Here is a 56301-nt window from a genome sequence, read left to right on the forward strand (position 1 = left end):
GTCGCGCAGGTCCGTCAGGACCAGCTCGTCGTACATCAGGAGCCCGGACTGCTCGGGCCAGACGATCGCCCACAGCCAGAGGCCGCGCGCCTCGCCCGCGAAGACCGCGCGGTCCTGCGGGGCGCCGGTGACGTGCCAGAGCGGCGTGGGCCGCCCGGCGGCGAGCACCTTCGCCTGGGGCGGTTTGTCGATGGCCATCCCGGAGCCGGGGTCGAGTCCGTCGATGCCGGCGTACCGCGCGCCGAGCCCGACGCCGAGCTCCTCCGCGACGAGGAGCAGCTCGCCGATCCCGCCGAGCGGGCCGGGTCCGGAGCAGGCGACGGCCGTGGCGCGTCCGCCGCTGCGGTCGTCCCCGGCGTACGCGACGCCGGTGAAGAGCCAGCCGACGGGGAGCGGCCACGGCATCCACACGGGGACATGGGACCGGTGCACCACGACCCCGAGGCCCTCGACACTGGGCGGGATCACGGGCTGGAGCGGGTGCACCGAGCCGTGCACGTCACACTGCCAGGAGTCGGCGAAGAGACCGGGCGCCCTGACCCTGCCACCGCACTTCGGACAACTGGGTTCGCCCCTCATAGGGCTCAACGGTCCTAGCTCTTCCGCCCCGCGTCAAGGACGACCGCAGACGATCACCCGTCCGGCCCGGACCGTTCACCCTCGGTGGGCCCGCGCCGTCCGCGGGCGGATCCGGGCACCGGTGTCCGGTGGCCGGCCCGGCGTCCCGCCCGTCCCCTCAGTCCAGGTCCACGGACCTGCGCAGCGGGTCGCGCAGGTCCGTCCCCCGGGCCAGCCAGCGCTCCTCCAGGGCCTGGGCCCCGTGGACCCGCTTCCACGCGGCCTCGTTCGAGGTCATCGGCAGCAGCGGCAGGAAGCGGACGGGGTCCATCGGCGCGTCGAGCTCCAGGTCCTCCACCAGACCGCCCGACCCGGCGACGAGGACCGAGCTGAAGGCGGCGCCGGGCCAGAGCGGGTCGCCGACGTCGAGCGAGGCGCCCGGGGCCACGACCACGCCCTCGACCTGCGGGGTCGCGGCGAGGACCGCGAGCGGGCGCAGCACCTTGTCGGTGTCGGCGAGCCCGGCCCGTACGGTGAGGACGAGCTCCGCGCGCGGGCCCTTCACCGGGTCGGCGAGCGCGGAGGTCGGATCGGCCATCGGCTGTGCGGACATCCCGAGGGTCGCGTACCGGACGAGGTCGCCGTCGACGAAGCGCAGCACCTCGATCCGGTCCGTGCCCAGGAAGGTCACCGCGGCCCGCGCGTCCGGTTCGCCGAGCGCCGTGCGGAGCCGGGCCTCGACCAGTGCAAGAACTTCTCCCATGCGGGGAGCATAGATCGCGTATGGAACGGGCAAAGTAAGGGATTGACCCTCTGTCGGCTGATAGTGTTGGCCACTGGTCGGGATTCCCGACTGCTCGTCACACGTCATCCCCGACAGGGGACCGGCCGGAGGAGGTGGGACTGCGATGGACCGAAGTCGATCGGGCAGTACCAGCCGCTCTTCCGCCGCTCCGCACCCCCGCCCGGTGCGCTTCCTCCGGTGACGTCCGGGTCCGGCACGGACCCGCCTCTCCGGCATCTCGCTCGACGGAAGAGCATTCCTCGCCTTTCTCTGTCTGTAGCGACCGCCGTCACCGCGACCCTCCGGTGCCGCCCGCTTTGTGGACGACGTACCTCCCCGTCCCCATTCCGGGCTGTGCCACGCTCGCCGACGGCCGATCCGTGAAGGAGCACGCCCATGTCGATGATCCGTGACCTCACCGCCGCCGTCCGCCCGAGCCTGCGGCACTCCCTGCGCAAGACCCCCACCACGTACACCTCGTACGACCCCACCCGTGACCACTCGGCCTCCAGCGCCGTGGTCGACTGCGCCGTCTACCGCGACGGGCGCCGGATCGACGACCGCGAGTGCCTCACGCCGCGCGGCGCGATGCGCCAGGTGCGGGAGAGCGGCGGCTTCGCCTGGATCGGCCTCCACGAGCCGACCGAGGCCGAATTCGCCGGTATCGCCGCCGAGTTCGGGCTGCACCCGCTCGCCGTCGAGGACGCCGTCCACGCCCACCAGCGGCCCAAGCTGGAGCGGTACGACGACACCCTCTTCACCGTCTTCAAGACGATCCACTACGTCGAGCACGCCGAACTCACCGCGACCAGCGAGGTCGTCGAGACCGGCGAGGTCATGTGCTTCACCGGCCCCGACTTCGTCATCACCGTCCGGCACGGCGGCCAGGGCTCCCTGCGCAACCTCCGCCACCGCCTCCAGGGCGAGCCGGAGCTCCTCGCCAAGGGCCCCTCGGCCGTCCTGCACGCCATCGCCGACCACGTCGTCGACGGCTACATCGCGGTCGCCGACGCCGTCGAACTGGACATCGACCAGCTGGAGATCGACGTCTTCTCGCCGGCGGCGAAGGGCTCCACGCGCGGCACGGACACCGGCCGGATCTACCAGCTCAAGCGCGAGGTACTGGAGTTCAAGCGGGCCGTCACGCCGCTGCTCCGCCCGATGCAGCTGCTCTCCGAGCGGCCGATGCGGCTCGTCGACCCCGACATCCAGAAGTACTTCCGGGACGTCGCCGACCACCTCGCCCGCGTCCAGGAGCAGGTCGTCGGCTTCGACGAGCTCCTCAACTCGATCCTCCAGGCCAACCTGGCGCAGGCGACCGTCGCGCAGAACGAGGACATGCGCAAGATCACCTCGTGGGCCGCGATCGTCGCCGTCCCCACGGCGGTCTGCGGCGTGTACGGCATGAACTTCGACCACATGCCCGAGCTGCACTGGAAGTACGGCTACCCGATGGTGCTCACCGGCATCATCGCGGTCTGCTTCACCATCCACCGCACGCTCAAGCGCAACGGCTGGCTGTAGCGGCACCGGGCCCCGCGGGCCCGGCCCGATCGGCGGGGCGCCCCCCGAGGGGCGCCCGCTAGGCTTCGGGCCATGACAGAAGAGCTGCTCGGGTCCGCCCTCGTCGAGGAGGCCACCAAGAAGTCCGGCCTGGTGTGGGTACGCGGCACGGGGCCCGCCCGCGCGCTCTGGCACGTCTGGCACGACGGTGCCGCGCACGTCGTCGGCGACGGCCCCGGCGAGCAGCCGCTGCCGGGCCTGGTGGACGGCGGCACGGCCGAGGTGACCGTCCGCAGCAAGGACAAGGGCGGCCGGCTCGTCGCCTGGACCGCCGCCGTCCGCGAGCTCGCCCCCGGTACGGAGGAGTGGGACGCGGCGGTCGCCGAGCTGAAGGGGAAGCGGCTCAACGCCCCCGACGGCGAGGCCATGCCGGGGCGCTGGGCGCGCGAGTGCCGGGTGGTGCGGCTCGACCCCCGGTCCTCGACCACGGAGCTGCCGGACGGCTCCCTGGCGGCCGTACCGCTGCCGACCCCGGCGAACACCCGCCACCCGATCCCGGCCGGGCTGCCGAAGCTGCTGTTCCGCAAGAAGCGCCGCTAGGTCCTCGGCAGCTGCTTGCCGTAGTCGAGGGTCTCCTCCTTCGAGGGCTCCGTGAGCGGGAAGTCCTTGTTCCACTCGGAGAGCACCACGACGCCCGCTCCCCCGCCCCGTGCGAACTGCACGGGGTACGGCTCGCCGTCCAGGGAGACGTCGAGCGTGCCGCCCTCGCCGTCGGCGCCGCCCTTGACCTTGACCGTGCGGACCCCGCCGATCTGGTCCCGGTCGCCCTTGGTCTTCTCGCCGTGCAGGCCGATCAGGCCGTCGAGGAGCGACCCCATGTCGGTGAAGCCGCGCAGCTGCTTGTACGAGGGGTCGCCCTGGGGGACCTTCACGTACTTGTCGTCGAGCTTGTCGGCGGCCTCGGAGTCCGCCTCCGAGGGCGTGTCGCCCTCCTTGCCGTCGTGCGCCCAGAAGCCCGCGTCGGCCTTCAGGTAGAGCGCGTCGCCGACCCTCAGCAGCTCGAAGACGCTGTTCTTCGTCGTCACCGAGCCGGTGGCGCCGTCCTGCTTGAGGCGCATGTTCAGCTTGAAGGTGCCGCCCTTGCTGACCAGGGTGCCGGACAGCCGGACGGCCTTCGCCGCGTCCGCCGCGGTCTGTGCCTTGCGCTCGATGTCGGGTGCGGAGAGTCTCCCCACCCCGTTCGTCCCCTCGTCCGGATCGGCGGCGCAGGCCGTGAGTGCCACCGTCAGTCCGGCGCAGAGCGCCAGGGGCGTGACCGCCCTGCGGATACGCGATGACGGGGTACGAACGGTCATCTGCGCTGCCTCTCGTGTCGTGGGGGGGGGGGCGACGGGCACGGCCCGTACGGGATGCCGCGGGCGGCCGCGTTCCGGCCGGGCGGAAGGGCCTGGTCCGGTGCCGGGGCCGATGGGGGGGAACGGCAGACCGCAGCGTACCCGGGACAGGTGACGGGCCCCGCAGGCAGCCGTACGGAGTCACTTCCGGGGCGGGGCGGAACGGCACGGGCTAGCCTGAACCCGGCAAAGCTCTGCAATCACCGGCAAAGCTCTACGACGAATCGCATCGGCGACTCGAATCGTGCGGCACCGAGGAGGCGCGTGGCATGGCGGCAGGCGCCCCCCGGATCTTCGTCTCCCATCTCGCCGGAGTCCCCGTCTTCGACCCGGTCGGCGACCAGGTCGGCCGGGTCAGCGACCTGGTGGCCATGCTCCGGGTCGGCCGCAGGCCGCCCCGGCTGCTCGGCATGGTCGTGGAGGTGCTGAGCCGCCGCAGGGTCTTCGTCCCCATGACCCGGATCACGGGCGTCGCCTCCGGCCAGGTCATCACCACCGGCGTCGTCAACATGCGGCGCTTCGAGCAGCGCCCCACGGAGCGGCTCGTCCTCGGCGAGCTCCTGGACCGGCGCGTGACGCTGGTGGAGTCGGGCGAGGAGGTCACCGTCCTCGACGTCGCCATCCAGCAGCTGCCGGCCCGCCGCGACTGGGAGATCGACAAGGTCTTCGTCCGCAAGGGGAAGGGCGGGGTGCTGAGCCGCAAGGGCGAGACCCTGACCGTGGAGTGGTCGGCCGTCACCGGCTTCTCCCTGGAGGAGCACGGGCAGGGCGCCGAGAGCCTGCTCGCCACCTTCGAGAAGCTGCGCCCCGCGGACCTCGCCAACGCGCTGCACCACCTCTCCCCCAAGCGGCGCGCCGAGGTCGCCGCGGCCCTCGACGACGACCGGCTCGCCGACGTCCTCGAGGAGCTGCCGGAGGACGACCAGGTCGAGATCATCGGCAAGCTGAAGGAGGAGCGTGCCGCCGACGTCCTGGAGGCGATGGACCCGGACGACGCCGCCGACCTGCTGTCCGAGCTGCCCGAGGAGGACCAGGAGCGGCTGCTCACCCTGATGCAGCCGGACGACGCGGCCGATGTGCGCCGGCTCCTGGCGTACGAGGAGCGCACGGCGGGCGGTCTGATGACGACCGAGCCGATCGTGCTGCGCCCGGACGCGACCGTCGCGGACGCGCTGGCCCGGGTCCGCCAGCAGGACCTGTCCCCGGCGCTCGCCGCGCAGGTGTACGTGTGCCGGCCGCCGGACGAGACGCCGACCGGCAAGTACCTGGGCACGGTGCACTTCCAGCGGCTGCTGCGCGACCCGCCGTTCACCCTGGTCAGCTCGCTCGTGGACAGCGATCTGCCACCGCTGGGCCCGGACACCCCGCTGCCGGCCGTCACCAGCTACCTCGCCGCGTACAACATGGTCGCCGCGCCCGTGGTGGACGAGAGCGGCTCGCTGCTCGGCGCGGTCACCGTCGACGACGTGCTCGACCACCTGCTGCCGGACGACTGGCGGGAGACGGAGTTCCACGAGGAGGGGGCCCGGCATGGCGGCTGAGCGCACGCACGACCGGGAGCGCGAGCGGGAGCGGGAGCGGTCCATGCCCCGCATCCGGCTCGACCTGCCGCGCGAGCGCCGGTCCCGGCTGCTGCCGGAGTACGACCCCGAGGCCTTCGGCCGGCTCTCGGAGCGGATCGCCCGGTTCCTGGGGACGGGGCGGTTCCTGGTCTGGATGACGCTGACCGTCGTCGTCTGGATCGGGTGGAACGTCTTCGCGCCGGTGTCGCTGCGGTTCGACGAGTACCCGTTCATCTTCCTGACGCTCGCGCTGTCGCTGCAGGCCTCGTACGCGGCGCCGCTGATCCTGCTCGCGCAGAACCGGCAGGACGACCGGGACCGGGTCAATCTCGAACAGGACCGGAAGCAGAACGAGCGGTCGATCGCGGACACCGAGTACCTGACCCGGGAGATCGCGGCGCTGCGGATGGGCCTCGGCGAGGTCGCGACCCGCGACTGGATCCGCTCAGAGCTCCAGGACCTGATCAAGGAGCTGGAGGAGCGCCGGGATCTATTCCCGTCCGGCGACGAGCGGGGACGTGACGTACCCGACCGTTGACAGCCCTTTCATGGGCCCGTGGTCGGCGCCGTACCATCGTCGGTATGGCTACGGAAGACGCGGTGCTCGAAGCACTGGCGACGGTGAACGACCCTGAGATCAACAAGCCGATCACTGAGCTCGGCATGGTCAAGTCGGTGGAGATCGAACCGGACGGCAAGGTCGCCGTCACGGTCTACCTGACCGTCTCCGGCTGCCCGATGCGCGAGACCATCACCCAGCGGGTGACCGAGGCGGTCTCCGGCGTCGAGGGCGTCACCGGCGTCGACGTCTCGCTGGACGTGATGAGCGACGAGCAGCGCAAGGAGCTGGCGGCGGCGCTGCGCGGCACGAGCGCCGAGCGCGAGGTGCCCTTCGCGAAGCCGGGCTCGCTGACCCGGGTGTACGCGGTGGCGTCCGGCAAGGGCGGCGTCGGCAAGTCCTCCGTGACCGTGAACCTGGCCGCGGCGATGGCCGCCGACGGTCTGAAGGTCGGTGTCGTCGACGCCGACATCTACGGTCACAGCGTGCCGCGGATGCTGGGCGTGGACGGCCGTCCCACCCAGGTCGAGAACATGATCATGCCTCCGTCGGCGAACGGCGTGAAGGTCATCTCCATCGGCATGTTCACCCCGGGCAACGCGCCGGTGGTGTGGCGCGGCCCGATGCTGCACCGGGCGCTCCAGCAGTTCCTCGCGGACGTGTACTGGGGCGACCTGGACGTCCTCCTGCTCGACCTGCCCCCGGGCACCGGCGACATCGCGATCTCGGTCGCGCAGCTCGTCCCGAACGCGGAGATCCTCGTCGTCACCACCCCGCAGCAGGCGGCCGCCGAGGTCGCCGAGCGGGCCGGCTCGATCGCCGTCCAGACGCACCAGAAGATCGTCGGCGTCGTCGAGAACATGGCGGGCCTGCCGTGCCCGCACTGCGACGAGATGGTCGACGTGTTCGGCACGGGCGGCGGCCAGAAGGTCGCGGACGGTCTGACGCAGACCACGGGCGCGACGGTCCCGGTCCTCGGCTCGATCCCGATCGACGTACGGCTCCGCGAGGGCGGCGACGACGGCAGGCCGGTCGTCCTCTCCGACCCCGACTCCCCGGCGGGCGCGGCGCTCCGCGCGATCGCCGGCAAGCTCGGCGGCCGTCAGCGTGGCCTCTCGGGCATGAGCCTGGGCATCACCCCGCGCAACAAGTTCTGATCACGGCCGAAGGGCGCCCCCGGGAGGGGGCGCCCTTCGTCGTGTCTAGGCGCCGTACGCGCCGAGGTCCTTCACCCGCGAGAACCCGAGGCCGTACGCGCTCATCCCCCGCCCGTACGCCCCGATGTGGACGTCCCCCGCGGAGCCGGCCAGCACCCATCCGAACTCGGACTCCCGGTAGTGGAAGGGCACCGGCACCCCGTCCACCGGCAGCGACAGGGTCGACCAGGCCGGCCCGTCGAGGTCGTCGGCGAGCTCGAAGGCCGTCTCCGTCTGCTGGTCCAGCCAGTGGTCCCGCAGCCCGTGGTCGAGCGAGGCGGGCCAGGTGTGGGCGAGGAGCCCGGAGCCGGCCAGCCAGGCGGCGGAGGAGACCGTGGTGGCGTCGAGGACGCCGGTGCCGTCCCCGGTGCGGCGCTCGGGGTTCGCGGCGACCGTCACGACGACGGCGAAGCGCTCCTTCTCCGCGCTGCCGGCCTCGGACTTTATCGACGGCTCGTCACCGTGGCCCATCGAACCGTGCTGGACGGTGCCGTCCGCCGCCGTGCCGATCTGCATCAGCCGGCGCGGGCCGGTGAACGCCTCGTCCAGCCCGTACCAGGCGAAGGGTGCGCGCAGAAAGCCATCGGCTTCCACCCGACTCGTCGTCTTCATCTCGGCCGCCTCCTCGTTCCGTCAACAGAGGGAGGATAGCCACCGCTGAGGAGCGGGTCGGTGACAGGCCGTCGTCAGGTGGCGTCGGAGTCGTACGGAGGACGCTCGCCGGTGTCCGGCTTGTCCTGCTTCTTCAGCAGGTCCGGGGAGCCGTTGACCGCGGCGGGAGCGGTCGGGGGCGTGGTCTCCCGGCCGTGGACGGCGTCGGCGACCTCGTTCATCTCCTTCTTGAGGTCGAACGAGCCGCGCAGCTCCTTGAGCTCCTTGAGGTCCTCGTTGCTCTCCAGCTGCTTGCGGAGGAACGTCTTGGGGTTGAGGTCCTCGAACTCGAAGTCCTTGAACTCCGGTCCCAGCTCGCTGCGGATGTCCTGCTTCGCGCTGTCGGAGAACTCGCGGACCTTGCGGATGAACCGCGAGACGTCCTGGATCACCTTCGGGAGCTTGTCCGGCCCGAAGACGAGCACGGCGAGGACCACGAGCGCCACCAACTCGAGTGCGCCTATGTCGCTGAACACCTAGTAGCTCCTTCACGCCGGTCCAGGGCCCGGTCCAAGGTACCCGCCGAAACTGCCGGACGGGTACCTCGTGGTGTCCGCCACATGGCACTCAGGTGCCCTGGGAGGATCCGAGCGTCAACGTCTTTGTCAGCTCTTTGCCGTCGCGGGTCAGGGTGAGCTCCAGCTTGTCGCCGGGGCGGTGGGCGCGGATCTTCACGATGAGCTCCTCGCCGTTGTGCACGCGCTGGCCGTCGACCTTGGTGATGACGTCTCCCGGCCGGAGTCCCGCCTTGGCGGCGGGGCCGCCGGCGGTGACGGAGGCGGAGCCGTCCTTGCCCTTCTCGCCGACGCGGGCGCCGTCGCCGTTGAACTGCATGTCGAGGCTCACGCCGATGACGGGGTGGGTGGCCTTGCCGGTGTTGATGAGCTCCTCGGCGACGCGCTTGCCCTGGTTGATCGGTATGGCGAAGCCGAGGCCGATGGAACCGGGCTGGCTCGCGCTGCCGCCCTCGCCCTCGCCGGAGCCGCCGCCGGCCGCGCGGATCGCGCTGTTGATGCCGATGACCCGGGCCTTGGAGTCGAGCAGCGGGCCGCCGGAGTTGCCGGGGTTGATGGGGGCGTCGGTCTGGAGCGCGTCGACGTAGCTGATGTCGCTGCCGTCGCCCTTCTCCCCGCCCGCGGTGATCGGGCGCTCCTTGGCGCTGATGATCCCGGAGGTGACGGTGTTGGAGAGGTCGAAGGGGGCGCCGATGGCGACGACGGGGTCGCCGACGCGGACGTTGTCCGAGTTGCCGAGCGGGAGCGCCCTGAGGCCGGAGACGCCGGTGACCTGGACGACGGCCAGGTCGTAGCCGGTGTCCTTGCCGATGAGCTTGGCGCGGGCCGTCTCGCCGCTGGAGAAGGTCACCGAGATGTCCTCGGAGGACGCGGCCCCGTCGACGACGTGGTTGTTGGTGAGGATGTGGCCCTTGGTGTCCAGGACGAATCCGGTGCCGGTGCCGGAGGATCCGTTGCCCTTGACGTGCAGGGTGACCACGCCGGGCAGGGCGCTGGCGGCGATGCCCGCGACGCTGTCGGGCGCGCGGTCGGTGTCGCCGGCCTCGGCCTGCGGCAGCTCGACGGTGGTGAGTCCGCCGTTCCGCTCGACGTAGGCGCCGATCCCGCCGCCGATGACGCCGGTGACCAGGGCGAGGACGAGGGCACCCGCGAGCGCGAGACCCTTCCGGGACTTCTTCGCGGGCAGCGGCGGGGCGCCGGCCCCGGGAGCGCCCCAGGGGTCGTACTGCACCCAGGGCGTGGCCCCGCCCTGGGGCTGCGGCTGGGGGTGCGGGTGGGGGTGCGGGTGGGCGTGCGGCTGGGGCTGCGGGTGGGCGTGCGCCTGCGGCTGCGGATGGGGCTGCGGGTGTCCCTGCGGCGGTACGGAGGCGGGCGGGCGCTGCACGGGCGGTGCGGGCGCCCAGGGCCCCGGCTCGCCGTAGGGCGGCGTGCGGTACTCGTCGGGCGCGTGCAGCGGCTGTCCCGCCTGCGGGGCGGGCGCCCCGACCGGCGCGGGAGCCGGCTCCGACGGGGGTACGGGGACGGGCTCGGCCACGGGCTCCGGCGCGGGCGCGGACTTCGTCAGCTCGACGGCCGGCGCGGGCGCGGAGTCCGGAGCCGGAACGTCGAGGGCCGGCGCGGGCTGCGCGGCCGGCGCGGGCTGCTGCGCGGCCGGCGCGGCCACGGCTGCCGCAGGCTCTGCCGCGGCTGCCGGAGGCTCTGCCACGAGAGGCTCCGCCGCCACGGCCTCCGGCGCCCGGGGCTCCGTCGCCGGGGCGGCGGGCAGCGGCGCCGTCTCCGTCAGGTCGGCCGGCTCCTGCCCCGGGGCGGGCTGGGGTGCGGGCAGGGGGAAGTCACCGTCGCCCGCGTCGGCCGGCGGCGGCGTGGGTATCCGCGCCGCCTCCGGTGTGCTCGAAGGCCGGCTCCACCAGTTCGGCTTCCCGTTGTTCATGCTCTCCCCGCAAACCGCTGACCCGTCCGCGCCCCTTGGGTCGGGCGCCCCTGTCCCTGGATTCAACCAGGTCGCGGGTCAGCGGTGGGAGCCGAGCGGCCCGGTCGTCGGGCTCGCCATCGGGCTGGGCCCGGGGGCGAAGGCCAACTGGAGGGCCGGAGCGGTCGGCCGTATGAACGGCGAGAGGGCGAGGAGCGACTGCGGGGGTGCGGCCACCAGGGGGGCGGCGGCGGAGCGCACCGCGCCCTGACCCGTGACCGCGACCGGTCCGTGCGGGACGGCGGCCGGGGTCACCGCGGCGAGCGGCTCGGCCGCGGCGACGGACTGGGTGACCGAGCGCTCGCCGGAACGCGTGCCGCGCCCGGCCCCGGGGCCCGTGCCGCCGCCGGTGGCGGTGGCACGCATCGGGGTGACGGCGCTGCCGGCGCCCTGGCCGCCGCGGGGACTCGCGGTCACCGAGGATTCGAGGGGCAGGGTGCCGCCGAGGGCGATCGCCGCGAACGAGACGGCACCGGCCGCCGCGACGGCGAAGCGCCGCCCCCGTCCGAAGGTCCCGGAGGGGCGGTAGCCGACCTCGTGGATGCGGAAGCCCGCCCCGGGCGGGCCGGGGTGCGGGGTGACGACGGCGGCGGTGGCGAAGCCGTCCGACTTCACTCCGCCCGCGCCGAGGAGCTCTTCGAGGGGGCCGCGCGGCCCGCCGGGTCCGCCCGGCTCACCGGGTCCCCCGGGGAGGCCCTGGAGCCGGGCCAGGAAGCCCTCGGAGGGCGGCGGCGGGGCCGCGGAGGCGAAGACGCTCTTCAGGGTGCGCTGGGCGTCGGCCTCGGCCTTGCAGCGGGCGCAGGTCGCGAGGTGCGCGAGGACGCGCTCGCGGGAGTCGTGGCCGAGTTCGCCGTCGACGAGCGCGGCCAGCCGGTCCCCGAGGTGGTGTTCCGCGGGGGTCGGTGACGTGGGACGTGTGGCGCTCACGCTGTCCCTGCCTCCCATCCGACGGAGGCGAGCGCACGCTCCGCCCGTGCCTCGGGCGAGCGGTGCTTGAGGGCCTTGCGCAGGTGGGAGCGGCCGCGGTGGATGCGGCTGCGGACGGTGCCGAGCTTCACGCCGAGGGTCGCGGCGATCTCCTCGTACGAGAGGCCTTCGATGTCGCAGAGGACGACCGCCGCGCGGAACTCGGGCGCGAGGGTGTCGAGGGCCTGCTGCACGTCGGCGTCGAAGTGCGTGTCGTTGAACGCCTGCTGCGGCGAGGGCTCGCGGCTGGGGAGCCGCTCGGCCGCGTCGTCGGCGAGCGCGTCGAAACGGATGCGCTGCTTGCGGCGGACCATGTCGAGGAAGAGGTTGGTGGTGATGCGGTGGAGCCAGCCCTCGAAGGTGCCCGGGGTGTACGTCGACAGCGAGCGGAAGACGCGGACGAAGACCTCCTGCGTCAGGTCCTCGGCGTCGTGCTGGTTGCCCGTCAGGCGGTAGGCGAGGCGGTAGACCCGGCCACTGTGCGTGCTGACGATCTCCTCCCAGGTGGGAGGGGTCCACGCCTGCGATTCCGCATCCGATGCGAAGGTCGCGGTGGTGGGAGCGGAGTCGGTGGTGCGGAAACGGTCAGCTGTGTCGGTCACGGATTTCGGCTCACCCGCCGACCTGAGAAGACGCCGAAGCACTCCTCCCCGATCCACAGGCGCAGCCGCACCTCCCCTGTCGGCTCTGGTGGTGTCCAGTGGAGCCCCTACCATAGCCACCTCGCCCGTTAGCTCCGGATAAGAATCTTTACGCGAATTTGGAACCGGCTCGCCCGGCTGCCTCCTGTCGCGTCCTACCCCTGGTGAACGCCCGGTCCCATCTGCGGGTTCCCACTGACAGCGGATACAGTCACCGTTGCGTCAACTACGGGGACAGGAGAGGGCCATTACCGCCAACCGGCAGACGAGCTGGTCGTTCGCCGACGCCTTCGTCGCCGAGGACGAAGCTCTGCGCTGGGCCCGTGAGCGGGCCCGGGAGGCAGGGCTGCCCTCGGTGTCGCCGGGCACCGGTGGGGCGCTGCGCCTGCTCGCCGCGACGGCGGACGCCAAGGCGGTGGCGGAGATCGGCACCGGCACGGGCGTGTCGGGCATCTACCTGCTGCTCGGGATGCGGCCGGACGGCGTCCTGACGACGGTGGACCTCCAGCCGGAGCGGCAGCAGCTCGCCAAGACGGCCTTCCGTGCGGCGGGCTTCGCGGGCAACCGGGCCAGGTTCATCCCCGGCCGCGCCCTGGACGTGCTGCCCCGGCTCGCGGACGGCGGGTACGACCTCGTGTTCTGCGACGGCGACCGGCTGGAGTACCTGGACTATCTCGCTGAATCGTTGCGCCTGCTGCGACCGGGGGGTCTCGTCTGCTTCGAGGGGGTCTTCGCGGACGGCCGCACGGTCGATTCGGGGGCCCAGCCGGCGGAGGTCCAGCGGATCCGCGAGCTGCTGCGCGCGGTGCGGGAGAGCCAGGAGCTCATCCCCTCCCTGCTGCCGGTCGGCGACGGCCTGCTCTGCGCGGCGCGACGGGGCTGACCGCCCCCGGCCTCACGGGCACCGGCCCCGGAGACACCTCTGCCCCGGGACGGCGGACCGTACCGGGGCAGGGATGGAAATCGTGGAGAAGAGGGTCAGCCGACGACCTTCTTGAGGGCGTCGCCCAGCGCCTCGGCCTCGTCCGGGGTCAGCTCGACGACAAGCCGACCGCCGCCTTCGAGCGGAACGCGCATGACGATGCCCCGCCCCTCCTTGGTCACCTCGAGCGGGCCGTCACCCGTCCGCGGCTTCATGGCCGCCATGCTTGTTCCCCTTCCTGAAACCAGCTCATCGTCAGCCGGGCAGCTCCTTGATACGGAGCACGCGTCACCGGCTTCGAACACATTGCTTCCAGGTCATTATCCCGCATGGCAGGACCCGATGACCAACATCGATCGGCATCGCTTGCGCAACGCGCTCCCGCAAAACCCCACATTTCGGCGATCGGCCTGCGATACTTCGCCGCTCGACGTCGGACGGACGCCCTCCGATCTCCCTCGAATCTTTGACGCAGCTCACATGGGCGGCGCGGGTGATCTCCGCCATGCTGGGCTGGTCAACCACGCAATGAGGCGAAGGGATCCCGATGGCCGACACGGTGCTCTACGAGGTGAGCGACGGACTCGCCACCATCACGCTCAACCGGCCCGAGGCCATGAACGCGATGAACGTGGCGGCGAAAGTCGCCCTCCGGGACGCCGCGGAGACCGCCGCGGCCGACCCCGCCGTCCGGGCGGTGCTGCTCACGGCGGCCGGCGACCGGGCGTTCTGCGTGGGCCAGGACCTGAAGGAGCACGTCGGGCTGCTCATGGCGGACCAGGAGTCCGGCACGCGCGAGACCATGAACACGGTGCGTGACCACTACAACCCGATCGTGCGCGCGCTCACCGGCATGCGCAAGCCGGTCGTCGCGGCGGTGAACGGCGTCGCCGCCGGGGCCGGCTTCGGCTTCGCGCTCGCGGCGGACTACCGGGTCGTCGCGGACACGGCCTCGTTCAACACCTCCTTCGCGGGGGTCGCGCTCACCGCCGACTCGGGCGTGTCGTGGACGCTGCCCCGGCTGATCGGCGCGAGCCGGGCCTCCGACCTGCTGCTCTTCCCGCGCTCGATCAGCGCTCAGGAGGCGTACGAGCTCGGCATCGTGAACCGCCTGGTCCCGGCCGCCGACCTGGCCGCCGAGGCGCAGAAGGTGGCCCGCGCCCTCGCGGAGGGCCCGACCGTGGCGTACGCGGCCCTGAAGGAGTCCCTCGCCCACGGCGCCGACCACTCGCTGAGCGAGGCCCTCGACAAGGAGGAGGAGCTCCAGGCCCTCGCGGGCGCCTCGGAGGACCACACGATCGCCGTGCGTGCCTTCATCGCCAAGGAGAAGCCGCAGTACCTGGGCCGCTGAGCAGCAACGGAACCCGTTCGTACGAGCGGTGGGCGGGTCTATAGGATCCGCTCACCATTCGTACGCACTTACCTGGGGGGTTCCGTGCGTCCTTCTCCCGCGCGCCTTCTTCGCGGCGCGCTCACGGCGGGTGTGGCCCTGGGCCTGTCCGCCACCGCCCTGTCCTCGCCCGCACAGGCGGTCGACGGCTGGGACCGGTGTCCCGACAACGCCGTCTGCGGCTTCAGTCAGCCCGGCTACCAGGGCGACATGATCGTGATCCGGAAGGCGATGCTGTCGCTCGGTTCCTGGGACAACCGCATCCGGTCGTACGTCGTCAGACTGTCCGGGTACAGCAGCGCGATCTGCCTGCACCCCAAGCCGGGGCTCGACCCCGAGGGGGCGACCCACTCGTACTTCTCGGAGAACCTCGACGAGAGTGCGCACCCCGAGCTGGACCGGGCGGTCAGCTCCGTCGACGTCGGCCCCGACGCGGACGACTTCTGCGGCTCCGAGGGCCGGTACCCGACCATGTACGACCTCGTGAACCGCCGGCCCGCGACGCTGCCCGCGCCGGGCGCCTTCGGCGACCTCAACCGCGACGGGTACGCCGACGTACTCACCCGCAACATGGTCGGCCAGCTGTGGGGCTCCCACGACTACACCAGCGGAAGCAGCCCCCGGCTCGTCGGCGGGGGCTGGAGCACCATGACCAAGCTGGTGCGGCACGGCGACTACGACGGCGACCGCAACGAGGACGTCTTCGCCCGCGACGGCTCCGGCGTCCTCTGGCTCTACCCCGGCAACGGCGCCGGCTCGTTCAAGCCGCGCGTCAGGATCGGCGGCGGCTGGAACACCATGCGTGACCTGGCGGCCGCCGGCGACCTGACCGGGGACGGCAAGGCCGACCTGCTCGCCTCCGACGCCGACGGCGTCCTGTGGACGTATCCGGGCAACGGCCGGGGCTGGTTCGGCGCCCGCAAGAAGGTCGGCTCCGGCTGGAAGGCGATCAACGAGCTCGTCGGCGCCGGAGACATGAACTCCGACAAGAAGGCCGACCTCGTCGCCCGTGACACGGCCGGCAGGCTCTGGCTCTACCCGGGCAACGGCCGCGGCTGGTTCACGGCGCGCAAGCTCATCGGCACCGGCGGCTGGAACTCCCTGGGAGAGCTGGCCGGCCTCGGCGACATCAACGGTGACGGCCGCGCCGACCTCGTCGCGCACACACCCGATCCCGACACCCGGGACCGCAACCGGCTCCGTGTCTACAACGGGACCGGGGACGGGCGCCTCCAGGCGCCCTGGACCCTCGCCTCGATCCGCACCTCGCACTACGTCTTCTGACCCTTTCGCGAATGGACTCCCGAGCCATGTTCCGCACCCTTCGGGGTCGTCGCGCCCTGGCCGCCGCCGTCACCACGGCGGCGTCCCTCGCGACCCTCATGACCGCCGCTCCCCCGGTCGCCGCCGACTCGTCGCGCTGCCCGTCCGGGCGGCTGTGCGTCTTCCAGTACCGCGACTTCAAGGGCGAGATGAAGATCATCACGTCCAGTCAGCCCACCCTCGGCGCCTGGGACAACACGATCTCCAGCGTCGTCAACCATTCCGCCCTGCACGCCGTGCTCAACGTCGACGCGAACTACCGGGGCGGCGACTCTCTGGTCATGGACCCGTACAACGGTTACAACGGCGGCGGGACCAGCCTGGACGGCTCGATCATGGGCCAGCTCGACAACAGGATCAGCTCGATCCGCGTGGCGACCACCGCCTGGGAGGCCAACGGCGGCACCGCGTGGATGGACTGGTGGCCGCAGCAGAAGCGCCCCTCCGGCCTCCCGGCCGCGGCGCAGTTCGGTGACCTGAACAACGACTCCCGCCCCGACCTCCTGGAGCGGGCCGACGACGGCCGGCTGTGGTACCTCCACGGCTACTCCGCGCGCTGGGACGTCGCGCCCAAGGCCGTGCTGGTCGGCGGCGGCTGGAACGCCATGACGCAGATCGTCCGGCACGGCGACTACGACGGCGACCGCAACGAGGACGTCTTCGCCCGCGACCGGGCCGGTGTCCTCTGGTTCTACCCCGGCACCGGCAAGGGCTGGTTCAAGCCGCGCGTCAAGATCGGCAGCGGCTGGAACACCATGAAGGAGATCAAGGCCGTCGGTGACATCACCGGTGACGGCCGCCGCGACCTGGTCGCCCGGGACACCGCCGGTGTCCTGTGGACGTACCCGGGCAACGGCCGGGGCTGGTTCGGCGCCCGCAAGAAGGTCGGCGGCGGCTGGAACGCCATGAACCGTCTCGTCGCTCCCGGCGACATGAACGGCGACGGCAGGTCCGACCTGGTCGCCCGGGACGGCTCCCGCGGCCTGTGGCTCTACCCCGGCAACGGGCGGGGCTCCTTCGGCGCCCGCACCAAGCTGCCGTACGGCTGGCCGTCGGACGCCCCCGTGTTCTCCGTCGGCGACGTGACGGGCGACGGCACGTCGGACCTGATGCGGCCGATCGACTGGAACCAGCTCTACGTCTACCCCGGCAACGGCCGCGGCGGCATCGGCGCCCCGCAGGCCGACATGGGCTGGGACACCGCCGAGCGGGTCCACGTCTTCTGATCCGGCCGGATCAGTGGCCCGGGGTCAGCTTCCGCCCCGGGCCACACAGCCCGCCAGATGGTCGTCGACCAGACCGCAGGCCTGCATCAGGGCATAGGCCGTGGTGGGGCCGATGAAGCGGAGCCCACGCTTCTTGAGGGCCTTGGACAGAGCCGTCGACTCGCCGGTGACCGCCGGGACGTCGGCGAGCGTGCGCGGGGTGGGGCGCGTCGCCGCGTCGGGGGCGTGGGACCAGATCAGGGCGTCGAGCTCACCGGGCGACCACTCGGCCAGCAGCTTCGCGTTGGCCAGGGTCGCGTCGACCTTGGCGCGGTTGCGGATGATGCCCTCGTCGGCGAGGAGCCGCTCGCGGTCCGCGTCGCCGAAGGCGGCGACGGACGCGATCTCGAAGCCGGCGAAGGCGCGCCGGAAGCCCTCGCGACGGCGCAGGATCGTGATCCACGAGAGGCCCGACTGGAAGGCCTCCAGGCAGAGCCGCTCGAACAGCGCGTCGTCGCCGTGGACCGGACGGCCCCACTCCTCGTCGTGGTACGCGACGTAGTCCTCGGTCGACAGGCCCCAGGGGCAGCGCAGCCGCCCGTCGGGTCCCGCGATCGCCTCGCCGGTCACTTCTCGCCGCCCTCTGCGCCCGCGTCCCCGGCGGGGGCCGCGCCGGCGAGCGCCTCCTCGAGCTCCGCGATCCGGGCGTCGCGCTCCGCGAGCTCGGCGCCGAGGCGGACGAGGACGTCATCCACGTCGGCCATCCGGTAGCCGCGGGCGGCGACGGGGAGGCGGAGCGCCTCGACGTCGGCGCGGTCCACCGGGCGGGCGGCCGGGAGCGGGTCGACGAGTTGCTCGGGCGCCACGTCGGGCAGCACCTCGCTGTCGCCGCCGCCGACCACGGCGAGGGTCACCGCGGCCACGACCACGACCATCGTGATGAGCAGAAACCAGAACACCTGCGCGCCTCTCCCCGGAGTGGAAAACGTCCCGTGCCGATCGTGCCATGCGCCACCGACGGTTAGGGTCGCAGGCGAACGGACGCGAGGGAGGACAAAAGGGATGCTGCGCTTGGGACGGCGTGAATTCGGGCCGCACGAGCCGGTGATCATGGCGATCGTGAACCGGACCCCGGATTCCTTCTACGACCAGGGCGCCACCTTCCGGGACGAGCCCGCGCTCGCCCGGGTCGAGCAGGCCGTGGCGGAGGGGGCGGCGATCATCGACATCGGCGGGGTGAAGGCGGGCCCCGGCGAGGAGGTGACGGCCGAGGAGGAGGCGCGCCGCACGGTGGGTTTCGTCGCCGAGGTCCGCAGGCGCCACCCCGACGTGGTGATCAGCGTCGACACCTGGCGGGCGGACGTCGGCGAGGCGGTCTGCGAGGCCGGGGCGGACGTCCTGAACGACGCGTGGGGCGGGGTCGACCCGCGGCTCGCGGAGGTCGCCGCGAAGTACGGCGCGGGGCTCGTCTGCACCCACGCGGGCGGCGCGGAGCCGCGGACCCGGCCGCACCGGGTGGAGTACGAGGACGTGATGGCCGACATCCTGCGGGTCACCGTGGGGCTCGCGGAGCGCGCGGCCTCGCTCGGCGTGCGGCGGGACGGGATCATGATCGACCCCGGCCACGACTTCGGGAAGAACACCCGGCACAGCCTGGAGGCGACGCGGCGGCTCGGCGAGATGGCGGAGACGGGCTGGCCGGTTCTGGTGTCGCTGTCCAACAAGGACTTCGTGGGCGAGACGCTGGACCGGCCGGTCAAGGAGCGGGTGCTGGGCACCCTGGCGACGACGGCCGTCTCCGCGTGGCTCGGGGCGCAGGTGTACCGGGTGCACGAGGTCGCGGAGACCCGGCAGGTCCTGGACATGGTGGCGTCCATCGCCGGGCACCGCCCGCCGGCGGTCGCCCGGCGCGGGCTGGCGTAGCGACGCGGGAACGGAAGGGGGGCGCCGGGATCCGGCGCCCCCGTCGGGGAGAGGACGTCCCTACTTGCCCGTCTCCTTCGTCACCAGGGCCACCGCCTCCTCCACGTCGTCCGTGACGTGGAAGAGGAGGAGGTCGCGCTCCGAGGCCTTGCCGCCCGCGACGACGGAGTCGCGCAGCCAGTCGACGAGGCCCTTCCAGTACTCCGTGCCGAAGAGCACGATCGGGAAGCGGGTGACCTTGCGGGTCTGGACCAGGGTCAGGGCCTCGAAGAGCTCGTCGAGGGTGCCGAGGCCGCCGGGCAGGACGACGAAGCCCTGCGCGTACTTCACGAACATCGTCTTGCGGACGAAGAAGTAGCGGAAGTTCACGCCGATGTCGACGTGCGGGTTGAGTCCCTGCTCGAAGGGGAGCTCGATGCCGAGGCCCACCGAGACGCCCTTGGCCTCCCTGGCCCCCTTGTTGGCCGCCTCCATGGCGCCCGGGCCGCCGCCCGTGATCACCGCGAACCCGGCCTCGACGAGTGCCTTGCCGATCCGTACGCCCGCCTCGTACTCCGGCGAGTCCGGCTTCGTGCGGGCCGAGCCGAAGACGCTGATCGCGCTCGGCAGTTCGGCGAGGGCGCCGAAGCCCTCGACGAACTCGGACTGGATGCGCATGACCCGCCAGGGGTCGGTGTGCACCCACTCCGAGTCGCCCTCGGTGTCGAGCAGCCTCTGGTCCGTGGTGCCCGGCTGGACCTGGTCCCTGCGCCTGAGCACCGGCCCGAGCCGCTGCTCCTCCGGCTTCGTCTCCCCTTCAGGGATACCCATGGCCTGCTCCCTCCGTCGATCCAACGATCTTCTGGTCCGGTCAGCGTAGGACCACAGAGGTGACGAAACGCGAAATTACGGAAGTCAGGCGGTCAGCCAGTCGCGGAGCCGTGCCTCGCAGTGGTGGATCCGCTCGACGGGGACGTGCTCGTCCCGCTTGTGCGCGTAGATCGGGTCGCCGGGGCCGTAGTTGACGGCGGGCACCCCGAGGGCGCTGAAGCGGGCGACGTCGGTCCAGCCGAACTTGGGCTGCGCGCTGCCGCCGACGGCCTTCATGAAGGCCTCGGCCGCGGGGTGGGAGAGGCCGGGCAGGGCGCCGGGGCTCTCGTCGTCGACGACGAACTCGGCGATGTCGCAGCCGTCGAAGAACTCCCGGACGTAGGCGAGGGCCTCGGCCGGGGAGCGGTCCGGGGCGTACCGGTAGTTGACGGTGACGGCGCAGGCGTCGGGGATGACGTTGGTGGCGACGCCGCCCTCGATCCGCACGGCGTTGAGGCCCTCGTGGTACTGGAGGCCGTCGATGACGGGCTTGCGCGGCTCGTAGGCGGCGAGGCGGGCGAGGATCGGGGCGGCGGTGTGGATGGCGTTGGAGCCCATCCAGGAGCGCGCGGAGTGGGCGCGCTCGCCGGCCGTGTGCAGGATGACGCGCAGGGTGCCCTGGCAGCCGCCCTCGACCTGGGCGTCGGAGGGCTCCAGGAGGACGGCGAAGTCGCCCTCCAGCCAGTCGGGGTGCGCGGCGGCGATCTTCCCGAGGCCGTTGAGGTCGGCGGCGACCTCCTCGTTGTCGTAGAAGACGAAGGTGAGGTCGCGGTTGGGCTCGGGGACGGTGGCGGCGATCCGCAGCTGGACGGCGACCCCGGACTTCATGTCGGAGGTGCCGCAGCCCCACAGGATGCCGTCCTCGTCGAGCCGCGAGGGCACGTTGTCGGCGATCGGCACGGTGTCGATGTGGCCGGCGAGGACGACGCGCTCGCCGCGGCCGAGGTTCGTCCTGGCGACGACGTTGTTGCCGTACCGGTCGACGGTGAGGTGCGGCAGGAGGCGCAGGGCCCGCTCGATCGCGTCCGCGAGCGGCTGCTCGGTCCCGCTGACGGAGGGGAAGTCGACGAGGGCGGCGGTGAGCGCGCCCCCGTCCAGGGAGAGGTCGAGGGGGCCGTCGAGCGGGGTGATGTCTGCCATGTGCCGACCCTAACGCGGCCTCCAGTACGGTGGGCCCCGTGTCCGAGCCCATCCGCCCCCGCCGTCGCGGCCGCCTCGCCCGTTCCGCGGCCGCCTTCGCCGCGCTCCTCGGCCTCGCCTCGTACGTGGCCTTCCACCAGATGACGGGGAGCACGGGGGCGCCCCGGTGCAGTGTGGGCCGTGGGGACAACCGCTACGAGTTCACTCCGGAGCAGGCGTCCAACGCGGCGACGATCTCGGCGGTGGGCACCACCCGGGGGCTGCCGGAGCGGGCCGTGACGATCGCGCTCGCGACCGCGCTGCAGGAGTCGGCGCTGCGGAACATCGAGCACGGCGACCGGGACTCGCTGGGTCTCTTCCAGCAGCGGCCCTCCCAGGGCTGGGGGACGCCGGAGCAGATCATGGACCCGGTGTACTCGGCGGGGAAGTTCTACGCGGGTCTGGAGAAGGTCCCGGGGTACTCGCGGATGCCGCTGACGGTGGCGGCGCAGAAGGTGCAGCGGAGCGGTTTCCCGCAGGCGTACGCGAAGCACGAGCCGGACGCCACGCTGCTGTCGGCCGCGCTGACGGGCCGGTCGCCGGCGGCGCTGACCTGTACGGCGAGCGTGGCGAAGGGCCGGCCCGGTGATCCGCGGCAGGTGCGCGAGGAGCTGGTGCGGGCCTTCGGCGAGAAGGCGGCACCGAAGGCGGTGACGGGTGGTCCGAGCGCGGGCCGTTCGGCCTCGGAGCCGCCGGTGCTCGTGGTGCCGGTCCGGGCGGCGACGGGCGCGGGGAGCGCTCCGGGGGCCGGTTCGGACGAGCGGCGGGGCTGGGAGCTGGCCCAGTGGGCGGTGGCGCGGGCGGACGCGCTGCGCATCACGGAGGTCTCGTTCGGGGGCCGGGTGTGGCGCGCGGGCGAGGCCGGCGGGGGCTGGTCGAAGTCCTCGGGCGCGGTCGCCGGGGGCGGGGATTCCGTCCGGATGCGGCTCGCCCAGTAGCCGACGGGGATCGAGCGCCCGTACGGTCCTTCACTCGGCCGTGGCATGGCTCCGGCTCGCGGCGGAAGAAATTCGAGCGGCATGCGGGCCGCCCTCCGTCCACGCCACTCCTCCCCCTCGATCCCCTTGTGTCACAAGGGAAGTGACGGTTCGGCAGGGCTTCGCGCAATGACACGTTCGTCCGTTTTCCTCCCCACCCGACAATACGACGCATTGCCAATTCTTTACCTTCGGCCGCCGCAACCTCCCCCGCCCCAGGGCCGGTTGTCACTGCGTCCAACGCACACCGTCGCACCTCGCCGAAGGAGCACCATGTCCCTCCCCCTGACCCGTCGGATCGCCCGCGCCGCCCTCCTCCTCGCGGCCGGAGCAGCCCCCGTGGTCGGTGCGGCCGGCTCCGCGAGCGCCCTCGACCACAGCCTCGCGCCGACCGGCGCCCTCGGCGGCATCACCGCCCTGGACGCCGCCGGTGCGGGCACCGCCGTCGACAGCGCCGCGCAGACCACCACCGGCGTCGTCGGCGCCACCGGCGGAAAGGCCGTCGGCACCGCCGTCCCGGCCGCCGGCAAGACCGTCGGCGCGGCGGGCAGGACCGCCACCCCGGCCGCCCAGAAGGTGGCCGGCGAGACCGCCGGCAGCGCGGGCGAGGTCGTCGGCAAGACCGCCGGCGCCGCCGCCGAGAGCGCCGAGGGCCCGACCGGCGGCGCCCTGGGCGGCGGCCTCGGCAACCTGCCGACCGGCCAGGCCCTGGGCTCCGCGCCGCTGGGCGGCCTGCCCATCGGCGGCTGACCCCGCGGGAACGCCGGAGGGCCCGGGGAGCACACGCTCCCCGGGCCCTCCGGCGCTTCGTCAGCCGAGGCGCTTGACCGCGGCCTGGACCCGCTCGTCCGTCGCCGTGAAGGCCACCCGCACGAACCGCTCCCCGGCCTCGCCGTAGAAGTCGCCGGGCGCCACCAGGATGCCCTTCTCCGCCAGGTACGCGACGGTCTCCCAGCACGGCTCGTCCCGGGTCGCCCACAGGTACAGGCTCGCCTCGCTGTGCTCGATCCGGAAGCCGTGCGCCTCCAGGGCCGCCCGCAGCGCCGCCCGGCGGGCCGCGTACCGCTCCCGCTGCTCGGCCACGTGCGCGTCGTCGCCGAGCGCCGCGACCGTCGCCGCCTGCACCGGAGCGGCGGTCATCATGCCGCCGTGCTTGCGGATCTGCAGCAGCTCGCCCAGGACGGCCGCGTCGCCCGCGACGAACGCGGCCCGGTAGCCCGCCAGGTTGGAGCGCTTGGACAGCGAGTGGACCGCGACGATCCCCTCGTACGACCCTCCGCAGACGTCCGGGTGCAGGACCGAGACCGGGTCGGCCTCCCAGCCCAGCTCCAGGTAGCACTCGTCGGAGAAGACCAGGATCCCGTGCTCGCGCGCCCAGGCCACGATCCGGGTCAGCTCGTCCTTGCCGAGGACCTTGCCGGTCGGGTTGGACGGGGAGTTGAGCCAGAGCAGCCTGACCGCGGCGGGGTCGAGGTCGGCGACGGGGTCGTCGTAGACGACGGGCGTCGCGCCGCAGAGCCGCGCGCCGACCTCGTACGTCGGGTAGGCGAGGCGCGGGTAGGCCACCTGGTCCCCGGCCCCGAGCCCCAGCTGCGTCGGCAGCCAGGCCACCAGCTCCTTGGAGCCGACCACCGGCAGCACGTTCTCGTGGGCGAAGCCGGTCGCGCCCAGACGCCGCTCGCACCAGCCGGTGAGCGCGTCCCGCAGCTCCGTCGTCCCCCACACCGTGGGATAGCCCGGCGAGTCCGCGGCCGCGACCAGGGCCTCCTGGATCAGCGCGGGGACCGGGTCCACGGGCGTGCCGACGGACAGGTCCACGATTCCGTCAGGGTGCGCCACGGCCGTCTTCTTGTACGGCTCCAGCTTGTCCCAGGGGAAGACGGGAAGGCGCGAAGAGACTGCGCTCACGGGTTGGCTCACTTCCTCGTACGTACGGAAAACGCTTCGGTCCCGTACAGCGGCGAGGCCGTACGGGACCGAGGGCGAACAATCAGCCGTTCTGCGGCGGCAGGGCGGCGATGAAGGGGTGGTCGCGCTCGATCTCGCCGAGCTTGGAGGCACCACCGGGCGAACCGAGCTCGTCGAAGAACTCGACGTTCGCCTTGTAGTAGTCCTTCCACTCCTCCGGGGTGTCGTCCTCGTAGAAGATCGCCTCGACCGGGCAGACCGGCTCACAGGCCCCGCAGTCGACGCATTCGTCCGGGTGGATGTACAAGGACCGCTTGCCCTCGTAGATGCAGTCGACGGGGCACTCCTCGATGCACGCCTTGTCCTTGACGTCGACACAAGGCTGCGCGATGACGTAGGTCACGCTGTCGTTCCTCCTCGATAGGGCTGGTCTGCGCGGGAGCGCGGCGTCGTCGATGCCCGCACCTAGTATCTCCGTTCTTGAGGGCGATCCGAACAGGAGGGGCGGAGAAGCTGTGGAAATCACCGGCGGAGGACGCCTTGAGGTCCGAATTACCAGCGCTGACGTGGGAAAACGTGTCTCCGTTCGGTACGTGACGGACTCGGCGGAAGCGGGCGCGAGGTTCACCGACGCGGTCGGAGTTCTCACATCATGGGATTCCGGTGTGCTGTTGATCACACGAAAGAGCGGTGAGAGCGTCCGGATCGCGGAAACCGCGCTGGCCGCGGGGAAGGTCGTCCCGCCCGCACCGGCCCGCCGCCGCGGCCCCTCGGCCACCTTCCTCGAACTCGCCCGCGCCACCGCGCGCGCGTGGCAGCCGGTCGAGGGCGAAGCCCTCGGCGAGTGGACCCTGCGGGCCGCCGACGGATTCACCCGCCGCGCCAACTCCGCCCTCCCCCTCGGCGATCCGGGGCTGCCCGTCGCCGAGGCCCTGGAGCACGTGCGCGCGTGGTACGCGGCCCGGAAGCTGCCCGCGTACATCCAGACCGCCACCGGCGCCGAGGGCACGCAGGAGCTGCTCTGCGCCGCCCTCGACCGGCACGGCTGGCGGCGCGAGGTGTCCGCCGAGGTGCGGATCGGGGCCCTCGCCCCGATCGGCGACCTGGACGCCGACATCTCCGCCGTACGCCTCTCCCGGACGGTCGACGAAGCCTGGCTGCGCCGCTACCAGCGCTTCGAGGAGGCGAGCCCCGCCGTCCGCTCCGTCCTCACGTCCGGTCCGAGTGTGTGGTTCGCGTCCGTCGCGGGCACGGGAGGGGTACCGGCGGCGATCGGACGCTGTGTGGTCGACGGCCGCTGGGCCGGCTTCATGGCGGTCGAGGTCGACCCCGGGCAGCGACGCCGGGGCCTGGCGACGTCCGTCATGACGGCGCTCGCCCGTCAGGCCCTCGACGAGGGCGCGTCGGCGTCCTGGCTCCAGGTGGAGACGGACAACGACGGCGCGCGGGCGCTGTACGACGGCATGGGCTTCGCACCCCACCACCACTACCACCACTACCGATGGGCCGAGGCGTGACGGAGGACGTACCACCACCGGGCGGACCGGAGGGCACATCCGCGGAGGGGGGCCGGGACGACTGGCGACAGGAGTTCGCCGAGGAGGCCCGGGCCGAGCGGCCCGACCTCGCCCGGCTCTGCCTGCTGATCGGCGCGGTGGCCGACCCCGCGGTCACCCGCCGCGACCTCGACGAGGCCGAGATCGAACTCGACCGCCTCGCCGGACTCGTCCCGTACGCGACCCGGATCACCGGCGACTGGGCCGCCGAACTCGCCGCGCTCCTCGGCCGCCACGAGGGCTTCGAGGGCGTGCCCGCCGACTACCAGCGTCTGGAGTCCTCTCTCCTGCACGAGGTGCTCCGGCGCCGCCGGGGCCTGCCCATCCTGCTCTCCGTCGTCTGGATGGAGGTCGCCCGCCGGGCCGGCGCCCCCGTGTACGGGCTGGGCCTGCCCGGCCACTTCGTCGTCGGCTTCGGCGACCCGGCCGACCTGAACCTCGCCGACCCCTTCGCCGGCGGACGGGCCATGACGGGCACGGACGCCGAGCTCCTGGTCACGAGCGCGACGGGCGAGGCGCTGGACCGCTCGATGCTCCGCCCCGCCGAGCCCGGCGCGATCGCCCTGCGGATCCTCAACAACATCCGGGCCTGGGCGGCCCCCCGCCCCGAACGCTCCGACGTGGCCCTGTGGGCGGTGGAACTGGCCCTGCTGCTCCCCTCCCACCCGGCGAGGCTCCGCTACGAACGGGCGGAGCTGCTCGTCCAGCGCGGGGAGTTCCTCACGGGCGCGGTGGAGATGGAGGCGTACGCACAGGTGATGGACGCGGTCGACCCGGAGTCGGCGACGGCGATCCGGCGCCGGGCGCAGGCGGCGAGGGCGCTGCTCAACTAGGGCCTGATCCGAAGGACAGGTATGGGGCGCGCCGGCCGGCGACGGGCAGAGGGGGGCGGGGCGACCGGATTCGAACCGGCGTCCTCCGAGATGTCATCGCGGCGCATTACCTCTGTGCTACGACCCCGCCCCTTGCCCCGCACCCTACGCGGGCCCCCGCCCGGCCCGCGACCCCATTTATGGGACCGCAGGGGGCGCCGTGGGCCGTCATGCGCGCGAGCCCCCGTCCCGGGCGCGGGACGGGGGCTCGGAGGCGCGGACGGGGGCTGTCAGCCCTCGCCGGAGAGGTCGATCGTCTTCGTTCGCTCCGCGAGGTTCTTGCCCTTCAGGGCGTCGCGCATCACGAAGGCCACGTCGTCGGCGGACACCTGGTGCTTGGTGCCGTCGCCCTTGGTGATCATGACCCCGTCGAAGGTGCCCTCCAGGAGCCGCTCGATCGCCTTCTTGTCGTAGACCTCGACCAGCCGGCCGTCGACGGCCTTCATGGAGAGGATCTGCGGCAGCGACCGCGCCGGACCGAAGTCGATGTGCCTGCCGCCCGCCTGGATCCTGATCAGGCCCGACATGGCGGGGGTCGCGAACTCCTTCATCGCCCGGTCCAGCTCGGCCTTGGTGACCGTCGGGGAGACCGTGGTGACCGGCAGCTCGACCAGCGTGCCCCGGCCCGTCTCGACCTGGGCCCGGAACGCGTCCCGCACCGAGATCATCGAGCGCTGGACGTCCAGGCCCTTGCCGGGCTTGCCCTCGACCGGGGTCACCTTGTTCGGGGCGAACAGGATCGTGCCCTCCGTCGCCGAGGCGGAGCTGCCGGCCAGGTCGGTCAGGGCGACGGCGAGCTTCTCCTCGTCGACCGGGAAGACCGGCTTGGCGACCCGCTCGCCGCCGAAGAGGGAGCCGATGACCGAGACGGGGTTGTAGTCGCTGCCGGCCGCCGCGCGGACGGTCTCCTGGCTGTCGAGGGCCAGGCCCGCCTTGTCCGGGGCCAGCTGGACCTTCTTGCCGCCGACGCTGAGCTGGAGCGGGGCGCCGGCCCGCTTGCCGAGCGCCGCGTCCAGCTTGTTGACGGCCTCCTCCTTCGTCCCGCCGCCGATGTCCACGCCGAGCACCGTGGTGCCCTTGGGGACGTCGGAGTGGTTGAGGAGCAGTCCGGCGGCGTAGGCGACGCCGGCCAGGCCCACGACCCCGGCCGCGACGAGGACCAGCTTGGAGCGGCCCTTCTTCGCCGGGGCCCGGTCGGCCGCCGGCGCCTGGCGCGGCGCCGGCGCGGGGGCCTGGGGCGTCCGCTCCTCGATGCGCGGGGTCAGGTTCGGCCGGGCCGCCGTCGGCGGGACGACGGGGATGCCGCTGGTGAGCGTGTCACCGGAGATGTGGGCACCGTTGTCCGCCGGCGCGCCCGGTCCGGACCGCGGGCCCGGGGCGGGCGGCTGCGGCGTCAGGATCGCGGTGTCGTCGGACATGCGGGGCGCGCCACCGCCGACGAACGGGGAGCCCGGGCCCTGGCCGCCGCCGAAGGGGCGGGGCGCGGTGGTGGCGCCGCCGAGGGAGGCGGTGCCGGTGACCGGGCCCGTGGTGGGACCGGTCGGCGCCGCCGGGGCGCCGGGGCCGCCCGGGCCGCGGTACGCGGGCGTGCCGCCGCCCGGGGTGCCGGTGTACATCGGCGTACCGGCGGCGGGCGTGCCGTCGTACCGGGGGGTACCGCCCGACGGGGTGCCGTCGTACATCGGGGTCCCGCCCGAAGGCGTCCCGTCGTACATCGGCGTGCCGCCCGCCGGCGTCCCGCTCTCGTACAGCGGGTTGCCCGGCGGCGTCTGGGCGGCCGCGGTGACGGGGCGGCTCGACGGGGTGGTGCCGACCGTCGGGACGCCGGAGGTCGCCGAGCCCGCGAAGCCCGTGCCCGGGGCGTCGGGTCCGGCGAGCGCGGGCGCCTGGGCCGGCTTGGCGGCCGGCGCCGGGGCGGGCGCGGGGGCAGGGCTGGGGGCCGCCGCCTTGCGGGGGGCGAACCAGTCGCTCGTCTCCTTGGCCTGCGGGGCCTGTGGGGCCTCCTCGGCCGCCCGCGGGGGCTCCGGCGCCACGGCCACCGGCTCGGGCTCCGGCTCCACGACGGGAGCGGGCTCGGGCTCGGGGTCCGGGGCGGGCGCCTCGTTGACCGTCTTGCGGACCACGACGGGCGGAATCGGACGCGAACCCGGGATGTTGATCCGGATCCGGGTCGTCAGCGTCGTCTCGGTCTTGGGCTCCTCCGGCGGCGCGGACGCGGCGGCGGGCTCCTCCGGCACGTCCTGCGTGGGGTGGAGCGACGGATACTGGCGGGATCCGTACGGCGGGGTACCCGAGGGGTAGGCGGCTCCGCCGCGCCCCTGGGCGCCGGAGGACGAACTGTCAGTCTCTCGACCTGTTTCACGACTCAAAGCAGGATCTCCCGGTTGGCTCCACCGCCCGCTCTTGCTGATGCTCGTGTTGACCCGGGCGGTTCGGCGGCGCGCACCACCATACTGAACCCCGCCGGTTCATACCCGACCCCTGGGTGAAGGACGACGGGCAATCCGGCCGAAGTCAGGGCGTCCCCTGCTCAAGTCGTCCTGTTCACGGGGCCGGTCGCGACAGTCGGGGCAGCGTGGCGCACATCACAGCGAGCGCCATGCCCCCGAAGAGGAAGAGCAGCTCGCCGGCGCCTCCGCCGAACACCCCGTCACCCTCGGGGCGTCCGAGGCTGAGCAGGACGACGGCGACGAGCCAGCCGCCTCCGGCGGAGGCCACGCCGACCTGGGTGCCGGTGGCGCGCAGCCCCCCGTAGAAGAGGCCGGCGGTGGCGAGGAGTGCGAGGAGCAAGCCGCCGGGGAACCAGGCGGCTTGGACGAGGGATCCGGCGACGCCGACGAGGGCGCCGAGGGCCAGCAGGGCGCCGTACCAGGCGTACCGGACGCCCGGCGAGGGCGTGGGGGCGGGCGTGGTGGTGCTCACGCGGTCACCCCCGCGAAGAGGTCCGTCTCGCGCTCGCCCTCCGGGGCGCCGGAGGCGCCCTGGACGAGTTCGTAGTACTCGGTGGTGAAGATCGGCTGGCCGAGGTCGTTGGAGAGGGCGAAGAAAGGACCGTCGACGGCGACTTGGGTGACGTGCGCGGCCATCGCGGCGCTCTTGCGGGCCGTGTACACGGGGTCGGCGGCGATCTCTGCGGTGATCCGGTCCTCGTCGACGACGCCGGGGACGTCGTCGATCCCGGCGACGGCCGGGAAGACCGAGCCCTCGGCGCGGAGCCGGGCGAAGCCGGCCTCGGCGACGGGGCGCGGGACGCGGTTCCAGTAGATCTTGGCGATCGTGTGGGCCGGTCCGAGGTCGGGGCGGTAGTCCGGGTCGGCGGCGAGTCCGGCGGCGCGGGTGGCGACCCGGTGGGCCTGGATGTGGTCGGGGTGGCCGTAGCCGCCGTCGGGGTCGTAGGTGATCAGGACCTGCGGGCGGGTCTCGCGGATCACCTCGACGAGGTGGGGCGCGGCGGTGTCGACGTCGGTGTTCCAGAAGGCGTTGGCGCGCTCGTTCTGCTCGGCGCCCATCATTCCGGAGTCGCGGAAGCGCCCGGGGCCGCCGAGGAAGCGGTGGTCGGTGACTCCCAGCTCGGTCATCGCGGCGGCGAGTTCGCCGACGCGGTGCGGGCCGAGCCTGTCCTCCCGGTCGGGGGCCAGGTGGGCGAGGTCGGGCGGGATGACCTCGCCCTCCTCGCCGAGCGTGCAGGTGACCAGGGTGACGAGGGCGCCCTCGGCCGCGTACCTGGCCATGGTGGCGCCGTTGTTGATCGACTCGTCGTCCGGGTGCGCGTGCACGAGCAGCAGACGGCGGGCGGGGAGATCGGACATGCCCCCACCCTACGAGGTCGGACCGGGGGCACCCCCCGGGTCAGAACTTGAGGCCGCCGATCATGCCCGCCACGTTCGTGGTGAGGGTGCTGATGGACGGGGCGATGGACGAGCTCGCCAGGTAGAAGCCCAGGAGCGCGCAGACCGCCGCATGTCCAGCCTTCAGCCCGGATTTCCGGATCAGCAGGAAGACGACGATCGCCAGCAGCACCACCACGGAGATCGAGAGTGCCACGGCGGTTCACCTCCACCTTCGGTCGGATATTCGAGCGGTTCGGTCGATCAGCATGTGCCAGGGGGCATGTCAGTCGGATGCATACCCACCTAGCGCTACGGATCATAACTATCCGTACGGCCGCATCGATCGGCGGACGGAGGCACGAGGGGGGCGCACGGCGCTAGTTTCAGCCGCATGACCTCGTCTTCACAGCAGCCGGCCACACCCTCGGCCGAGCTCTCGTTCCCTCGTCAGCACGCCCGGACCCAACGGTTCACCCTGGGGGTCCCGCGTGGTTTCTCGGTCTCTCCCGACGGAGAGCGCGTGGTGTTCGTCAGATCCGGTTCCGGGACGGACCGTTCGCACCGGCTCTGGGTGCTCGACCTGCCCCGGGGCGGTGAGCCCGCGGAGCGTGTGGCCGCCGATCCGGCGGCGCTGCTCGCGGGCGCGGAGGAGGAGTTGTCGCCGCAGGAGCGGGCGCGCCGGGAGCGGAGCCGGGAGGGCTCGGCCGGGATCGTGGCGTACGCGGTGGACGGGGCCGTGGAGTCGGCGGCGTTCGCGCTGTCGGGGCGGCTGTTCACGGCGGAGCTGCGGGCGGGGACCACGCGGGAGCTTCCGGTGCCGGGGCCGGTGATCGACCCCCGTCCCTCGCCGGACGGACGACTCGTCGCGTACGTGGCGGAGGGCGCCCTGCGGGTGGTGGGCGCGGACGGTACGGGCGACCGGGAGCTGGCCGGTCCGGAGGACGAGCACGTCTCCTACGGATTGGCCGAATTCATCGCCTCGGAGGAGATGGGCCGGGAGCGCGGCTTCTGGTGGTCGCCCGCCTCGGACCGGCTCCTCGTCGCGCGGGCGGACGACCGGGCGGTGCGGAGCTGGTGGATCGCGGACCCGGCGCACCCGGAGCGGGAGCCGCAGCGGGTGGGGTACCCGGCGGCCGGCACGGCCAACGCGGAGGTGCGGCTGTTCGTCGTGGGCCTCGACGGGTCCCGTACGGAGGTGGTGTGGGACCGCGAGCGGTATCCGTATCTGGCGCGGGTGCACTGGTCGGCGGCCGGGGCGCCGCTGCTGCTCGCGCAGGCGCGGGACCAGCGGGAACAGGTGTTCCTGGCGGTGGACCCGGAGTCGGGGAAGACGGCGACCGTACGGGCGGAGGCGGATCCGGCGTGGCTGGAGCTCCACCACGGGGTGCCGGCCTGGGGGCCGGACGGCGGGCTCGTGCGGGTCACGGACGAGGGCGGGGCCCGGGTCCTCGCCGTCGGGGAGGAGGCGTGGACGGGTCCGGAGCTGCACGTCCGGGCGGTGCTGGACATCGGGGCGGACGACGTCCTGGTGTCGGCCTCGGCGGGTGAGGCGGCGACGGAGCCGGAGACCGGCGAGATCCATGTGTACCGGGTGTCCGGGCAGGGCGTGGAGCGGCTGACGCGACTGTCGGAGGGTGCCGGCGTGCACGGCGCGGTGCGGTCGGGGGCGGTGACCGTCCTGGTGTCGGCGCGCCCGGAGGCGCCGGGGAGCGTGGCGCGGGTGCTGCGGGACGGCGAGCGGGTCGCGGTGGTGGCGTCGTACGCGCAGCGGCCGGTGATCTCCGCCCGGGTGCGGCTGACGGAGGCGGGGGCCCGGCGGATCCCGTGCGCGGTCCTGCTGCCCCAGGGGTACGCGGAGGGGGACGGGCCGCTGCCGGTCCTGATGGATCCGTACGGCGGACCGCACGGGCAGCGGGTGCTCGCCGCCCACAATCCGCACCTGACCTCGCAGTGGTTCGCCGACCAGGGCTTCGCGGTGGTCGTGGCGGACGGGCGGGGCATGCCGGGCCGCTCCCCCGCCTGGGAGAAGTCGCTCCTGCGCGATCTCTCGCCGACGCTCGACGACCAGGTGGAGGCGCTCCGGGCGCTCGCCGGGAGCTTCCCGCTCGACCTGGACCGGGTGGCGATCCGCGGCTGGTCTTACGGCGGCTACCTCGCGGCGCGGGCGGTGCTCCAGCGGCCGGACGTCTTCCACGCGGCCGTGGTCGGGGCGCCCGTGACGGACTGGCGGCTGTACGACACGCACTACACGGAGCGGTACCTCGGCACCCCGCAGGACGACCCGGAGGTGTACGCGGCGCAGTCGCTGCTGACCGACGACGGCCTGTCCGCCCCGGAGGAACCGGCCCGGCCGATGATGATCGTGCACGGTCTCGCGGACGACAACGTGGTGGTGGGGCACGCGCTGCGGCTCTCGTCGGCGCTGCTCGCGGCGGGCCGGCCGCACGAGGTGCTGCCGCTGTCCGGGGTGACGCACATGACGCCGCAGGAGCGGGTGGCGGAGAACCTGCTGCTGCTCCAGGTCGACTTCGTGAAGCGGTCCCTCGGCATCGCCCGCTGAGTCACCAGCCGGGCGGTGCCGGGTGGGGCGGGGCCGGGGGGCGCGCCCCGGCCGCCGGGTACGGACCGGGTGCGGCGGCGGGGGCGCCGCGCCCGGCCAGGAGCACGAGCACCGCGACACCGGCGAGCAGTTCGAAGACGGAGGTGAGGACGTCCGCCGCGCCCGCGGAGGTGAGCTCGCCGAGGCGGACGAGGGTCTCGAACCGGACGGCGCGGGCGACGCCGCCGAGACCGCCCGCCGTCAGGAACGCGGCGGCGAGGAGCCCGAAGGCCCGGGAGTGGCGGGCCCGTGAGAAGCAGGAGACGGCGGCCGTGCCGTACAGCCCGACGGCGACGGCCGACAGCCAGCCGGGCGGGGGCGCGAGGGCGGGTTTGACGACGGAGCGGCCGCCGGTGAAGCGGTCGACGGTGAACTCCGGGGGCAGTTCGCCCGCCCAGTACAGCTCCCACAGGGTCACGAAGAGCGCGGCGAGCGCGAGGAGGACCCCGGCGGCGACGGCGGGGCCGCCGCGGGGCCGGGTGGGCGGGTGCTCGTGCGGGGCTTCCGCCGGACGGCGGCCGACGGCGGCGGTGAGGACGAGCCCGGCGGCGAGGGCCAGTTCGAGGAGGGCGGTGACGAGGGCGCCGCTCCCGGGCGCCCAGAGCCCGGGGAGGCGCAGGGCGAGGGTGACCGCGCCGGCGGCGGCGAACGCGGAGGCCGCGTGCCGTGAGCGGAGGGCCGCGACGACGGTGGCGGCGTAGGCGGCGAGGAGGACGGGGTCGATCAGGGAGGTGGTGGACCGCCCCCGGATCAGGAAGTGGTGGTCCCCGGCCCAGTACCACGCGAGGTCGGCGGGCGAGCCGAGCGCGGCGAGGTCCTGGAGGATCCACACGGCGGCGATGAGGGCCAGCGCGGCGCAGAGCGCGGCGCCGGTGAGACGTGCCGGTCGTGTCACAGTCACGGCCCCGATACTCACGGTCGCGACCGACCGAAACAAGCGGTTCCGCATGAACGGCACATGGCGGCCGGCCGGGGCGGCGTGGTGCTGCCCCGGCCGGCTCACGGCACCCGCACGGCCGTACGGGACCACTGTCCGATGTCCGTATATCGGAACCGATTCCGCCGGGTTGCCCGTGAGTTACGGCTCCTCGGGCTCCTCCGGCGGCACCACCTGCTTCTCCTCCGCGAAGTGGCAGGCCGAGTCGTGCTTCGCGGGGCTGTCCGTGAGGCGGAAGACGGCCGGGACGGCGAGCAGCGGGACCTCCAGGGTGCAGCGCTCCTGGGCCTTCCAGCAGCGGGTGCGGAAACGGCAGCCGGAGGGGATGTTGGCCGGGGAGGGGACGTCACCGGTGAGGATGATCCGCTCGCGGTGGGCGCGCGCCTCGGGGTCGGGGACGGGGACGGCGGAGAGCAGCGCCTGGGTGTAGGGGTGGGTGGGGTGGTCGTAGATCTGGGCGTCGGTGCCGATCTCGACGATCCGGCCGAGGTACATGACGCCGACGCGGTCGGAGATGTGCCGCACGATCGACAGGTCGTGGGCGATGAAGACGTACGACAGGGAGAACTCGGACTGGAGGCTGTCGAGGAGGTTGACGACCTGCGCCTGGACGGAGACGTCGAGGGCGGAGACCGGCTCGTCGGCGACGATGATCTCGGGCTGGAGGGCCAGGCCGCGGGCGATGCCGATGCGCTGGCGCTGGCCGCCGGAGAACTGGTGCGGGTAGCGGTTGATGTACTCGGGGTTGAGGCCGACGACGTCGAGGAGGTCCTGGACCTTGCGGCGCCGGTCGCCCTTGGGCGCGACCTCGGGGTGGATCTCGTACGGCTCCCCGATGATGTCGCCGACGGTCATGCGCGGGTTGAGCGAGGTGTACGGGTCCTGGAAGACCATCTGGATGTTGCGGCGGACGGCCTTGAGGGCCTTGGGGGACATCGTGGTGATGTCCTCGCCCTTGTAGCGGATGGTCCCGGAGGTCGGCCGCTCCAGGTTGACCAGCATCTTCGCGACGGTCGACTTGCCGCAGCCGGACTCGCCGACGATGCCGAGGGTCTCGCCGGCGGCGAGGTCGAAGTCGACCCCGTCGACGGCCTTGACGGCGCCGACGTGCTTCTTGAAGACGATGCCCCGGGTCAGCGGGTAGTGCTTGTGGAGGTCCCGGACTTCGAGAATGGCCTCAGCCATGGAGGCACTCCTTCCAGAAGTGGCAGGCGCTGGCGCGCGGCACCGGGGACTCGGTCACGTCGTACAGCGGGGGCTCGTCGGTCCGGCAGACGTCCTGGGCCATGGGGCAGCGGGGGTTGAAGGCGCAGCCGGGCGGGATGGCGAGCAGGTTGGGCGGGAGGCCCTTGATCGCGTAGAGCTCCTGGCCCTTCTGGTCCAGGCGCGGGATGGAGTCGAGCAGGCCCCGGGTGTAGGGGTGCGCGGGGGCCTTGTAGATCTCGTGGACGGGGGCCTGTTCGACGATCCGGCCCGCGTACATGACGGCGATCTTGTCGGCGACGTCGGCGACGACGCCGAGGTCGTGGGTGATGAGGATGAGGCCCATGTTGAGTTCGCGCTGGAGCTCGGCGAGGAGGTCCATGACCTGGGCCTGGACGGTGACGTCGAGGGCGGTGGTCGGCTCGTCGGCGATGATCAGTTCGGGTTCGAGGGCGAGGGCCATCGCGATCATGATGCGCTGGCGCATGCCGCCGGAGAACTGGTGGGGGTACTGGCCGACGCGTTCCTTGGCGGCGGGGATGCGGACCCGGTCCATCAGCTCGATGGCCTTGGCCTTGGAGTCCTTGCGGGACATCCCCTTGTGGACCTGGAACATCTCGCCGAGCTGGTCGCCGACGCTGATGACGGGGTTGAGGGAGGACAGCGCGTCCTGGAAGATCATCGCCATCTTGGCGCCGCGGACCTTGCGCCGTTCCTCCTCCTTGAGCTTCAGGAGGTCCTGGCCCTGGAAGAGGATCTCGCCGGCGCTGATCTTCCCGGGCGGGATGTCGAGGATGCCCATGACGGCCTGGGCGGTGACGGACTTGCCGGAGCCGGACTCGCCGAGGACGGCGAGGGTCTCCCCCGCGTCGACGGAGTAGTTGACGCCGTTGACCGCCTTGGCCACCCCGTCCCGGGTGTGGAACTCCACGTGCAGGTCGCGGACTTCGAGCAGCATGGGTCCCTACCTCAGCTTCGGGTCGAGGGCGTCGCGCACCGCGTCGCCGAGCATGATGAACGCGAGGACGGTGATGGCGAGCGCGCCGGCCGGCCAGAGCAGCATGTGGGGCGCGTTGCGGATGTACGGCGACGCCGAGGAGATGTCGATGCCCCAGGAGACGGTCGGCGGCTTCAGACCGACTCCGAGGTACGACAGGGTCGCCTCGAGCGAGATGTACGTGCCGAGGGCGATGGTGGCGACGACGATCACCGGGGCGACGGCGTTGGGCGTGATGTGCCGGAGCATCATCCGCGAGTTGGAGGCGCCGAGGGCCCGCGCGGCCTGGACGTAGTCGTGCTGTTTGGCGGTGATGACGGAGCCGCGGGCGATGCGGGAGATCTGCGGCCACCCGAGCAGCACCATGAAGCCGATGACGGGCCAGACGGTGGAGCTGGTCACCACGGACAGGAGCACGAGGCCGCCGAGGACGACGGGGATGGCGAAGAAGACGTCGGTGATCCGGGAGAGGAAGCCGTCCCAGGCTCCGCCGAAGAAGCCGGCGAGCCCGCCCAGGATGCTGCCGAGGATCGCGACGCCGAGGGTGGCGAGGACGCCGACGCTGACGGAGGTGCGGGCTCCGTAGACCGTACGGGTGTAGACGTCGCAGCCCTGGCCGTTGAAGCCGAACGGGTGGCCGGGCTGGGAGCCTTCCTGGGCCTTGGAGAGGTCGCAGTCGAGCGGGTCTCCGGAGGCGATCAGCGAGGGCCAGATGGAGATGACCACCAGGAAGAGGATGATGAGCCCGGAGATGATGAAGACCGGGTTGCGGCGCAGGTCGTGCCAGGCGTCGGACCAGAGGGAGCGGGCCTTCTTGTCGGGGCCGGCGCCCTCGGGACCGCCGGCGGCCTCTTCGGCGGCGTCGACCGAGGGACGCTGCTCCAGGGTCTCCGCCTCGGCCGTGGCGAGGTCGGACGCACCACCGGCGCCGGTCGAGGCGATGGCGCGTCCCTCCTCGCCGTACGACTCAAGCGGCTCAAACGGCTCGGGCTCAGGCATAGCGGATCCTCGGGTCAAGGACGGCGTACAGGAGGTCGACCAGGAGGTTGGCCAGCAGGAAGATGAGGACGAGGATGGTGACGAAGCCGACCACGGTCTGTGTGTTCTGGCGGACGATGCCCTGGTAGAGCTGGTAGCCGACGCCGTGGATGTTGAAGATCCGCTCGGTGACGATGGCGCCGCCCATGAGCGCGCCGATGTCGGCGCCGATGAAGGTCACCACCGGGATGAGGCTGTTGCGCAGCAGGTGGCGGCTGATGACCCTGTGGCGGGGCAGGCCCTTGGCGACGGCCGTGCGGACGTAGTCGGCGCGCTTGTTCTCGGCGATCGAGGTGCGGGTGAGCCGGGTGACGTACGCCAGGGAGACGGAGGCGAGGACCAGGCCGGGGACGATGAGCTCGCTGAAGGTCGCCTCGGGCGAGACGGCCGGCTTGATCCAGCCCCATTTGACGCCCAGGAGCAGCTGGACGAGCAGGCCGGTGACGAAGGTCGGGACGGACAGGACGACCAGGGTCAGCAGCAGGACGGTGGTGTCGACGGGGCGGCCGCGCTTGAGGCCGGTGACGACGCCGAGGCTGATGCCGATGACGATCTCGAAGAGGATCGCGACGATGGTCAGCCGGATGGTGACCGGGAAGGCGCTGGCCATCAGCTCGGTGACGGGCTGGCCGTTGAAGGCGGTGCCGAAGTCTCCGGTGAAGACGTTGCCCATGTAGGTCAGGTATTGCTGCCAGACCGGCTTGTCGAGGCCGAACTCCTTCTCCAGCTGGGCGGCGGTCGCCGGGTCGCACTGGCGGTCGCCGCACAGTCCGGCGATGGGGTCGCCCATCACGTTCACCATCAGGAAGATCAACAGCGTGGCGCCGAAGAAGACCGGGATCATCTGCAGCAGCCGCCGGATCACGTATCGACCCACGGAGGCCTCCAGGGTGGGTGGGTTGCGGGACGGCGTACGGCCCGGCGCGGGGGTCCGCGGCCCGGGCCGTACACCGCCGAACTGCTACGGCGTCACTTGACCTTGATCTGGTCGTAGACCGGGACGCTGAAGGGGTTCAGGGACACGTTCGAGACGTTCTCCGAGTAGCCGGCGCTGCCGTTCTGGTACCAGAGCGGAATGGCGCCCATGTCGTCGCGGAGGACGCCCTCGGCCTGCTGGAAGAGCCCGATGGCCTTCGCGGTGTCGGCTTCGGCGTTGGCCTGGTCGACGAGCTTGTCGAACTCGGGGTTCGAGTACTTGCCGTCGTTGGACGAGGCGTTGGTGTAGTACAGCGGCTGGAGGAAGTTCTGGATGAGCGGGTAGTCCATCTGCCAGCCGGCCCGGAACGGGCCGTCCATCTTCGACTGGGTGACCTGGTTGCGGAAGTCGGCGAAGGTGCCGACCGGGTTGCCGACGCAGGCCTTGTTGTTGCCGAGCGCGCGGTTGATGGAGTTGCAGACGGCGTCCACCCACTCCTTGTGGGAGCCGGTGTCGGCGTTGTACGAGATCTTCATCGTGCCGCCGGGGATGCCGCCGCCCTCGGCGACGAGCTTCTTCGCCTCGGCCGCGTCGTACTTGCAGAAGTCGCCGCAGATGTCCTTGAAGCCGCCTTCCTCGCCGAGGACCGGGGAGGTCCAGTCGACGGCGGGGGTGCGGGTCTTCTGGAAGATCGTCTCGGTGATCTGGTTGCGGTCGATGGCCATCGAGAGGCCCTGGCGGAGCTTCTCCTGCCCGGGCTTGTCCCAGGCCGGGTCGTAGAACGGGAAGGAGAGGGTCTGGATGATGCCGGCCGGGACGTTGATGTAGCGGCCGCCGAGGTCGGCGTCGACGTTCTTGAGCTGGGAGGCGGGGATGTCGTCGACGAGGTCGAGGTTCCCGGCGGTCAGGTCCGTGTAGGCGGTGTTGTTGTCGGTGTAGACCTTGAGGGTGATGCCGCCGTTCTGGGCCTTGTCGGCGCCGGGGTAGGCGTCCCAGCGCTTGAGGGCCATCTGGGAGCCCTTGGAGTACGAGTCGACGGTGTACGGGCCGTTGCCGATGGGCTTCGAGAGCCAGCCGGCGTGGTCCGTGTAGAACGCCTGCGGGAGCGGCGCGAAGGCCGCGTAGCCGAGGGTGATGGGCCAGGTGGAGAACTTCTGGGTGAGCTTGACGGTGAAGGTCTGGGGGCCCGTCACCTTGAGGCCGGACATGGTCTCGGCGGTGGGCTCGCCCTTCTCGGGGTGGACCTGGTCGTAGCCCTCGATCTGACCGAAGAAGTAGGCGTTCTTCTGGTTGTTCTTGAGGTGGGCGCCGTAGTTCCAGGCGTCGACGAAGGACTTCGCGGTGATCTTCTCGCCGTTGGAGAAGGTCCAGCCGTCCTTGACCGTGATGGTGAAGTTCTGCGAGTCGGTCGTCTCGATCGACTGGGCGAGCATGTCCTTGGCCTCGCCGGTCTTCGGGTCGTACTGCTTGAGCCCCCGGAAGATCATGGAGAGGACCTTGCCGCCCTGGACCTCGTTGGTGTTGGCGGGCTCCAGCGGGTTCTGCGGGTCGCCCCACGAGGAACTCACGATGCCGTCGGCCCCTCCGCCACCGCCGCTGTCGTCGCCACCGCCACAGGCCGTCGCCGCGAGGGCGACGGCGGCGGCCAGTGCGGCCCACTTGGCGTGCGTGGCTCCGCGCATGGAGTGCCTCCCGTATGTCCTAAGTCTGACTTAGGCCCCAATATCACCCGATATTGACGGAGGTGCACTTTTACGGCGCCCGGACGGACGTCCCTGGGACGGCCGGGACGTCCCACCGCCCCCTCGGGCGCCCCTCACGGTCCTAGAGTTCCCGCCATGCCCCAGAGACTCGCCGCCCGCGCCGGCCTCGTCGCCACCGCGACCGCCCTCGCCGCACTCGCCCTGCCCGCGTCCGCCCAGGCCCAGCCGGGAGCCTCGTACGTCGGCTACGGCCAGGCCAACAACGCGACCGCCGTGAAGTGCGTGCAGAACGGCCTCAACAACATCATCTCGGACCACTACGCCACGCAGCACGACCTGATCGACGTCGACGGCGTCTTCGGCCCCGAGACCGACGAGGCCATCCGGTACGTGCAGTACCGGATGCTGGGCGCCTCCGAGGCCGACGGCGTCGTCGGGCCCAGGACGGGCGACCTGATCATGCGGTACGAGTTCGGCTGGTACACCGGCTGCTTCCCGTACGTCCCCACCAGCCGCTGACACGACGAAGGGCGCCCCGGTCCGTGGGTACGGACCGGGGCGCCCTTCTCGCGCAGTGCGTCAGTGCACCGGGACGACCTGCTTCTCCTCGGCGAAGTGGCACGCCGAGAAGTGGGCGGCCGGGCTGTCCACGCCCTGGAAGCGCTGCGGGACCGCGAGAACCGGGGCCTCCTGCGAGCACTTCTCCTGCGCCTTCCAGCAACGGGTGCGGAAGCTGCAGCCCGACGGCGGGTTGGCCGGCGAGGGGACGTCACCGGTGAGGATGATCCGCTCGCGGTGCGCGCGGGCCTCCGGGTCCGGCACCGGCACCGCGGAGAGCAGCGCCTGCGTGTACGGGTGCGTCGGGTGCTCGTAGATCTGCTCGTCCGTACCGATCTCGGCCATCTTGCCGAGGTACATGACGCCGACGCGGTCCGAGATGTGCCGGACGATCGACAGGTCGTGCGCGATGAAGATGTAGGACAGGTTGAACTCGTCCTGGAGCTTCCCCATCAGGTTGATGACCTGCGCCTGGACGGAGACGTCCAGGGCCGAGACCGGCTCGTCGCAGATGATGATCTCCGGGTTGAGCGCGAGGCCTCGGGCGATGCCGATGCGCTGGCGCTGACCGCCGGAGAACTGGTGCGGGTACCGGTTGATGTACTCCGGGTTCAGACCGACGACGTCGAGCAGCTCCTGCACCTTGCGGCGCCGGTCGCCCTTCGGGGCCACCTCGGGGTGGATGTCGAAGGGCTCGCCGATGATGTCGCCGACCGTCATACGCGGGTTCAGCGAGGTGTACGGGTCCTGGAACACCATCTGGATGTTGCGGCGGACGGCCTTCAGCGCGCGCCCGGACAGCTTGGTGATGTCCTGGCCCTTGTAGAAGACCTCGCCGGCGGTGGCCCGCTCCAGGTTCATCAGGAGCTTGGCGACCGTGGACTTGCCACAGCCGGACTCGCCCACGATGCCGAGGGTCTCGCCCTGGTAGAGGTCGAAGGAGACCCCGTCCACGGCCTTGACCGCGCCGACCTGCTTCTTGAAGAGGATGCCCTGCGTCAGCGGGAAGTGCTTCTGCAGATTGCGCACCTGGAGGATCGGCTCGCCGGGGGCCTCGTGGTTGTTGCTGAGGTCAGCCATGGATCGTCTCCTTCCAGAAGTGGCAGGCGCTCTTACGGCCCGGGAGGTCCGCGCCGTTCTGCTCGGTGACCGGCACGAGGGCCGGGATCTCCGTGCGGCAGATGTCGTCGGCCTTGGGGCAGCGCGGGTTGAAGGCGCAGCCGGTGGGCACCTTGAGCAGGTTGGGCGGCAGGCCCTTGATCGCGTAGAGCTCCTGGCCCTTCTGGTCCAGGCGCGGGATCGACTCCAGCAGACCGCGGGTGTACGGGTGGGCCGGACGCTTGTACAGCTCGTGGACCGGCGCCTGCTCGACGATCCGGCCGGCGTACATCACGGCGATCTTGTCCGCGACGTCGGCGACGACGCCGAGGTCGTGGGTGATCAGGATCAGGCCCATGTTGTATTCCTGCTGGAGCTCCGCGAGGAGGTCCATGACCTGGGCCTGGACGGTCACGTCGAGAGCCGTGGTGGGCTCGTCGGCGATGATCAGGTCCGGCTCCAGGGCGAGCGCCATGGCGATCATGATGCGCTGGCGCATACCGCCGGAGAACTGGTGGGGGTAGTCGGAGACCCGGGCCTTGGCGGCGGGGATCTTGACCTTGTCCATCAGCTCGACGGCCTTGACCGTGGCGTCCTTCTTGGACATGCCGTGGTGCACCCGGAACATCTCGCCGAGCTGGTAGCCGACGGTGAGGACCGGGTTGAGGGAGGACAGCGCGTCCTGGAAGATCATCGCGATCTTCCGGCCGCGGATCTTCCGGCGCTCCTCCTCGGACATCTTCAGCATGTCCTGGCCGCGGAACAGGATCTCGCCCTGCGGGATCTTGCCGGGGGGCATGTCGAGGATGCCCATGATGGCCTGGGCCGTGACGGACTTGCCGGAGCCGGACTCGCCGAGGACGGCGAGGGTCTCGCCGGCGTCCACGGAGTAGTTGACGCCGTTGACCGCCTTGGCCACACCGTCACGGGTGTGGAACTCGACGTGCAGGTTCTTGACTTCGAGCAGCGGACCGGTGTGGTCGGAGCCGCCGCGCGGCGCGGGGACGGCCGCGGTCTTGTCGATGATGCTCATCTGGTACGCCCTCCTCAGCGCAGCTTGGGGTCGAGGGCGTTGCGGACGGCTTCGCCGAGCATGATGAACGCCAGAACGGTGAGGCTCAGCATGATCGAGGGCCAGAGCAGGACGTGCGGGGCCACTCGGATCTGGGCGACACCCGCGGAGATGTCGACACCCCACGAGACGGTCGGGGCGGCGAGGCCCAGTCCCAGGAAGGACAGGGTCGCCTCGGCCGAGATGTAGCCGCCGAGCGCGATGGTCGCGACGACGATCACGGGGGCCATGGCGTTCGGCAGGATGTGCCGGAAGAGGATCCGGACCGTGCCGGCGCCGAGCGCCTTCGCCGCGTGGACGTAGTCGGCCTGCTTGACCGTGATCACGGCACCGCGCATGACGCGGGTGATCTGGGTCCAGCCGAGGAACGCGAGGGCGAAGACGACGACCCAGACGGTGCGCTCGGTGAACGACTGCAGGATGACCATGGCGCCCAGCAGGAACGGGATGCCGAAGAAGATGTCGGTGATGCGGGAGATGAACGCATCGATGACGCCGCCGAAGTAGCCGGCGATCATACCCATGACGCCACCGAGGATGGTGACGATCGCGGTGACCGCGATGCCGACCGTGACGGAGGCGCGGGTGCCGTGGATCAGGCGGGCGTAGACGGAGCGGCCCTGCTGGTCGTAGCCCAGCCACTCGGGCGAACCGACGCTGCCGAGCTCGGGCTTGCTCAGGAAGTGGTGCACCAGGTCACCGGCGCTCGGGGACGCGCTGGTGAAGAGGGTCGGCCACGCCGAGATCAGCAGCAGCAGCGCGATCAGCACCGACGAGACGATGAAGTACGGGTTGCGGCGCAGGTCGACCCAGGCGTCGCCCCACAGGCTGCGGGCCTTCTCGGCCTTGGCCACCGGTGCGGACGCGTCCACGGAGGGGGGCGCGACGGCATCCTCGACGGCGGCAGCGGTCTTGGTCACGTCAGGCATACCGGATCCTCGGGTCCAGGACCGCGTACAGCAGGTCGATGAGCAGACTGGTGACGAGGTAGACGATCACCAGGATGGTGACGAGTCCGACCAGCGTGGAGCCTTCACGGCGGGAGATCGACTCGGCGATGACTCCACCGACGCCGTGGATGTTGAAGATGAACTCGGTGACGACCGCACCGCCCATGAGGGCGCCGATGTCGGTGCCGAGGAAGGTGACCACGGGGATCATCGAGTTGCGCATCAGGTGGACACCGATGACGCGGCGGCGCGGCAGGCCCTTGGCGACGGCCGTGCGCATGTAGTCGGCGCGCAGGTTCTCCGCCATGGAGGTACGGGTCAGTCGGGCCACGTACGCGAGGGAGAGGCCGCCGAGCACGATGGCCGGGGCCAGCATCTCGCTCAGGACCGGCTCGGTGCTCACGTTCGGGGCGATCCAGCCCAGGTTGAACGCGAAGACCATCTTGATGATGTAGCCCAGGACGAACACCGGGATCGAGATGATCAGCAGGGTGAAGATCAGGATGAGGTTGTCGGCCAGGCGGCCGGCGCGCAGACCGCCGATGATGCCCAGACCGATACCGAAGACCAGCTCGATGGCGAACGCGAGAACGGCCAGCTGGAGGGTGATGGGGAACGCGTCACCCAGCACCTCGGTCACCGGGCGCCCGTTGCGGATCTGGGTGCCGAAGTCCAGGTGCAGGATCATGTCCCGCATGTAGAAGAGATACTGCTGCCATTCCGGCTTGTCGAGGCCGAGTTCATGGCGCTTCGCGGCGAGCGTCGCCGGGTCGGCGCCCTTGTCGCCGAACATGGCAAGCACGGGATCACCGGGCAGAAGATGCACCATGGCGAAGATCAGCAGGGTCGTCCCGAAGAAAACCGGGATCATCTGGAGCAGTCGTCGTGCGACATAACGCCCCATCATGCCTCCGTTGAGATGTGACAGCGCAACCGACGGGCCCTCCCCCGACAGCATGCCCGGATCCGGGCATGCTGATGTCGTGGAAGGGCCCCCCAGCCGCTGCGTAAGGCACCGAGACGGGACTGACGATCCGTCAGTCCCGTGACGGCGTGCGGACTACGCTTGGGTGATTACTTCTTGACCTCGACGCCGGTCAGGATCGGGTCGCCGTCCTGACCGTAAGCCACGCCCGAAACCTTCTCGGAGTAGCCCGCGTTGACCTTGTAGTACCAGAGCGGGATCGAAGGCATGTAGTTGATCAGGTCCTTCTCGATCGCCTGGTACGCCTTGACGGAGTCGTCGAGGGTGGCGGCGGAGTCGGCCTTCGCGATCTTGGCGTCCAGCTCCTTGTTGGAGAAGTCGCCCTGGTTGCCCGCCGCACCCGTACGGAACAGGTCGGAGATGAAGTTGGCGTTCACCGGGTAGTCGAGCACCCAGCCGGAGCGGTAGAACGACTTGACCTGCTTGGTCTTGCGGGCCTGCAGGTCGGCCTGGAAGTCCGGCTTGCCGTCGCCGACGCACTGGACGGTGGTGGCCTGCTGGATGGAGTTGCAGACCGCGTCCACCCACTCCTTGTGGCCACCGTCGGCGTTGAACTGGATGGAGATCTTGTTGCCGGGCACGCCGCCGCCGGCCTTGATGAGCTCCTTGGCCTTGGCCGGGTTGAACGTGGTGACGTCACCCGCGGCGTTCGGCTGGTAGCCCAGGACACCCTTCGCGACCCAGCCGGTGGCGGGCTCACGCGTGCCGTTGAGCACGGTCTTGGTGATGGTGGCGCGGTCGATCGCCATCGACAGACCCTGGATGACGCGCGGGTCGATCGGCTTCGGCTTCTTCCACTGGTCGGCGTAGAAGGCGACGGCGACGGTCTGGATCGCGGAGTAGGCCTGGTCCACGGCGCGGTCGCCGAGGTCCTGACGGTAGACCGGGAGGTCCTTCGGGCCGATCGTGCGGAGCACGTCCACGTTGCCGGACTTCAGGTCCTCGTACGCGGCCTCGACGGTGGTGTAGTTCTTGAAGAGCACACCGCCGTTCTTCGCCTTGTTCGGGCCCTTGTAGCCGTCGAAGCGGGTGATCTCGATCTTCTTCTTGTGGTCCCAGGTCTTGAACTTGTAGGGACCGTTGCCGACCGGCTTCTGGCCGCCGGCGATCGGGTCCTTGTAGAAGGACTCCGCCATCGGCGCGAAGACGATGTAGGCGAGCTTGTGACCGAAGTACGGGACGGCCTTCGAGAGCTCGATCTTGAAGGTGGTCTCGTCGACGACCTTCAGACCCTCGAGCTTGTCGGCGGCCTGCTTGGCGCCCTCGGCGTCCGGGTGGACCTTGTCGTAGCCCTTGATGTCCGCGAACCAGGACGCGAGGCCCTGGGCGTTCTTCAGGCTGGCGTTCCAGTTCCACGCGTCCACGTAGGACTTGGAGGTGACCGGGGTGCCGTCGTGGAAGGTCCAGCCCGGCTTGAGCTTGACCGTCCACGTCTTCGAGTCCGTCGTGGTGACCGACTCGGCGTTGATCATCTCCAGCGAGCCGTCGGCCTTGTAGTCGACCAGGGTCGAGAACAGGCCGGACATGACGGCGGAGCCGTTGGACTCCATCGTGTCACCGGTGAGCAGGGGCTTCTCAGGCTCGCCCAGCTCGATGGAGAAGATTCCGTTCGGGTCAACAGCGCCCTTGGCGTCGCTGCCGCCGTCGCTCTTACCCCCGCCACAGGCGGTCGCAGCAAGGGCGACGATGATCGCGCCCGTTACCCACTTGGCGCTCTTGGCACCGCGCATGGGTTCCTCCTCATGAGTCCACTTTGTCACTACAAGAGGGGCACTCCGAGTTTCGCCGACACCCCTGACGGCTTTGGACTCAAGTGCCCCGAGTGTGCTCGTGAGTCGGCACTCCCCACAGTGCGTGACCCATTGACCCGAGCTCAATGGAGCCAACTATTAAGTACGTCCGGGCTGTAAACCACACTTAAGTGGTCTCGTTTTGACAACATCACCAGGGCCCGGAAGACCGAAATCCGGACAAACTGAGCACAGACAGACACGCCCGAAACGGACCGTTAACACACGTACCGGAGAGCGATCGCCGATATCCGGACACCGCAGCTCCGAAATGGAGTTGACGGAACTTGACGAAAAGCCCGGGCCCCCACAGCTTCTGTGGGGGCCCGGGCTCCGTTGCTGACGTCATGTCAGCCGAGAGCGGCGAAGATCACAGGACCATGATCTACCCCGCCGTGCTCGGCCGTATGCGACCTTACTCAGCCGTTCTTGGCGCGGGAAGACGCGCGACCACGCGCGTTCTGGTCGAGGATGACCTTGCGGATGCGCACGGCCTCCGGGGTCACCTCGACGCACTCGTCGTCGCGGCAGAACTCCAGCGACTGCTCCAGGGAGAGCTTCCGCGGCGGAACGATCGCCTCGAAGGAGTCGGCGGAGGAGGAGCGCATGTTGGTGAGCTTCTTCTCCTTGGTGATGTTCACGTCCATGTCGTCGGAGCGGGAGTTCTCGCCGACGATCATGCCCTCGTACACCTCGGTGCCGGGGTCGGTGAACAGGACGCCGCGCTCCTGGAGGTTGGTCATCGCGAAGGCAGTGACCGCACCGGCGCGGTCGGCGACCAGCGAGCCGTTGTTACGGGTCGTCAGGGTGCCGAACCACGGCTCGTGACCCTCGTGGATCGAGTGGGCGATGCCCGTACCGCGGGTGTTGGTGAGGAACTCCGTACGGAAGCCGATGAGGCCACGGGACGGAACGACGAACTCCATGCGGACCCAGCCGGAGCCGTGGTTCGACATGTTGTCCATGCGGCCCTTGCGGACGCCCATGAGCTGCGTGACCGCGCCCATGTGCTCCTCGGGGACGTCGACCGTGAGGCGCTCGACGGGCTCGTGGACCTTGCCGTCGACGAGCTTGGTGACGACCTGCGGCTTGCCGATGGTCAGCTCGAAGCCCTCGCGGCGCATCTGCTCGACCAGGATGGCGAGCGCGAGCTCACCGCGGCCCTGGACCTCCCAGGCGTCCGGGCGCTCGGTGTCGAGGACGCGGAGCGAGACGTTACCGATGAGCTCGCGGTCCAGACGGTCCTTGACCTGGCGGGCGGTGACCTTGCGGTTCTTGACAGCGGCCTTGGCGTCCGCGCCCTTGCCCGTGCCACCACGGCCGACGAGCGGCGAGGTGTTGGTACCGATGGTCATGGAGATGGCCGGCTGGTCGACCGTGATCAGCGGAAGCGCGATCGGGTTCTCCGGGTCCGCCAGGGTCTCGCCGATCATGATGTCGGGGATACCGGCGACGGCGCAGATGTCACCGGGGCCGGCGACCTCGGCGGGCTTGCGGGTGAGCGCCTCGGTCATCATCAGCTCGGTGATGCGGACGTTGGAGATCGTGCCGTCCCGCTTGATCCACGCGACCGTCTGGCCCTTGCGGAGCTCGCCCTGCTCGACGCGGAGCAGCGCGATGCGGCCGAGGAAGTTGTCGGCGTCCAGGTTGGTGACGTGCGCCTGGAGCGGCGCCTCCTCGTCGTACACCGGGGCGGGGACGTGCTCCAGGATGGCGGAGAAGAACGGCTCCAGGTTGTCGCTGTCCGCGGGAACGGTGCCGTTCTCCGGCTTGGTCAGCGAGGCGATGCCGTCACGGCCGCAGGCGTAGACGATCGGGAACTCGATCTGGTCCTCGTCCGCGTCCAGGTCGAGGAAGAGGTCGTAGGTCTCGTTGACGACCTCGTCGATCCGGGAGTCCGGGCGGTCCGTCTTGTTGATGCAGAGGATGACGGGCTTGCGCTGCTGGAGCGCCTTGCGCAGCACGAACCGGGTCTGCGGGAGCGGGCCCTCGGAGGCGTCGACGAGGAGGACGACCGCGTCGACCATCGACAGACCGCGCTCGACCTCGCCACCGAAGTCGGCGTGGCCGGGGGTGTCGATGATGTTGATCGTGATCGGGGCCCCGCCGTCCTTGGGGTGATACTTCACCGCCGTGTTCTTGGCGAGGATCGTGATGCCCTTCTCACGCTCCAGGTCGTTCGAGTCCATCATGCGGTCGTCGAGCTGCTGGTGGGCGGCGAAGGCACCGGCCTGCTTGAGCATGGCGTCGACGATGGTCGTCTTGCCATGGTCGACGTGGGCGACGATGGCGACGTTACGGATGTCGTGGCGCGTGGGCATGGGTGCTTGCGCTTCTCTCGGATCGTGGGATGCGGCGTCAGTTCCTCGTACGCCCGCCGGGCGGACGCGCCACGGCTATGTCCTATGGTACGGGGCTGCCGCGCAAGGGGCTTCCCCGGCCAAGATCCGAGAGGTGTCAGCGGGAGTTATGGGGGGTGTGGGGCAGGTCGTGCGACCGGGTCAAAGGGCCGTCGCGATCCTGCCCGCCGGGATCACCGGCGGGCAAGGAAATTGAGCTGCTTCTGAGGTTGTGACCTGCGGTTTCAGAGGTTTCAGTGCTTTCAGGGGGTTCGCTCGGCCCCCTTGGAGGATTCGGGCTTCTTGAAGCCGATGTCCTGGTAGCGGGGGGCGGCGAGACCCCAGGCACCGGCGTTCACGAGATCGGCCCTGGCGGCGACGAGCTGCGGGCGCTGGTAGAGGGGGATGGAACCGGCCGCGGCCCAGATCCGGGCGTCGGCCTGGCGCACCAGGTCGCGGGCCTCCTCCTCGTCGAGCGTCCCCGCCGCCTGGTCGAACAACTGATCGATACGGTCGGTGCCGACCCGGGAGTAGTTCTGCTCGACAAGGAGCGAGCCGTCCGAGGCCGGCTCGGGCTTGGCGAAGATCGGCCGGGCGTCGGTCGCCGGGAAGGCGGAGGCGGGCCAGGAGTAGAGGGCCAGGTCGTAGTCGCCCGAGGCCACGTGGTCCTTGAAGAAGCTGTCGTCGGAGACCTTGGTGACCTCGGTGCGGATCCCGACCGCGTCGAGCATCCGGACGATCCGGTCGCCGACCGCCCGCAGCGACTCGGAGCCCGGCCCGGACGGCAGGACGAAGCGGAGGCTGAGCGCCTTGCCGTCCTTGCCGAGGGCCTTGCCGGCCTCGGGGGCGGTCACGGGGGCGGCGGTGCCGCGCGGGGCATAGGCCCCGGCCACTCCCCGGTCCGGCTTGGCGACCGACTGGGCGGCGCGGGCGCCGGAGCCGGTTCCGGTGTCGAGCGCCTCGGCGCGGGCGAGGAGCGCGGCGCTCTCGCGGGCCGCGGCGGGGGCCGGGGCGAGGACGTCGGTGCCGCTCTCGGGGCCGTTCGCGCCGATGACGGGGGCGGGGACGGCGCGGCGATCGCCGGGCTTGTCGTCGCCGACGATGTAGAGGCCCTCGTCGGAGGCGGTGTCGCTCCCCTTCTTCTTGGCGTCGGTGGAGCCCTCGGCCTTCTCGGCGCCGGTGGAACCCTCGGCCTTCTCGGCGCCGGTGGAACCCTCGGCCTTCTCGCCCTTCCCCTTCTCCTTCGCCTTCTCCGCGGCCTTCTTCTCCGCCTCCTTCTCCGCCTCGCTGCCCGCCTTGGTGCCGGCGGGCTTCTGGAGCGCGCCGCCGGGGACCCAGCCCGCGTCGGCGAGGAGCGCCTGCGCCTCCTTGGTGTCCTGGCCGCCGAGCGCGTCGCTGCTGTCCGCGTACGCCGCCTGGCCCGCGAGGGCGAGGTGGCTGCCCGGGGGCTTCGCGGGGAGTCCGAGCGGTCCCAGTACGGATTCGGCCAGCTCCTGGCGGTTGATGGCGCGGGCCACCGCCCGGCGCACCCGCTCGTCGGCCAGCGGGCCGGACTCGCCGTTCAGCGAGAGCTGGGTGTAGGCGGGCTCCAGGGACTTGCGGACCACGTACTTCGCCAGGGCGTCCTGGGCGCTCGCGTACCGGGCGATCGCCTCCTGGTTCTTCTTCCGGGCGGCCTTGACCTCCGCGGCCTTGTCGTCGTCGGAGCCATGGGCGAGGGCCCAGGACTTCAGGGCCTTGGAGGGGGTGATCGCGGCGCCGGGGCCGTGGGCGGCGGCGGCCTGGGCGCCGTTCCGGCCGGCGCGGGCGTCGCGGAGGGCGAGCGCGATCCGCTCGGCCGCGGACCGGTCGATCTCGGCCAGGTCGAGGGTGCCCGCGGCGAGCGCGGTCGCCCGGTCGGCCCGGGGGACGGCCTTGAGGACGACGGTGTCGAGCTTGGCGGACTGCCCCCACCAGCGGGGGTTGCGGGCGAGGGTGACGTCGCCGCTCTTCCGGTCGATCGTCTTGAGCAGGAACGGTCCTGCAGTGGCCTTGAGCGTGGTGCGCGCCCCGTCGTTGAAGGAGTTCGGGGAGCCCATCACCTGCTTCGGATAGAGGGGAGTGAAGAGGGACTGCCAGTCGGCGTAGGGCTTGGCGAAGGTGACCCGGACCTCCAGGTCGTTCTTGCCGCGCTCGATCTTCTCGATCCGCTCGTAGCCGGAGTTGCGGGCGGTCCAGTACGCGGTGTCGCGGCCGCTCAGCGCGCGCCACTGGGCCACGAAGTCCGGGGCCCCGATCTCGCGCCCGTCGCTCCAGACGGCCTGCTGGTTGAGCTTGTAGAGCACGACCTGCTTGGGCTCGGTCTCGACGACCTGCGCGGACTCCAGGTAGTCGGGGTTCAGCCGCGGCCGGCCTCGCTCGTCGAGCGTGTAGAGGGCGGGGAGCACGGCTCCGGCGATGCGCGCGGTGGTGCCGTCGGCGTCGGCCTGGAAGGTGTTGAGCGTGGTGGGCAGGGCGTCGACGGCCCAGCGGAGCGTGCCCCCGTCGGCGACCCGGTCACGTGCCGCGGGGGCGTTGTCCTGGGCCGCGGCGGGCGCCTCGTCGGCCTCGTCGCCGGAGCTGCATCCGGCGAGGACGGTGACGGCGAGGACCGCGCTGGTGAGGGTGGCGACGGAGCGGAGCGTGCGGGAGCGGGGGCTCCTTGAGCATGTCCTCCCGCGAGGGGCGCCGATCTGGGACATGACTTGTACCCCTTCGTCCAGATTTATGCCATTTGGAGATGATCAGACCTATTGCTCATACACTGAAAAGGACGGAGCGGATTCGGCCACGGCGACACGGCGGCACGACCGGCAAAGCCCACTCGTGCGGCCCAACCCCGCCGGGACCGGGCGCTCCGGACGAGTGGAAACCCGTGCACATGGCTTCCCAAGCGGGATGTGACGCGCGACACTCCTGCCGAAGCCGCTCGCGGAAGTGAGGGCAACCCATGTCCGTTCAGGACGATCTGGCGGCCGTCAAGCGTCGCCTGCAGGACCTGGAGCACACGGTCGAAGAGCTGGAACGGCGCGTCGGGTCGGAGCGGGGAGCACCTTCCACGCCGGCCACCGGCCGCCCCGAGGGTCTGGTGACCATCCCCGACGCCCCGTACGACAGCGGGCTGTGGGTCGACACGGACGACGAGGGACTGGGAGCACGCGACCGCCACGCGCCCTAGACCGTGGAGCAGAGCAGAGCCGAGCCGTAGAGCCGTAGAGCCGTAGAGCCGTAGAGCCGAGGAGGCCCTGTTGGCGACAGGTACGCAGCCCCCGACGAGTCACGGAGCCGCGACGGGGGTGCGCTCCCCGGGGCGCGCCGCCATCGCCGCCCGCCATCTGCGCACCGACCGCTGGTGGCTCTCCCCCGCCGCCACCGCGGCCGGACTGCTCGCCTTCGTCGCGTACTCGACGTGGCGGGCCTTCGCGAACGCCGACTACTACGCCGCCCCCTACGTCTCCCCCTTCTACTCGCCCTGCCTCGCGGAGAACTGCGTCCCCATGCGGGGCGGCCCGAACTGGGCGATCTTCGGCAGCTGGTGGGGGCTCTCCCCCGCCCTGTTGATCCTGGTCTTCCCGCTGGGCTTCCGGCTGACCTGCTACTACTACCGCAAGGCGTACTACCGCGGGTTCTGGGCGGCTCCCCCGGCCTGCGCGGTGGCCGAACCCCACCGCACGTACACCGGCGAGACCCGCTTCCCGCTGCTCCTGCAGAACCTCCACCGGTACTTCTTCTACGCGGCGCTGCCGGTCGCCGGGATCCTCACGTACGACACGGCGCTGACCTTCCGGAACTCCGACTACGCGTGGGGCCACGCCGGGCTCGGGACGCTGATCTTCCTCGTCAACATCGCCCTCATCTGGGCGTACACCCTGTCCTGCCACTCCTGCCGGCACATCGTCGGCGGCCGCCTCCGGCACTTCTCGAAGCATCCCGTCCGCTACCGGCTGTGGACCTGGGTGGGGCGCCTGAACCGGCGTCACATGCAACTCGCCTGGGCGTCGCTGATCAGCGTCGCCGTCTGCGACCTGTACGTGTATCTGCTCGCCACCGGCGCCTTCGACGACCCGAGGTTCTTCTGACATGAGTCCTGTGAGCTCCGTGGAACGGCAGCGGTGGGACGTGGTCGTGGTCGGCGCGGGCGGCGCCGGGCTGCGGGCCGCGATCGAGGCGCGCCGGGCCGGCGCGCGCACCGCCGTCATCTGCAAGTCCCTCTTCGGCAAGGCGCACACGGTGATGGCCGAGGGCGGCATCGCCGCGTCCATGGCGAACGCCAACGAGCACGACGACTGGAAGACGCACTTCCGGGACACCATGCGCGGCGGGAAGTTCCTCAACCAGTGGCGGATGGCCGAGCTGCACGCCCAGGAGGCCCCCGAGCGGGTCTGGGAGCTGGAGACCTGGGGCGCGCTCTTCGACCGGACGCCGGACGGCCGGATCTCCCAGCGCAACTTCGGCGGCCACGAGTACCCGCGGCTCGCGCACGTCGGCGACCGCACCGGTCTCGAACTGCTGCGGACCCTCCAGCAGAGGGTCGTCGGCCTCCAGCAGGAGGACCACCGCGAGACCGGCGACCACGAGTCGCGCCTGAAGGTCTTCCAGGAGTTCACCGTCACCCGGATCCTCAAGGACGGTGACGGGCGGGTCTCCGGGGTCTTCTGTTACGAGCGGGAGAGCGGGCGCTTCCTCGTCCTGGAGGCGCCCGCGGTCGTCCTCGCGACCGGCGGCATCGGCAAGTCCTTCAAGGTGACCTCGAACTCCTGGGAGTACACGGGCGACGGTCACGCCCTCGCCCTGCTCGCCGGGGCGCCCCTGGTGAACATGGAGTTCGTGCAGTTCCACCCGACCGGCATGGTCTGGCCGCCGTCGGTGAAGGGGATCCTCGTCACCGAGTCCGTACGCGGCGACGGCGGGGTGCTGCGGAACTCCGAGGGCCGGCGGTTCATGTTCGACTACGTCCCCGACGTCTTCAAGGAGAAGTACGCCGAGTCGGAGGAGGAGGGCGACCGCTGGTACGAGGACCCCGACCACAACCGGCGCCCGCCCGAACTGCTGCCCCGCGACGAGGTGGCGCGGGCCATCAACTCCGAGGTCAAGGCGGGGCGCGGCTCCCCGCACGGCGGGGTCTTCCTGGACGTGTCGACCCGCATGCCGGCGGAGACGATCCGGCGCCGGCTGCCCTCGATGTACCACCAGTTCAAGGAGCTGGCGGACGTCGACATCACGGCCGAGGCGATGGAGGTCGGGCCGACCTGCCACTACGTGATGGGCGGCGTCGCCGTCGACTCGGAGACGGCCGCCACGGTCGGGGTGGCCGGGCTCTTCGCCGCCGGTGAGGTCGCGGGCGGCATGCACGGCTCCAACCGGCTCGGCGGCAACTCGCTCTCCGACCTGCTCGTCTTCGGGCGGCGGGCCGGACTCCACGCGGCGCAGTACGCGATGTCGGGGGCCGGCGGCGGGGTCGTCGAGGACGACGTGACCGCCGCGCGGGCGGAGGCGCTGGCCCCGTTCGACCCTGTCGCCGCGGGGCCCCCGGAGAACCCGTACACCCTCCACCAGGAGCTCCAGCAGACCATGAACGACCTCGTCGGGATCATCCGGCGGGAGAGCGAGATGGCCGAGGCCCTGGAGCGGATCGCCGCGCTGCGGGAGCGGACGGGGCGGGTCGTGGTCGAGGGTCACCGGCAGTTCAACCCCGGCTGGCACCTCGCCCTCGACCTGCGGAACATGCTCCTGGTGAGCGAGTGCGTGGCCCGGGCCGCCCTGGAGCGCACCGAGTCCCGGGGCGGGCACACCCGCGAGGACCGCCCCACGATGGAGCGGTCGTGGCGCCCGGTGAACCTGCTCTGCCGGGCCGAGGACGGCGGCGTCGCCCTGGAACGGGTGCGCACCGAACCCATCAGGCCCGATCTGCTCGCCCTCTTCGAGAAGGAGGAGCTGGCGAAGTACCTGTCGGAGGAGGAGCTGGACGCATGAGCACGTATCAGGCCCACTTCCGGATCTGGCGGGGCGACACCGACGGCGGGGAGCTGACCGACTACACCGTCGAGGTGCACGACGGCGAGGTGGTCCTCGACATCGTCCACCGTCTCCAGGCCACCCAGGCCCCCGACCTGGCCGTGCGCTGGAACTGCAAGGCGGGCAAGTGCGGGTCGTGCTCGGCCGAGGTCAACGGCCGGCCCCGGCTGATGTGCATGACCCGGATGTCGGTCTTCGGACGCGACGAGGTCGTCACCGTCACCCCGATGCGCGCCTTCCCCGTCGTCCGCGACCTGGTCACGGACGTCTCCTTCAACTACACGAAGGCCCGGGAGATCCCGGCCTTCGTCCCGCCCGCCGGGCTCGGCCCCGGGGAGTACCGGATGCGGCAGGAGGACGTGGACCGCTCGCAGGAGTTCCGGAAGTGCATCGAGTGCTTCCTGTGCCAGGACACCTGCCATGTGGTGCGCGACCACGAGGAGAACAAGGAGGCCTTCGCCGGGCCCCGGTTCCTCATGCGGGTCGCGGAGCTCGACATGCACCCCCTGGACGCGGCGGAGGAGGCCGGGCTCGACCGGCGGCGGACCGCGCAGGAGGAGCACGGCCTCGGCTACTGCAACATCACCAAGTGCTGCACCGAGGTCTGCCCCGAGTCCATCCGGATCACCGACAACGCCCTGATCCCGCTGAAGGAGCGGGTCGTGGACCGGAAGTACGACCCGCTGGTCTGGCTCGGGAAGACGATCAGGCGGCGGAAGAGCTGAGGCCGGGCGCCGGGCCTGGCGGCGGCCGGGCCAGGTCAGCCCAGGTCAGGTCAGACCTGACCTGACCTGGGCTTGGCGTCAGGCCGCGGCGCCCGCGCTCCAGCGGCCGAGGACCGGCTCGGCGAGGGTGCGGGCGGGGCGGCACAGGGTCTGCCCGTGGAGGTCGAACAGCTCGTCGCGCGAGGAGAAGCGGCCGAGGTCCGTCCGGAGGTGGGCGGACAGGTCGCAGGGCGCCGACCCGGCGCACGCCGCCGGCGCGTCCCAGTCGACGGTGGTCCGGGCGACGGCCTCGAAGAGCGTCTCCGCGCCGGAGTTGGTGAACCCGCCGCCGTGCTCCGCCGGGCCCAGCCCGGTGAAGAGCTCCGCGATGGGCACCCAGACGCTCTCGTCGGCTCCGGTGCTCGCGTCGGCGCCGGTGTCCCCGTCGGCGCCGGTGTGTCCGGCCGCGCCCGTGTTCCCGTCCGCGCCGTCCAGCCGGAACTCCGGCCAGGCCAGCAGGACCTCCTCCGGGACGAACGCGCGGAGCTTCGGGAACCTCGGGTACCAGAAGGTGCCGTCGACGAGCAGGCCGCGCACCCGGGTCTCCACGCCGAGGGACCGGGCCACCGCCTCCAGGACCGCCATCCGCTGGCTGCACGAGCCGCGGCCGAGCCGCAGCGTGCGCGACACCCGGCGCCGGTCCTCGACGGAGTACACCGGCCGTACGGCGGTCACGAGGATGCCGTGCGCCACCTGGAGCCGGGCCCGGTCGGTGACCGCGCCCCGCGCCTCGGACTCACGCAGCACGCGGGCCACGAGGGCGGTCACGAGCGGGTGCTCCCGGTCCAGGATCGGAGTGGGCCGGGTGGACCCGGGGACCTCACCGGCGGGCGCCTCGGCGCCACGGGTGCGGTCCGTCAGGACGGTGCGGACAGGCATCAGCAGACGGCTGGTCATGTCGTACTTCCCCCTCGCCGGCGGCCCGCCCGGGCCGCCCGGCACCATCCTCCTCCGCCCGGTCCCGCACCGGCACTCGGGTCCCCTCTCTCAGAGCCAGCCCGCGCGGTAGGCCGCCCAGTCCTCCTCGCGCGCGGCGAAGTCCACGTACAGGGCCAGGCCGAACCGCTCGCGGCCGGGGTCGGTCCGG

Annotated in this window: 54 protein-coding genes and 1 tRNA gene (2 of these 55 running past the window's edge); 20 read left to right on the forward strand and 35 right to left on the reverse strand. The window is 71.6% G+C overall.

What is annotated here, in order from left to right; genetic code table 11:
• Together IE237_RS02010 and IE237_RS02015 are read right to left on the reverse strand one after the other, a co-directional pair.
• A protein-coding gene (locus tag IE237_RS02010; protein WP_041131110.1) for a DUF6758 family protein crosses the window boundary here: on the reverse strand, nt 1–579 show its 5' portion. The gene continues 60 nt to the left of window position 1, outside the view; 579 of the gene's 639 nt are visible here — the first part of the coding sequence; its start codon is at nt 577–579; its stop codon lies beyond the left edge, outside the window.
• A 157-nt stretch (nt 580–736) separates the two neighbouring features.
• Nucleotides 737–1321 (reverse strand): suppressor of fused domain protein, encoded by a 585-nt coding sequence (locus IE237_RS02015; protein ID WP_189800032.1) that lies wholly within the window; start codon nt 1319–1321, stop codon nt 737–739.
• 417 nt (nt 1322–1738) lie between these two features.
• Here IE237_RS02015 and IE237_RS02020 point away from each other — a divergent pair, with 417 nt between their 5' ends.
• On the forward strand, nt 1739–2866 hold the full coding sequence (locus IE237_RS02020; protein WP_189800033.1) for a magnesium and cobalt transport protein CorA: 1128 nt from the start codon (nt 1739–1741) through the stop codon (nt 2864–2866).
• Nucleotides 2867–2938: 72 nt separating this feature from the next.
• Nucleotides 2939–3445 carry a hypothetical protein gene (locus tag IE237_RS02025; RefSeq protein ID WP_189800034.1) on the forward strand — a complete coding sequence of 169 codons (507 nt, stop codon included), beginning with the start codon at nt 2939–2941 and terminating at the stop codon, nt 3443–3445.
• Here the strand turns inward: IE237_RS02025 and IE237_RS02030 are convergent.
• Nucleotides 3442–4200 carry a hypothetical protein gene (locus IE237_RS02030; protein ID WP_189800035.1) on the reverse strand — a complete coding sequence of 253 codons (759 nt, stop codon included), beginning with the start codon at nt 4198–4200 and terminating at the stop codon, nt 3442–3444. The two genes, IE237_RS02025 and IE237_RS02030, sit on opposite strands and share 4 nt — an antisense overlap.
• 308 nt (nt 4201–4508) lie before the next feature.
• Here IE237_RS02030 and IE237_RS02035 point away from each other — a divergent pair, with 308 nt between their 5' ends.
• Genes IE237_RS02035 through IE237_RS02045 form a run of 3 tightly spaced genes read left to right on the forward strand, consistent with a single transcriptional unit; the run spans nt 4509 to nt 7517 of the window.
• The gene (locus IE237_RS02035; RefSeq protein WP_189800036.1) at nt 4509–5780 is read left to right on the forward strand and encodes a magnesium transporter MgtE N-terminal domain-containing protein; all 1272 of its coding nucleotides are present in this window, start codon (nt 4509–4511) and stop codon (nt 5778–5780) included.
• Nucleotides 5770–6339, forward strand: coding sequence for a DUF1003 domain-containing protein (locus tag IE237_RS02040; RefSeq protein WP_189800037.1), 570 nt, complete (start codon nt 5770–5772; stop codon nt 6337–6339). Before IE237_RS02035 ends, IE237_RS02040 begins: the two co-directional genes overlap by 11 nt.
• A 44-nt stretch (nt 6340–6383) precedes the next feature.
• On the forward strand, nt 6384–7517 hold the full coding sequence (locus IE237_RS02045) for an Mrp/NBP35 family ATP-binding protein (RefSeq protein WP_189800038.1): 1134 nt from the start codon (nt 6384–6386) through the stop codon (nt 7515–7517).
• Nucleotides 7518–7562: 45 nt separating this feature from the next.
• Here IE237_RS02045 and IE237_RS02050 read toward each other — a convergent pair whose 3' ends face one another.
• From IE237_RS02050 to sigE, 5 genes are all read right to left on the reverse strand, one after another.
• Nucleotides 7563–8168, reverse strand: coding sequence for a hypothetical protein (locus tag IE237_RS02050; protein ID WP_189800039.1), 606 nt, complete (start codon nt 8166–8168; stop codon nt 7563–7565).
• A 74-nt stretch (nt 8169–8242) separates the two neighbouring features.
• A complete protein-coding gene (locus tag IE237_RS02055; RefSeq protein WP_189800040.1) occupies nt 8243–8683 on the reverse strand; it encodes a sec-independent translocase in 441 nt (146 codons plus the stop codon).
• A 91-nt stretch (nt 8684–8774) separates the two neighbouring features.
• Nucleotides 8775–10652: a S1C family serine protease gene (locus tag IE237_RS02060; protein WP_189800041.1), complete on the reverse strand. Its 1878-nt coding sequence runs from the start codon at nt 10650–10652 to the stop codon at nt 8775–8777.
• Between the two features lie 78 nt (nt 10653–10730).
• Nucleotides 10731–11618, reverse strand: coding sequence for an anti-sigma factor family protein (locus IE237_RS02065; protein WP_229842189.1), 888 nt, complete (start codon nt 11616–11618; stop codon nt 10731–10733).
• Entirely contained in the window at nt 11615–12373 is a 759-nt protein-coding gene (sigE, locus tag IE237_RS02070) for an RNA polymerase sigma factor SigE (RefSeq protein ID WP_078908486.1), read from the reverse strand. The genes IE237_RS02065 and sigE overlap by 4 nt, the downstream gene beginning before the upstream one ends.
• A 142-nt stretch (nt 12374–12515) precedes the next feature.
• Between sigE and IE237_RS02075 the strand changes: the two genes are divergently transcribed.
• On the forward strand, nt 12516–13181 hold the full coding sequence (locus tag IE237_RS02075; protein WP_189800043.1) for an O-methyltransferase: 666 nt from the start codon (nt 12516–12518) through the stop codon (nt 13179–13181).
• Nucleotides 13182–13276: 95 nt separating this feature from the next.
• On the opposite strand, the gene IE237_RS02080 is transcribed toward IE237_RS02075, so the two are convergent.
• The gene (locus tag IE237_RS02080) at nt 13277–13444 is read right to left on the reverse strand and encodes a DUF3117 domain-containing protein (RefSeq protein WP_009997451.1); all 168 of its coding nucleotides are present in this window, start codon (nt 13442–13444) and stop codon (nt 13277–13279) included.
• A gap of 323 nt (nt 13445–13767) precedes the next feature.
• On the opposite strand from IE237_RS02080, the gene chcB reads away from it, so the two are divergent.
• The 3 genes from chcB (at nt 13768) to IE237_RS02095 (ending at nt 17159) form a co-directional block, all read left to right on the forward strand.
• Nucleotides 13768–14571, forward strand: a complete 804-nt coding sequence (chcB, locus tag IE237_RS02085) for a 2-cyclohexenylcarbonyl CoA isomerase (protein ID WP_189800044.1) — start codon at nt 13768–13770, stop codon at nt 14569–14571.
• Between the two features lie 84 nt (nt 14572–14655).
• Nucleotides 14656–15894 (forward strand): FG-GAP-like repeat-containing protein, encoded by a 1239-nt coding sequence (locus tag IE237_RS02090; protein ID WP_189800045.1) that lies wholly within the window; start codon nt 14656–14658, stop codon nt 15892–15894.
• Between the two features lie 11 nt (nt 15895–15905).
• On the forward strand, nt 15906–17159 hold the full coding sequence (locus tag IE237_RS02095) for an FG-GAP-like repeat-containing protein (RefSeq protein ID WP_189800046.1): 1254 nt from the start codon (nt 15906–15908) through the stop codon (nt 17157–17159).
• A gap of 24 nt (nt 17160–17183) precedes the next feature.
• On the opposite strand, the gene IE237_RS02100 is transcribed toward IE237_RS02095, so the two are convergent.
• Together IE237_RS02100 and IE237_RS02105 are read right to left on the reverse strand one after the other, a co-directional pair.
• Complete coding sequence (locus IE237_RS02100; protein WP_189800047.1) at nt 17184–17768, reverse strand: DNA-3-methyladenine glycosylase I; 585 nt, start codon at nt 17766–17768, stop codon at nt 17184–17186.
• A complete protein-coding gene (locus IE237_RS02105) occupies nt 17765–18097 on the reverse strand; it encodes a hypothetical protein (RefSeq protein WP_189800048.1) in 333 nt (110 codons plus the stop codon). The genes IE237_RS02100 and IE237_RS02105 overlap by 4 nt, the downstream gene beginning before the upstream one ends.
• 103 nt (nt 18098–18200) lie before the next feature.
• Between IE237_RS02105 and folP the strand changes: the two genes are divergently transcribed.
• On the forward strand, nt 18201–19061 hold the full coding sequence (gene folP, locus IE237_RS02110) for a dihydropteroate synthase (protein WP_189800049.1): 861 nt from the start codon (nt 18201–18203) through the stop codon (nt 19059–19061).
• 60 nt (nt 19062–19121) lie between these two features.
• On the opposite strand, the gene IE237_RS02115 is transcribed toward folP, so the two are convergent.
• A complete protein-coding gene (locus IE237_RS02115) occupies nt 19122–19871 on the reverse strand; it encodes an LOG family protein (RefSeq protein ID WP_187622362.1) in 750 nt (249 codons plus the stop codon).
• A gap of 84 nt (nt 19872–19955) precedes the next feature.
• The gene (dapE, locus tag IE237_RS02120; protein WP_189800050.1) at nt 19956–21050 is read right to left on the reverse strand and encodes a succinyl-diaminopimelate desuccinylase; all 1095 of its coding nucleotides are present in this window, start codon (nt 21048–21050) and stop codon (nt 19956–19958) included.
• 29 nt (nt 21051–21079) lie between these two features.
• Between dapE and IE237_RS02125 the strand changes: the two genes are divergently transcribed.
• Both IE237_RS02125 and IE237_RS02130 read left to right on the forward strand, forming a co-directional pair.
• A complete protein-coding gene (locus IE237_RS02125; protein ID WP_189800051.1) occupies nt 21080–22027 on the forward strand; it encodes a hypothetical protein in 948 nt (315 codons plus the stop codon).
• Between the two features lie 312 nt (nt 22028–22339).
• Complete coding sequence (locus tag IE237_RS02130; protein ID WP_189800052.1) at nt 22340–22816, forward strand: ATP-binding protein; 477 nt, start codon at nt 22340–22342, stop codon at nt 22814–22816.
• A gap of 60 nt (nt 22817–22876) precedes the next feature.
• Here IE237_RS02130 and IE237_RS02135 read toward each other — a convergent pair whose 3' ends face one another.
• Nucleotides 22877–23974 carry a bifunctional succinyldiaminopimelate transaminase/glutamate-prephenate aminotransferase gene (locus IE237_RS02135; RefSeq protein ID WP_189800053.1) on the reverse strand — a complete coding sequence of 366 codons (1098 nt, stop codon included), beginning with the start codon at nt 23972–23974 and terminating at the stop codon, nt 22877–22879.
• An 82-nt stretch (nt 23975–24056) separates the two neighbouring features.
• Entirely contained in the window at nt 24057–24377 is a 321-nt protein-coding gene (fdxA, locus tag IE237_RS02140) for a ferredoxin (protein WP_015035968.1), read from the reverse strand.
• Between the two features lie 112 nt (nt 24378–24489).
• Here fdxA and IE237_RS02145 point away from each other — a divergent pair, with 112 nt between their 5' ends.
• Both IE237_RS02145 and IE237_RS02150 read left to right on the forward strand, forming a co-directional pair.
• Complete coding sequence (locus tag IE237_RS02145; protein WP_189800054.1) at nt 24490–25491, forward strand: GNAT family N-acetyltransferase; 1002 nt, start codon at nt 24490–24492, stop codon at nt 25489–25491.
• A complete protein-coding gene (locus IE237_RS02150; RefSeq protein WP_370468138.1) occupies nt 25476–26363 on the forward strand; it encodes a transglutaminase family protein in 888 nt (295 codons plus the stop codon). The genes IE237_RS02145 and IE237_RS02150 overlap by 16 nt, the downstream gene beginning before the upstream one ends.
• A gap of 54 nt (nt 26364–26417) precedes the next feature.
• Here IE237_RS02150 and IE237_RS02155 read toward each other — a convergent pair.
• The 5 genes from IE237_RS02155 to IE237_RS02175 all read right to left on the reverse strand — a co-directional run bounded on the left by IE237_RS02155 (nt 26418) and on the right by IE237_RS02175 (nt 30446).
• A tRNA-Val gene (locus IE237_RS02155) sits at nt 26418–26492 on the reverse strand.
• A gap of 140 nt (nt 26493–26632) precedes the next feature.
• On the reverse strand, nt 26633–28771 hold the full coding sequence (locus IE237_RS02160; RefSeq protein WP_189800056.1) for a hypothetical protein: 2139 nt from the start codon (nt 28769–28771) through the stop codon (nt 26633–26635).
• Nucleotides 28772–28946: 175 nt separating this feature from the next.
• Nucleotides 28947–29324 (reverse strand): DUF6113 family protein, encoded by a 378-nt coding sequence (locus IE237_RS02165; RefSeq protein WP_189800057.1) that lies wholly within the window; start codon nt 29322–29324, stop codon nt 28947–28949.
• Nucleotides 29321–30211, reverse strand: coding sequence for an N-acetyl-1-D-myo-inositol-2-amino-2-deoxy-alpha-D-glucopyranoside deacetylase (gene mshB, locus IE237_RS02170; RefSeq protein WP_189800058.1), 891 nt, complete (start codon nt 30209–30211; stop codon nt 29321–29323). The genes IE237_RS02165 and mshB overlap by 4 nt, the downstream gene beginning before the upstream one ends.
• A gap of 40 nt (nt 30212–30251) precedes the next feature.
• On the reverse strand, nt 30252–30446 hold the full coding sequence (locus tag IE237_RS02175) for a hypothetical protein (protein ID WP_015035959.1): 195 nt from the start codon (nt 30444–30446) through the stop codon (nt 30252–30254).
• Between the two features lie 177 nt (nt 30447–30623).
• Here IE237_RS02175 and IE237_RS02180 point away from each other — a divergent pair, with 177 nt between their 5' ends.
• The gene (locus tag IE237_RS02180) at nt 30624–32792 is read left to right on the forward strand and encodes a S9 family peptidase (RefSeq protein ID WP_189800059.1); all 2169 of its coding nucleotides are present in this window, start codon (nt 30624–30626) and stop codon (nt 32790–32792) included.
• 1 nt (nt 32793) lies between these two features.
• On the opposite strand, the gene IE237_RS02185 is transcribed toward IE237_RS02180, so the two are convergent.
• From IE237_RS02185 to IE237_RS02210, 6 genes are all read right to left on the reverse strand, one after another.
• Nucleotides 32794–33732, reverse strand: coding sequence for a hypothetical protein (locus IE237_RS02185; protein WP_229842191.1), 939 nt, complete (start codon nt 33730–33732; stop codon nt 32794–32796).
• Nucleotides 33733–33909: 177 nt separating this feature from the next.
• Nucleotides 33910–34953 carry an ABC transporter ATP-binding protein gene (locus IE237_RS02190; protein ID WP_189800060.1) on the reverse strand — a complete coding sequence of 348 codons (1044 nt, stop codon included), beginning with the start codon at nt 34951–34953 and terminating at the stop codon, nt 33910–33912.
• Nucleotides 34946–35929: an ABC transporter ATP-binding protein gene (locus IE237_RS02195; RefSeq protein ID WP_189800061.1), complete on the reverse strand. Its 984-nt coding sequence runs from the start codon at nt 35927–35929 to the stop codon at nt 34946–34948. Before IE237_RS02195 ends, IE237_RS02190 begins: the two co-directional genes overlap by 8 nt.
• 6 nt (nt 35930–35935) lie before the next feature.
• Nucleotides 35936–36967, reverse strand: a complete 1032-nt coding sequence (locus IE237_RS02200) for an ABC transporter permease (RefSeq protein ID WP_189800062.1) — start codon at nt 36965–36967, stop codon at nt 35936–35938.
• Nucleotides 36960–37883, reverse strand: coding sequence for an ABC transporter permease (locus tag IE237_RS02205; protein ID WP_189800063.1), 924 nt, complete (start codon nt 37881–37883; stop codon nt 36960–36962). Before IE237_RS02205 ends, IE237_RS02200 begins: the two co-directional genes overlap by 8 nt.
• 92 nt (nt 37884–37975) lie before the next feature.
• The gene (locus IE237_RS02210) at nt 37976–39604 is read right to left on the reverse strand and encodes a peptide ABC transporter substrate-binding protein (protein WP_189800064.1); all 1629 of its coding nucleotides are present in this window, start codon (nt 39602–39604) and stop codon (nt 37976–37978) included.
• Nucleotides 39605–39760: 156 nt separating this feature from the next.
• Between IE237_RS02210 and IE237_RS02215 the strand changes: the two genes are divergently transcribed.
• Nucleotides 39761–40144 carry a peptidoglycan-binding domain-containing protein gene (locus tag IE237_RS02215; RefSeq protein WP_189800065.1) on the forward strand — a complete coding sequence of 128 codons (384 nt, stop codon included), beginning with the start codon at nt 39761–39763 and terminating at the stop codon, nt 40142–40144.
• 60 nt (nt 40145–40204) lie between these two features.
• Here IE237_RS02215 and IE237_RS02220 read toward each other — a convergent pair whose 3' ends face one another.
• From IE237_RS02220 to IE237_RS02250, 7 genes are all read right to left on the reverse strand, one after another.
• The gene (locus IE237_RS02220) at nt 40205–41263 is read right to left on the reverse strand and encodes an ABC transporter ATP-binding protein (RefSeq protein ID WP_189800066.1); all 1059 of its coding nucleotides are present in this window, start codon (nt 41261–41263) and stop codon (nt 40205–40207) included.
• Nucleotides 41256–42314 (reverse strand): ABC transporter ATP-binding protein, encoded by a 1059-nt coding sequence (locus tag IE237_RS02225; protein WP_189800067.1) that lies wholly within the window; start codon nt 42312–42314, stop codon nt 41256–41258. The genes IE237_RS02220 and IE237_RS02225 overlap by 8 nt, the downstream gene beginning before the upstream one ends.
• A gap of 14 nt (nt 42315–42328) precedes the next feature.
• Entirely contained in the window at nt 42329–43282 is a 954-nt protein-coding gene (locus IE237_RS02230) for an ABC transporter permease (RefSeq protein ID WP_189800068.1), read from the reverse strand.
• Entirely contained in the window at nt 43275–44207 is a 933-nt protein-coding gene (locus IE237_RS02235) for an ABC transporter permease (RefSeq protein WP_189800654.1), read from the reverse strand. The genes IE237_RS02230 and IE237_RS02235 overlap by 8 nt, the downstream gene beginning before the upstream one ends.
• A gap of 170 nt (nt 44208–44377) precedes the next feature.
• The gene (locus tag IE237_RS02240) at nt 44378–46018 is read right to left on the reverse strand and encodes a peptide ABC transporter substrate-binding protein (RefSeq protein ID WP_189800069.1); all 1641 of its coding nucleotides are present in this window, start codon (nt 46016–46018) and stop codon (nt 44378–44380) included.
• 479 nt (nt 46019–46497) lie between these two features.
• Complete coding sequence (typA, locus tag IE237_RS02245; RefSeq protein ID WP_189800070.1) at nt 46498–48399, reverse strand: translational GTPase TypA; 1902 nt, start codon at nt 48397–48399, stop codon at nt 46498–46500.
• Nucleotides 48400–48680: 281 nt separating this feature from the next.
• Entirely contained in the window at nt 48681–51137 is a 2457-nt protein-coding gene (locus IE237_RS02250; protein WP_189800071.1) for an ABC transporter family substrate-binding protein, read from the reverse strand.
• Between the two features lie 248 nt (nt 51138–51385).
• Here IE237_RS02250 and IE237_RS02255 point away from each other — a divergent pair, with 248 nt between their 5' ends.
• The 4 genes from IE237_RS02255 (at nt 51386) to IE237_RS02270 (ending at nt 55175) form a co-directional block, all read left to right on the forward strand.
• A complete protein-coding gene (locus tag IE237_RS02255) occupies nt 51386–51613 on the forward strand; it encodes an Rv0250c family protein (protein ID WP_189800072.1) in 228 nt (75 codons plus the stop codon).
• A gap of 70 nt (nt 51614–51683) precedes the next feature.
• Nucleotides 51684–52514: a succinate dehydrogenase subunit SdhC gene (gene sdhC, locus IE237_RS02260; RefSeq protein WP_189800073.1), complete on the forward strand. Its 831-nt coding sequence runs from the start codon at nt 51684–51686 to the stop codon at nt 52512–52514.
• 10 nt (nt 52515–52524) lie between these two features.
• Nucleotides 52525–54408: a fumarate reductase/succinate dehydrogenase flavoprotein subunit gene (locus tag IE237_RS02265; RefSeq protein ID WP_189800655.1), complete on the forward strand. Its 1884-nt coding sequence runs from the start codon at nt 52525–52527 to the stop codon at nt 54406–54408.
• Nucleotides 54405–55175: a succinate dehydrogenase/fumarate reductase iron-sulfur subunit gene (locus IE237_RS02270; RefSeq protein ID WP_189800074.1), complete on the forward strand. Its 771-nt coding sequence runs from the start codon at nt 54405–54407 to the stop codon at nt 55173–55175. Before IE237_RS02265 ends, IE237_RS02270 begins: the two co-directional genes overlap by 4 nt.
• 78 nt (nt 55176–55253) lie before the next feature.
• Here the strand turns inward: IE237_RS02270 and IE237_RS02275 are convergent, their stop codons facing one another.
• A complete protein-coding gene (locus tag IE237_RS02275) occupies nt 55254–56111 on the reverse strand; it encodes a transglutaminase domain-containing protein (protein WP_189800075.1) in 858 nt (285 codons plus the stop codon).
• 90 nt (nt 56112–56201) lie between these two features.
• Nucleotides 56202–56301, reverse strand: the 3' portion of a protein-coding gene (locus IE237_RS02280) for a glycoside hydrolase family 18 protein (protein ID WP_370468139.1). Its footprint extends 926 nt past the window's final position; only the last 100 of its 1026 coding nucleotides appear in the window; its start codon lies off the right edge, out of view; its stop codon occupies nt 56202–56204.

The organism is Streptomyces tanashiensis, assembly GCF_014648895.1.
GTDB classification, from domain to species: domain Bacteria; phylum Actinomycetota; class Actinomycetes; order Streptomycetales; family Streptomycetaceae; genus Streptomyces; species Streptomyces tanashiensis.

Bases quoted from the DNA above. Each gene is read 5' to 3' on its own strand.
- IE237_RS02015 (WP_189800032.1), bottom strand. From the start codon at position 1,321: ATGGGAGAAGTTCTTGCACTGGTCGAGGCCCGGCTCCGCACGGCGCTC.
- IE237_RS02020 (WP_189800033.1), top strand. From the start codon at position 1,739: ATGTCGATGATCCGTGACCTCACCGCCGCCGTCCGCCCGAGCCTGCGG.
- IE237_RS02025 (WP_189800034.1), top strand. From the start codon at position 2,939: ATGACAGAAGAGCTGCTCGGGTCCGCCCTCGTCGAGGAGGCCACCAAG.
- IE237_RS02030 (WP_189800035.1), bottom strand. From the start codon at position 4,200: ATGACCGTTCGTACCCCGTCATCGCGTATCCGCAGGGCGGTCACGCCC.
- IE237_RS02035 (WP_189800036.1), top strand. From the start codon at position 4,509: ATGGCGGCAGGCGCCCCCCGGATCTTCGTCTCCCATCTCGCCGGAGTC.
- IE237_RS02040 (WP_189800037.1), top strand. From the start codon at position 5,770: ATGGCGGCTGAGCGCACGCACGACCGGGAGCGCGAGCGGGAGCGGGAG.
- IE237_RS02045 (WP_189800038.1), top strand. From the start codon at position 6,384: ATGGCTACGGAAGACGCGGTGCTCGAAGCACTGGCGACGGTGAACGAC.
- IE237_RS02050 (WP_189800039.1), bottom strand. From the start codon at position 8,168: ATGAAGACGACGAGTCGGGTGGAAGCCGATGGCTTTCTGCGCGCACCC.
- IE237_RS02060 (WP_189800041.1), bottom strand. From the start codon at position 10,652: ATGAACAACGGGAAGCCGAACTGGTGGAGCCGGCCTTCGAGCACACCG.
- sigE (WP_078908486.1), bottom strand. From the start codon at position 12,373: ATGGTAGGGGCTCCACTGGACACCACCAGAGCCGACAGGGGAGGTGCG.
- IE237_RS02080 (WP_009997451.1), bottom strand. From the start codon at position 13,444: ATGGCGGCCATGAAGCCGCGGACGGGTGACGGCCCGCTCGAGGTGACC.
- chcB (WP_189800044.1), top strand. From the start codon at position 13,768: ATGGCCGACACGGTGCTCTACGAGGTGAGCGACGGACTCGCCACCATC.
- IE237_RS02095 (WP_189800046.1), top strand. From the start codon at position 15,906: ATGGACTCCCGAGCCATGTTCCGCACCCTTCGGGGTCGTCGCGCCCTG.
- folP (WP_189800049.1), top strand. From the start codon at position 18,201: ATGCTGCGCTTGGGACGGCGTGAATTCGGGCCGCACGAGCCGGTGATC.
- IE237_RS02115 (WP_187622362.1), bottom strand. From the start codon at position 19,871: ATGGGTATCCCTGAAGGGGAGACGAAGCCGGAGGAGCAGCGGCTCGGG.
- dapE (WP_189800050.1), bottom strand. From the start codon at position 21,050: ATGGCAGACATCACCCCGCTCGACGGCCCCCTCGACCTCTCCCTGGAC.
- IE237_RS02130 (WP_189800052.1), top strand. From the start codon at position 22,340: ATGTCCCTCCCCCTGACCCGTCGGATCGCCCGCGCCGCCCTCCTCCTC.
- IE237_RS02150 (WP_370468138.1), top strand. From the start codon at position 25,476: ATGGGCCGAGGCGTGACGGAGGACGTACCACCACCGGGCGGACCGGAG.
- mshB (WP_189800058.1), bottom strand. From the start codon at position 30,211: ATGTCCGATCTCCCCGCCCGCCGTCTGCTGCTCGTGCACGCGCACCCG.
- IE237_RS02180 (WP_189800059.1), top strand. From the start codon at position 30,624: ATGACCTCGTCTTCACAGCAGCCGGCCACACCCTCGGCCGAGCTCTCG.
- IE237_RS02190 (WP_189800060.1), bottom strand. From the start codon at position 34,953: ATGGCTGAGGCCATTCTCGAAGTCCGGGACCTCCACAAGCACTACCCG.
- IE237_RS02195 (WP_189800061.1), bottom strand. From the start codon at position 35,929: ATGCTGCTCGAAGTCCGCGACCTGCACGTGGAGTTCCACACCCGGGAC.
- IE237_RS02200 (WP_189800062.1), bottom strand. From the start codon at position 36,967: ATGCCTGAGCCCGAGCCGTTTGAGCCGCTTGAGTCGTACGGCGAGGAG.
- IE237_RS02210 (WP_189800064.1), bottom strand. From the start codon at position 39,604: ATGCGCGGAGCCACGCACGCCAAGTGGGCCGCACTGGCCGCCGCCGTC.
- IE237_RS02215 (WP_189800065.1), top strand. From the start codon at position 39,761: ATGCCCCAGAGACTCGCCGCCCGCGCCGGCCTCGTCGCCACCGCGACC.
- IE237_RS02220 (WP_189800066.1), bottom strand. From the start codon at position 41,263: ATGGCTGACCTCAGCAACAACCACGAGGCCCCCGGCGAGCCGATCCTC.
- IE237_RS02225 (WP_189800067.1), bottom strand. From the start codon at position 42,314: ATGAGCATCATCGACAAGACCGCGGCCGTCCCCGCGCCGCGCGGCGGC.
- IE237_RS02230 (WP_189800068.1), bottom strand. From the start codon at position 43,282: ATGCCTGACGTGACCAAGACCGCTGCCGCCGTCGAGGATGCCGTCGCG.
- IE237_RS02235 (WP_189800654.1), bottom strand. From the start codon at position 44,207: ATGGGGCGTTATGTCGCACGACGACTGCTCCAGATGATCCCGGTTTTC.
- IE237_RS02240 (WP_189800069.1), bottom strand. From the start codon at position 46,018: ATGCGCGGTGCCAAGAGCGCCAAGTGGGTAACGGGCGCGATCATCGTC.
- typA (WP_189800070.1), bottom strand. From the start codon at position 48,399: ATGCCCACGCGCCACGACATCCGTAACGTCGCCATCGTCGCCCACGTC.
- IE237_RS02250 (WP_189800071.1), bottom strand. From the start codon at position 51,137: ATGTCCCAGATCGGCGCCCCTCGCGGGAGGACATGCTCAAGGAGCCCC.
- IE237_RS02255 (WP_189800072.1), top strand. From the start codon at position 51,386: ATGTCCGTTCAGGACGATCTGGCGGCCGTCAAGCGTCGCCTGCAGGAC.
- IE237_RS02270 (WP_189800074.1), top strand. From the start codon at position 54,405: ATGAGCACGTATCAGGCCCACTTCCGGATCTGGCGGGGCGACACCGAC.
- IE237_RS02275 (WP_189800075.1), bottom strand. From the start codon at position 56,111: ATGACCAGCCGTCTGCTGATGCCTGTCCGCACCGTCCTGACGGACCGC.